Annotated in this window: 54 protein-coding genes (2 of these 54 only partly in view); 31 read left to right on the top strand and 23 right to left on the bottom strand. The window is 65.4% G+C overall.

Features of this window, described 5'->3' with window-relative positions; genetic code table 11:
- Both otnI and ltnD read right to left on the bottom strand, forming a co-directional pair.
- Nucleotides 1–759: the 5' portion of a 2-oxo-tetronate isomerase gene (gene otnI / locus QX070_RS11875; protein ID WP_315737238.1), read on the bottom strand. 24 nt of this gene lie to the left of the window's left edge; 759 of the gene's 783 nt are visible here — the first part of the coding sequence; it begins with the start codon at nt 757–759; its stop codon lies off the left edge, out of view.
- 26 nt (nt 760–785) lie between these two features.
- Nucleotides 786–1,709 carry an L-threonate dehydrogenase gene (gene ltnD / locus QX070_RS11870; protein ID WP_409997724.1) on the bottom strand — a complete coding sequence of 308 codons (924 nt, stop codon included), beginning with the start codon at nt 1,707–1,709 and terminating at the stop codon, nt 786–788.
- Nucleotides 1,710–1,829: 120 nt separating this feature from the next.
- Between ltnD and QX070_RS11865 the strand changes: the two genes are divergently transcribed.
- The 7 genes from QX070_RS11865 (at nt 1,830) to QX070_RS11835 (ending at nt 8,067) form a co-directional block, all read left to right on the top strand.
- Nucleotides 1,830–2,492 (top strand): aldolase, encoded by a 663-nt coding sequence (locus QX070_RS11865; RefSeq protein WP_315737236.1) that lies wholly within the window; start codon nt 1,830–1,832, stop codon nt 2,490–2,492.
- A gap of 24 nt (nt 2,493–2,516) precedes the next feature.
- The gene (locus QX070_RS11860; protein WP_315737235.1) at nt 2,517–2,729 is read left to right on the top strand and encodes a hypothetical protein; all 213 of its coding nucleotides are present in this window, start codon (nt 2,517–2,519) and stop codon (nt 2,727–2,729) included.
- 513 nt (nt 2,730–3,242) lie between these two features.
- Nucleotides 3,243–4,280: an ABC transporter ATP-binding protein gene (locus QX070_RS11855; protein WP_315737715.1), complete on the top strand. Its 1,038-nt coding sequence runs from the start codon at nt 3,243–3,245 to the stop codon at nt 4,278–4,280.
- 32 nt (nt 4,281–4,312) lie between these two features.
- Nucleotides 4,313–5,602, top strand: coding sequence for a PotD/PotF family extracellular solute-binding protein (locus QX070_RS11850; protein ID WP_315737234.1), 1,290 nt, complete (start codon nt 4,313–4,315; stop codon nt 5,600–5,602).
- Nucleotides 5,603–5,693: 91 nt separating this feature from the next.
- A complete protein-coding gene (locus tag QX070_RS11845) occupies nt 5,694–6,629 on the top strand; it encodes an ABC transporter permease (RefSeq protein WP_315737233.1) in 936 nt (311 codons plus the stop codon).
- Nucleotides 6,630–6,632: 3 nt separating this feature from the next.
- Complete coding sequence (locus tag QX070_RS11840) at nt 6,633–7,535, top strand: ABC transporter permease (RefSeq protein WP_315737232.1); 903 nt, start codon at nt 6,633–6,635, stop codon at nt 7,533–7,535.
- A gap of 244 nt (nt 7,536–7,779) precedes the next feature.
- Entirely contained in the window at nt 7,780–8,067 is a 288-nt protein-coding gene (locus QX070_RS11835; RefSeq protein ID WP_315737231.1) for a GIY-YIG nuclease family protein, read from the top strand.
- A 222-nt stretch (nt 8,068–8,289) separates the two neighbouring features.
- On the opposite strand, the gene QX070_RS11830 is transcribed toward QX070_RS11835, so the two are convergent.
- The 6 genes from QX070_RS11830 to QX070_RS11805 form a co-directional block, all read right to left on the bottom strand.
- Complete coding sequence (locus tag QX070_RS11830; RefSeq protein ID WP_315737230.1) at nt 8,290–8,994, bottom strand: ABC transporter ATP-binding protein; 705 nt, start codon at nt 8,992–8,994, stop codon at nt 8,290–8,292.
- Nucleotides 8,978–9,709, bottom strand: a complete 732-nt coding sequence (locus tag QX070_RS11825; RefSeq protein WP_315737229.1) for an ABC transporter ATP-binding protein — start codon at nt 9,707–9,709, stop codon at nt 8,978–8,980. The genes QX070_RS11830 and QX070_RS11825 overlap by 17 nt, the downstream gene beginning before the upstream one ends.
- Entirely contained in the window at nt 9,706–10,710 is a 1,005-nt protein-coding gene (locus tag QX070_RS11820; protein WP_315737228.1) for a branched-chain amino acid ABC transporter permease, read from the bottom strand. Before QX070_RS11820 ends, QX070_RS11825 begins: the two co-directional genes overlap by 4 nt.
- Nucleotides 10,710–11,588, bottom strand: a complete 879-nt coding sequence (locus QX070_RS11815) for a branched-chain amino acid ABC transporter permease (RefSeq protein ID WP_315737227.1) — start codon at nt 11,586–11,588, stop codon at nt 10,710–10,712. The genes QX070_RS11820 and QX070_RS11815 overlap by 1 nt, the downstream gene beginning before the upstream one ends.
- Nucleotides 11,589–11,781: 193 nt before the next feature.
- Entirely contained in the window at nt 11,782–13,026 is a 1,245-nt protein-coding gene (locus QX070_RS11810) for an ABC transporter substrate-binding protein (protein ID WP_315737226.1), read from the bottom strand.
- Nucleotides 13,027–13,108: 82 nt separating this feature from the next.
- Nucleotides 13,109–13,927: a putative hydro-lyase gene (locus tag QX070_RS11805; protein WP_315737225.1), complete on the bottom strand. Its 819-nt coding sequence runs from the start codon at nt 13,925–13,927 to the stop codon at nt 13,109–13,111.
- Nucleotides 13,928–14,040: 113 nt separating this feature from the next.
- On the opposite strand from QX070_RS11805, the gene QX070_RS11800 reads away from it, so the two are divergent.
- The 3 genes from QX070_RS11800 to QX070_RS11790 all read left to right on the top strand — a co-directional run bounded on the left by QX070_RS11800 (nt 14,041) and on the right by QX070_RS11790 (nt 17,386).
- Nucleotides 14,041–15,003: a LysR family transcriptional regulator gene (locus QX070_RS11800; protein ID WP_315737224.1), complete on the top strand. Its 963-nt coding sequence runs from the start codon at nt 14,041–14,043 to the stop codon at nt 15,001–15,003.
- A complete protein-coding gene (locus tag QX070_RS11795; protein WP_315737223.1) occupies nt 15,000–16,250 on the top strand; it encodes a Zn-dependent hydrolase in 1,251 nt (416 codons plus the stop codon). Before QX070_RS11800 ends, QX070_RS11795 begins: the two co-directional genes overlap by 4 nt.
- A gap of 224 nt (nt 16,251–16,474) precedes the next feature.
- On the top strand, nt 16,475–17,386 hold the full coding sequence (locus QX070_RS11790) for an NAD(P)-dependent oxidoreductase (protein ID WP_315737222.1): 912 nt from the start codon (nt 16,475–16,477) through the stop codon (nt 17,384–17,386).
- Between the two features lie 409 nt (nt 17,387–17,795).
- On the opposite strand, the gene QX070_RS11785 is transcribed toward QX070_RS11790, so the two are convergent.
- Nucleotides 17,796–18,869 carry a tartrate dehydrogenase gene (locus tag QX070_RS11785; protein WP_315737221.1) on the bottom strand — a complete coding sequence of 358 codons (1,074 nt, stop codon included), beginning with the start codon at nt 18,867–18,869 and terminating at the stop codon, nt 17,796–17,798.
- Between the two features lie 160 nt (nt 18,870–19,029).
- Between QX070_RS11785 and QX070_RS11780 the strand changes: the two genes are divergently transcribed.
- The 6 genes from QX070_RS11780 (at nt 19,030) to QX070_RS11755 (ending at nt 25,863) form a co-directional block, all read left to right on the top strand.
- Entirely contained in the window at nt 19,030–19,806 is a 777-nt protein-coding gene (locus tag QX070_RS11780) for an SDR family oxidoreductase (RefSeq protein ID WP_315737220.1), read from the top strand.
- Nucleotides 19,807–19,885: 79 nt separating this feature from the next.
- Nucleotides 19,886–21,310 carry an amidase gene (locus QX070_RS11775; RefSeq protein WP_315737219.1) on the top strand — a complete coding sequence of 475 codons (1,425 nt, stop codon included), beginning with the start codon at nt 19,886–19,888 and terminating at the stop codon, nt 21,308–21,310.
- A gap of 205 nt (nt 21,311–21,515) precedes the next feature.
- Nucleotides 21,516–22,838 (top strand): MFS transporter, encoded by a 1,323-nt coding sequence (locus QX070_RS11770; protein WP_315737218.1) that lies wholly within the window; start codon nt 21,516–21,518, stop codon nt 22,836–22,838.
- A gap of 26 nt (nt 22,839–22,864) precedes the next feature.
- A complete protein-coding gene (locus tag QX070_RS11765; RefSeq protein WP_315737217.1) occupies nt 22,865–23,527 on the top strand; it encodes a sulfite oxidase-like oxidoreductase in 663 nt (220 codons plus the stop codon).
- Between the two features lie 167 nt (nt 23,528–23,694).
- Nucleotides 23,695–24,060 (top strand): hypothetical protein, encoded by a 366-nt coding sequence (locus QX070_RS11760; RefSeq protein WP_315737216.1) that lies wholly within the window; start codon nt 23,695–23,697, stop codon nt 24,058–24,060.
- Between the two features lie 585 nt (nt 24,061–24,645).
- On the top strand, nt 24,646–25,863 hold the full coding sequence (locus QX070_RS11755) for a bifunctional alpha/beta hydrolase/OsmC family protein (RefSeq protein ID WP_315737215.1): 1,218 nt from the start codon (nt 24,646–24,648) through the stop codon (nt 25,861–25,863).
- A gap of 1 nt (nt 25,864) precedes the next feature.
- Here QX070_RS11755 and QX070_RS11750 read toward each other — a convergent pair whose 3' ends face one another.
- Nucleotides 25,865–26,911, bottom strand: coding sequence for a YeeE/YedE family protein (locus tag QX070_RS11750; RefSeq protein WP_315737714.1), 1,047 nt, complete (start codon nt 26,909–26,911; stop codon nt 25,865–25,867).
- Between the two features lie 214 nt (nt 26,912–27,125).
- On the opposite strand from QX070_RS11750, the gene paaI reads away from it, so the two are divergent.
- Together paaI and paaK are read left to right on the top strand one after the other, a co-directional pair.
- Nucleotides 27,126–27,593 (top strand): hydroxyphenylacetyl-CoA thioesterase PaaI, encoded by a 468-nt coding sequence (gene paaI, locus QX070_RS11745; protein WP_409998887.1) that lies wholly within the window; start codon nt 27,126–27,128, stop codon nt 27,591–27,593.
- A 43-nt stretch (nt 27,594–27,636) separates the two neighbouring features.
- Nucleotides 27,637–28,965 (top strand): phenylacetate--CoA ligase PaaK, encoded by a 1,329-nt coding sequence (paaK, locus tag QX070_RS11740; RefSeq protein ID WP_315737213.1) that lies wholly within the window; start codon nt 27,637–27,639, stop codon nt 28,963–28,965.
- Nucleotides 28,966–29,211: 246 nt separating this feature from the next.
- Here the strand turns inward: paaK and paaE are convergent, their stop codons facing one another.
- The 8 genes from paaE to QX070_RS11700 all read right to left on the bottom strand — a co-directional run bounded on the left by paaE (nt 29,212) and on the right by QX070_RS11700 (nt 35,583).
- On the bottom strand, nt 29,212–30,291 hold the full coding sequence (gene paaE, locus QX070_RS11735) for a 1,2-phenylacetyl-CoA epoxidase subunit PaaE (protein WP_315737212.1): 1,080 nt from the start codon (nt 30,289–30,291) through the stop codon (nt 29,212–29,214).
- A 105-nt stretch (nt 30,292–30,396) separates the two neighbouring features.
- Nucleotides 30,397–30,900, bottom strand: coding sequence for a 1,2-phenylacetyl-CoA epoxidase subunit PaaD (gene paaD / locus QX070_RS11730; RefSeq protein ID WP_315737211.1), 504 nt, complete (start codon nt 30,898–30,900; stop codon nt 30,397–30,399).
- Nucleotides 30,894–31,670: a 1,2-phenylacetyl-CoA epoxidase subunit PaaC gene (paaC, locus tag QX070_RS11725; RefSeq protein ID WP_315737210.1), complete on the bottom strand. Its 777-nt coding sequence runs from the start codon at nt 31,668–31,670 to the stop codon at nt 30,894–30,896. The genes paaD and paaC overlap by 7 nt, the downstream gene beginning before the upstream one ends.
- A 133-nt stretch (nt 31,671–31,803) precedes the next feature.
- The gene (gene paaB / locus QX070_RS11720; protein ID WP_315737209.1) at nt 31,804–32,091 is read right to left on the bottom strand and encodes a 1,2-phenylacetyl-CoA epoxidase subunit PaaB; all 288 of its coding nucleotides are present in this window, start codon (nt 32,089–32,091) and stop codon (nt 31,804–31,806) included.
- A 13-nt stretch (nt 32,092–32,104) separates the two neighbouring features.
- Nucleotides 32,105–33,094: a 1,2-phenylacetyl-CoA epoxidase subunit PaaA gene (paaA, locus tag QX070_RS11715; RefSeq protein WP_315737208.1), complete on the bottom strand. Its 990-nt coding sequence runs from the start codon at nt 33,092–33,094 to the stop codon at nt 32,105–32,107.
- Between the two features lie 78 nt (nt 33,095–33,172).
- Nucleotides 33,173–34,054, bottom strand: a complete 882-nt coding sequence (gene paaX / locus QX070_RS11710; protein WP_315737207.1) for a phenylacetic acid degradation operon negative regulatory protein PaaX — start codon at nt 34,052–34,054, stop codon at nt 33,173–33,175.
- Between the two features lie 93 nt (nt 34,055–34,147).
- The gene (locus QX070_RS11705) at nt 34,148–34,624 is read right to left on the bottom strand and encodes a phasin (RefSeq protein WP_315715766.1); all 477 of its coding nucleotides are present in this window, start codon (nt 34,622–34,624) and stop codon (nt 34,148–34,150) included.
- A gap of 188 nt (nt 34,625–34,812) precedes the next feature.
- Complete coding sequence (locus QX070_RS11700) at nt 34,813–35,583, bottom strand: hypothetical protein (RefSeq protein WP_315737206.1); 771 nt, start codon at nt 35,581–35,583, stop codon at nt 34,813–34,815.
- A 146-nt stretch (nt 35,584–35,729) separates the two neighbouring features.
- Between QX070_RS11700 and QX070_RS11695 the strand changes: the two genes are divergently transcribed.
- The gene (locus QX070_RS11695; RefSeq protein ID WP_315737205.1) at nt 35,730–36,650 is read left to right on the top strand and encodes an alpha/beta hydrolase; all 921 of its coding nucleotides are present in this window, start codon (nt 35,730–35,732) and stop codon (nt 36,648–36,650) included.
- Between the two features lie 106 nt (nt 36,651–36,756).
- On the opposite strand, the gene QX070_RS11690 is transcribed toward QX070_RS11695, so the two are convergent.
- Together QX070_RS11690 and QX070_RS11685 are read right to left on the bottom strand one after the other, a co-directional pair.
- The gene (locus QX070_RS11690; protein ID WP_315737204.1) at nt 36,757–37,761 is read right to left on the bottom strand and encodes an alpha/beta hydrolase; all 1,005 of its coding nucleotides are present in this window, start codon (nt 37,759–37,761) and stop codon (nt 36,757–36,759) included.
- 139 nt (nt 37,762–37,900) lie between these two features.
- On the bottom strand, nt 37,901–38,161 hold the full coding sequence (locus QX070_RS11685; protein ID WP_315715763.1) for a DUF6489 family protein: 261 nt from the start codon (nt 38,159–38,161) through the stop codon (nt 37,901–37,903).
- A gap of 522 nt (nt 38,162–38,683) precedes the next feature.
- On the opposite strand from QX070_RS11685, the gene QX070_RS11680 reads away from it, so the two are divergent.
- From QX070_RS11680 to QX070_RS11630, 11 genes are all read left to right on the top strand, one after another.
- Nucleotides 38,684–40,279, top strand: a complete 1,596-nt coding sequence (locus tag QX070_RS11680; protein WP_315737203.1) for an ABC transporter substrate-binding protein — start codon at nt 38,684–38,686, stop codon at nt 40,277–40,279.
- A 108-nt stretch (nt 40,280–40,387) separates the two neighbouring features.
- Nucleotides 40,388–41,368 (top strand): ABC transporter permease, encoded by a 981-nt coding sequence (locus tag QX070_RS11675; protein ID WP_315737202.1) that lies wholly within the window; start codon nt 40,388–40,390, stop codon nt 41,366–41,368.
- A gap of 2 nt (nt 41,369–41,370) precedes the next feature.
- Nucleotides 41,371–42,336 carry an ABC transporter permease gene (locus QX070_RS11670; protein WP_315737201.1) on the top strand — a complete coding sequence of 322 codons (966 nt, stop codon included), beginning with the start codon at nt 41,371–41,373 and terminating at the stop codon, nt 42,334–42,336.
- Nucleotides 42,337–42,370: 34 nt separating this feature from the next.
- Entirely contained in the window at nt 42,371–43,354 is a 984-nt protein-coding gene (locus QX070_RS11665; RefSeq protein ID WP_315737200.1) for an ABC transporter ATP-binding protein, read from the top strand.
- Nucleotides 43,351–44,346 carry an oligopeptide/dipeptide ABC transporter ATP-binding protein gene (locus QX070_RS11660; protein WP_315737199.1) on the top strand — a complete coding sequence of 332 codons (996 nt, stop codon included), beginning with the start codon at nt 43,351–43,353 and terminating at the stop codon, nt 44,344–44,346. Before QX070_RS11665 ends, QX070_RS11660 begins: the two co-directional genes overlap by 4 nt.
- Before the next feature lie 147 nt (nt 44,347–44,493).
- Nucleotides 44,494–46,296 carry a gamma-glutamyltransferase family protein gene (locus tag QX070_RS11655; protein WP_315737198.1) on the top strand — a complete coding sequence of 601 codons (1,803 nt, stop codon included), beginning with the start codon at nt 44,494–44,496 and terminating at the stop codon, nt 46,294–46,296.
- Between the two features lie 15 nt (nt 46,297–46,311).
- On the top strand, nt 46,312–47,022 hold the full coding sequence (locus QX070_RS11650; protein WP_315737197.1) for a DUF1028 domain-containing protein: 711 nt from the start codon (nt 46,312–46,314) through the stop codon (nt 47,020–47,022).
- A gap of 84 nt (nt 47,023–47,106) precedes the next feature.
- Entirely contained in the window at nt 47,107–48,618 is a 1,512-nt protein-coding gene (locus QX070_RS11645) for an ABC transporter substrate-binding protein (protein WP_315737196.1), read from the top strand.
- 328 nt (nt 48,619–48,946) lie between these two features.
- Nucleotides 48,947–49,888, top strand: a complete 942-nt coding sequence (locus tag QX070_RS11640; protein WP_315737195.1) for an ABC transporter permease — start codon at nt 48,947–48,949, stop codon at nt 49,886–49,888.
- A 64-nt stretch (nt 49,889–49,952) separates the two neighbouring features.
- Entirely contained in the window at nt 49,953–50,783 is an 831-nt protein-coding gene (locus QX070_RS11635; RefSeq protein WP_315737713.1) for an ABC transporter permease, read from the top strand.
- 25 nt (nt 50,784–50,808) lie between these two features.
- Nucleotides 50,809–51,090 carry a hypothetical protein gene (locus tag QX070_RS11630; protein WP_315737194.1) on the top strand — a complete coding sequence of 94 codons (282 nt, stop codon included), beginning with the start codon at nt 50,809–50,811 and terminating at the stop codon, nt 51,088–51,090.
- Between the two features lie 117 nt (nt 51,091–51,207).
- Here the strand turns inward: QX070_RS11630 and QX070_RS11625 are convergent, their stop codons facing one another.
- The 3 genes from QX070_RS11625 to QX070_RS11615 all read right to left on the bottom strand — a co-directional run bounded on the left by QX070_RS11625 (nt 51,208) and on the right by QX070_RS11615 (nt 56,269).
- Complete coding sequence (locus QX070_RS11625) at nt 51,208–54,306, bottom strand: MexW/MexI family multidrug efflux RND transporter permease subunit (protein WP_315737193.1); 3,099 nt, start codon at nt 54,304–54,306, stop codon at nt 51,208–51,210.
- Nucleotides 54,307–54,390: 84 nt separating this feature from the next.
- Nucleotides 54,391–55,581, bottom strand: coding sequence for an efflux RND transporter periplasmic adaptor subunit (locus tag QX070_RS11620; protein WP_315737192.1), 1,191 nt, complete (start codon nt 55,579–55,581; stop codon nt 54,391–54,393).
- Between the two features lies 1 nt (nt 55,582).
- Complete coding sequence (locus tag QX070_RS11615; RefSeq protein WP_315737712.1) at nt 55,583–56,269, bottom strand: helix-turn-helix domain-containing protein; 687 nt, start codon at nt 56,267–56,269, stop codon at nt 55,583–55,585.
- 279 nt (nt 56,270–56,548) lie between these two features.
- Between QX070_RS11615 and QX070_RS11610 the strand changes: the two genes are divergently transcribed.
- On the top strand, nt 56,549–57,166 hold the 5' portion of the coding sequence (locus QX070_RS11610; RefSeq protein WP_315737191.1) for a cytochrome P450. 600 nt of this gene lie beyond the right edge of the window; only the first 618 of its 1,218 coding nucleotides appear in the window; it begins with the start codon at nt 56,549–56,551; its stop codon lies beyond the right edge, outside the window.

The raw sequence follows: 57,166 nt of genomic DNA, 5'->3' as shown, positions 1-57,166 counted from the left end.
CGCAAACCAGCCGAGCCCGTCCTCGGTGCGACCGCGCGGATTGTACTCGCAGCCGACGAAGCCGGCATAGCCCAGCCGGTCGAGCTCGGCGAACAGGAACGGATAGTTCAGCTCCTCGCCGTCGGGCTCGTTGCGCGAGGGAATGCTGGCGATCTGGATGTGGCCGATGATGTCCATCATCTCGCGCAGCCGCATGGTGACGTCGCCATGGATGATCTGGCAGTGATAGATGTCGAACTGCAGCTTGAGATTGGGAATCTTCAGCTCGCGGATGAGATCGCGGGCGAAGCCGAAATCGTTGAGGAAGTAGCCGGGCACGTTGCGCGCATTGATCGGCTCGATCATGACGTCGAGGCCGTGGGGCGCGAAGAACTCCGCCGCCCAGGCCACCGACTTGGTGTAGGCTTCCACGGCCTTCGCATCACTACGTTCGGCGATGCCCGCCATCATGTGCAGCCGCTTCACGCCGGTGGCCTTGGCATAGGGCAGCGCCGTCTCGAGGCTCGCCTTGAGATCATCGAAGCGCTGGGGCAGCGCGGCAAAGCCCTTCTCGCCGGCATCCCAGTTGCCGGGCGGCAGGTTGAACAGCGCTTGCGTCAGGCCGTTGCCGTGCAGCCGCTTGCCGACCTCCTCGGCCGGATAATCATAGGGAAACAGGAATTCGACCGCGGTGAAGCCGGCCTTGGCGGCGGCGGCGAAGCGGTCGAGGAACGGATGCTCGGTGAACATCATCGAGAGATTGGCGGCGAAACGGGGCATGGCGTGAAAACTCGTCGTACTGCTTGCTACTTGGAGGAGCCCGGCAGCGTCGTGCCGGTGACCTGCGCGTACATCCGCGCCACCGAGGCGTCGTCGTCGCGGCCCATGCCGGCGGCCGACGTCATCAGGAACATCTGCAGCGCGGCGGCCGAGACGGGCACCGGAAAACGATGGCTGCGCGCCATGTCCTGGATGATGCCGAGATCCTTGACGAAGATCTCGACCGCACTGCGCGGCGTGTAGTCGCCGTCGAGGACGTGCGGCATGCGGTTCTCGAACATCCAGGAATTGCCGGCCGAGGCTGTGATGACCTCATAGACCTTGCGGATGTCGAGGCCCTGCTTGGCGGCAAAGGCGATGGCCTCGCTGGCGGCTGCGATGTGCACGCCGGCGAGCAGCTGGTTGATCATCTTGAACGCGGCGCCCTGCCCGGCCGCATCGCCGAGCTCATAGAGCTTGGCCGCCATCGCATCGAGCGCCGGCCGCGCCTTGGCAAACGCAGCCGCGCTGCCCGAGGCCAGGATCGTCAGCTCGCCCTGCGCGGCGCGCTGCGCGCCGCCGGAGATCGGCGCGTCGAGGTAGTGCCGGCCGGTGGCTTCGAGCTGCTTCGCGAGCCGCCGCGCGACGTCAGGGTCCATGGTCGCGGAGGAGACGAACACGGAGTCCTTCGGCATGGTTTCGGCAGCACCGCCGGGGCCGAACAGGATGGCTTCCGTCTGCGCCGCGTTGACGACGACACTGACCACGATGTCGGCACCTCGCGCCGCCTCGGCCGGGCTCGCCGCGCCTTTGCCGCCGTCGGCGACGAGGCGCGCTACGGCATCCGCCGAGACATCGCATCCGGTCACCTCGAAGCCTGCGCGTTTCAGCGAGGTCGCCATGCCGAATCCCATCGAGCCAAGCCCGATCACGGCGACTTTCAATTGCGATGGCGACGGCATGCGGCAGATCCCTGAAGCGTTTCCTGGTGACGTCCGGTTGCCCCGGACTGCACTCTGGGTATCACGGCTTGGCCGCGTTGCCAAAGCGTGAGACAAAGCGGCCCAAGAGCGAAATGCGAGGAAAATCCCGTGGCGGAAACTGCGATTCGCGAGGCCATCTGCCGGTTCGGCCGCTCGCTGTTCGAGCGCGGGCTGACGCCGGGCTCTTCCGGCAACATCAGCGTGCGGCTCGATGATGGCGGCTGGCTGGTGACGCCGACCAATGCCTCGCTCGGCTTCCTCGATCCGGCCCGTTTGTCGCGGCTCGATGCCGCGGGAAAGCTGGTCTCGGGCGACGCGCCGACCAAGGAGGTGCCGCTGCACACCGCGCTGTACCAGACGCGCAATGCTGCCCGCGCCGTGGTGCATCTGCACTCGACCCATTCGGTCGCGATCTCGATGCTGCCGGACATCGATCCGCGCGCCGCGCTGCCGCCGCTGACACCTTATTATTTAATGCGCTGCGGTCAGACCGCGCTGGTGCCCTATCATCGTCCCGGCGATCCCGCGGTAGCCGATGCCATCAAGGGTCTCGCCGGTAAATACGCCTCGGTGCTGCTCGCCAATCACGGGCCGGTGGTGTCCGGCGATACGTTGGAAGCCGCCGTGTTCGCGATGGAGGAGCTCGAGGAGACCGCAAAGCTGCATCTGCTGCTGCGCGGACTCAACCCGCGTCACCTCTCGCCGCAACAGGTGGACGATCTGGTGAAAGTGTTCGGCCTCGGCCTGCCCGATCACAGCGATCATCACTGATCCCACCGGTCCGGATGGATGGGCATGCAATATCCCGCAACAACGCCAGCCGAGATCGATGCCGCTGTCCGGGTGCTCTATGAGGAGGCCCGCTTCTATCGCTGGTTTCCGATCGCAACCGACTCCTATGACGCGTTCGCCGCCTCCGATCCAATCGCGGTCAGCGAGCTGCGCGACATCGCCGAGCGCATGCTGGTGGCCGCCGCGCAGGCCAGATCGCGGGCACGGCGGGTCTAGCATCCCGCCCGGCCTGCCTGCATGCATGCCGCGGCGCCTGCGCCGCCTTGTCACTGATCAAGCTGCCTTGCCTCCAGACGGCAACGATGCCTAATATTGAGGCAAGATAAGGCTGCGGCAGCAATCACGGGCGGATCGATCGAACAAGGACGGCACCGGCAGCACACCACTGCCGCGGCGCGAGGATGCGCCCCGCTCTTCCACCATCGATTGTAGTCCATCGCTCAGCACGCCCAGAGCACGAAAGGACAAGGGCAAAATGCCTCCACATCGGCGTGGGCGCGGCTGTTTGGCCGGATCGGCGCCCGATCTGAGCGGGCTGCCGCCGGGACCGGGGAATGCCCTTTCGAGCGTTGCATACGCATCTCACCCAACGCGCAATCTTCACGCACTGCCCCGCCCCCACGGCGACCCTTGGCATATCCGTTGCAGACATCAGACGGATCGGATCGCAGCCGCCCGATGGAGCGAGCCGCGATCATGACCGACACGCAACAGGACGACGGAGGGCGGATGGCGGCGGGCGCGAGCTTGGAACTGGTGAGGGTGACGAAGATGTACGGTCACGTCACCGCCGTCGACGCGATCGATCTGCGGATTCCCGCCGGCTCCTATTGCTGCCTGCTCGGTCCGTCCGGCTGCGGCAAGACCTCCACCCTGCGCATGGTCGCCGGCCATGAATCGGCAACATCGGGCGACATCATCGTCGGCGCCAAGAACGTCACCGAGCTGCCGCCCGCCGGGCGCGGCACCGCGATGATGTTCCAGTCCTACGCACTGTTTCCGCATCTCTCGGTGATCGACAACGTGGCGTTTGCGCTGAAGATGAAGGGCGTCGCCAAGCCCGAGCGCCACGCAAAGGCACGCGAGCTGCTCGAGCTGGTGGACATGCAGGGCTATGCCGGCCGCCTGCCGGCGCAGCTCTCCGGCGGACAACAACAGCGCGTGGCGCTGGCGCGCGCATTGATCACCTCGCCGCAGATCCTGCTGCTCGACGAGCCGCTGTCGGCGCTCGACCCGTTCCTGCGCCTGCGCATGCGCGCCGAGCTGAAGCGGCTGCAGCGCGAGCTCGGCCTCACCTTCGTCCATGTCACCCATGGCCAGGACGAGGCCATGGCGCTGTCCGACCTCGTGGTGCTGATGAATGGCGGCCGCATCGAGCAGCAGGGCAGCCCGCGCGAGATCTTCAATCATCCACGCACAGAATTCGCCGCCCGCTTCATCGGTGGCCACAACGTGATCCCGCTGAATGGCGAGACCTTCGCGGTGCGCGTCGACCGCATCCAGCTCAAGGCGCCGAATGCTGCGATCGACGGTCCGGCGGTGTCGGGCACGATCAGCAAGATCGAATATCAGGGCACCTACGTGCTGGTCGCTGTCGCGACCGATAGCGGCCCCGAGATCTCGGCGCAGCTCAGCGACGATCAGTTCGATGCACAGACCCACAGCATCGGCGAGCGCGTCGTCGTCACCTGGAATCCGGCGCTCGCCGATGCGCTGACGACCCGTCCCGCAGCAGCAGCCGCACCGGCCGCTGAGCTGGTCGCCTGATTTCGTTTGCTCGTTTTCCCAAGGAGATGATCATGACCGACCGATCGAAGACAACATCCATCAGCCGCCGCACGCTGCTCAAGGGCGCGGCGGGCGTCGCCGGTCTCGCCGGCTCGGGCACGCTGCTCAGCGCGCCCTATGTCCACGCCGCCGACGCCAAGGTGCTGCGCTATCTCGGCACCGCCGTGAACGAGGGCGACGAGATCTCGAAGAAGTGCCTCGCCGACACCGGCATCAAGATCGAGTACATCACAGCGACGACCGACGACGTGACCAAGCGCGTCATCACCCAGCCGAACTCCTTCGACGTGCTCGACACCGAATACTTCTCGCTGAAGAAGCTGGTGCCGTCCGGCAACATCTTTCCGCTCGATGCGCGCAAGATCAAGGAGTTCGACAACATCACGCCCGTCTTCACCAAGGGCGAGCTGCCGAACGGCAAGAAGATCGGCGGCCAGGGCACCGCGCCGTGGAAGGTGCTCTATCTCGACGGCCCGAACTCCAAGACGTTCTCGGCGACGCCGACCGAGTTCGTCACCTTGATCCCGACCGTGTACAATGCCGATACGCTCGGCATCCGTCCCGACCTGATCAAGCGCCCGATCAACTCCTGGGCCGAGCTGCTCAACCCCGAATTCAAGGGCAAGGCCTCGATCCTCAACATCCCCTCGATCGGCATCATGGACGCCGCCCTCGTCGTCGAGGCGACCGGCCAGTACAAATATGCCGACAAGGGCAACATGACCAAGGCCGAGATCGACCTGACGATGAAGGTCCTGACCGAGGCCAAGAAGGCCGGCCAGTTCCGCGCGTTCTGGAAGGACTTCAACGAGTCCGTCAACCTGATGGCCTCGGGCGAGACCGTGATCCAGTCGATGTGGTCGCCGGCGGTCACCAAGGTGCGGTCGATGGGCATCCCCTGCACCTTCCAGCCGCTCAAGGAAGGCTACCGCTCATGGGCCTCGGGCTTCTGCGTCTCCAAGGCGGTGGCCGGCGGCCCGAAGCTCGACTGGGCCTATGAGTTCGTCAACTGGTACTTGTCCGGCTGGGCCGGCGCCTATCTCAACCGCCAGGGTTACTACTCGGCCGTGCTCTCCACCGCCAAGGCCAACATGACCGAGGACGAGTGGGGCTATTGGATGGAAGGCAAGCCGGCGAAGGCCGACATCAAGGCGCCGGACGGCACCCTGATGGAGAAGGCCGGCGCCGTGCGCGATGGCGGCTCCTACGAGGACCGCATGGGCAACGTCGTGTGCTGGAACGCGGTCATGGACGAGAACGACTACATGGTCCGCAAGTGGAACGAGTTCATCGCCGCCTGATGTGACGATCCCGGCCTGCCGTGCCGTGCTTTCCCGCGCGGCAGGCCTCCTTCTCTCTCTCCCCGCACACACAGGACGACAGGTTGCATCCGTGGCCGTGACGATCGACAATTCGCCTGACAGCGTGGCGCCGGCGGAGAGCGCTTTGCGCAAGATCACCATGCGCTCGATCGCCTGGCTGCAGGCCGGCCCGATGATGCTGGTGTTCGCGCTGTTCTTCCTGTTGCCGCTCGTGCTCGTCGTCGTCGTCAGCGCCTGGGACTACAACGAATATGAGATGATCCCGGCGTTCAGCTTCCGCGGCTACACCGACACGTTCGAGGGCTGCGTCGCCAACCTGCCCGAGCTGTGCACCATCCTGAAGACCTATCTCAAGACGCTGAAGCTGTGCCTCCTGACCTGGGGCCTGACGCTGATGATCGGCTTCTGGGTCGCCTATTTCCTCGCCTTCCACGTTCGCAGCAAGACCTGGCAGATCGTGCTGTCGCTGTTGTGCACGATCCCGTTCTGGACCTCCAACGTCATCAGAATGATCGCCTGGATCCCCCTGCTCGGCCGCAACGGCCTCGTCAACCAGGGCCTGGTCGGCGCAGGATTCGTCAACAAGCCGATCGAATGGCTGCTGTTCTCCGAATTTTCGGTGGTGCTGGCGCTGGTGCACCTGTTCACGTTCTTCATGGTGGTGCCGATCTTCAATTCGATGATCCGCATCGACAAGCGGCTGATCGAGGCCGCCTATGATGCCGGCGCAAGCGGCTGGCAGACGCTGGTCAACATCATCATTCCGCTGTCGAAGCCCGGCATCGTGATCGGCTCGATCTTCGTCATCACCATCGTGATGGGCGACTTCGTCACGATCGGCGTGATGGGCGGCCAGCAGATCGCCTCCGCCGGCAAGATCATCGAAGCGCGGCTGTCAGCGCTGCAATTCCCGGCCGCCGCCGCCAATGCCGTGATCCTGCTCGGTATCACCATCATCATCATCTCCGCGCTGACGCGGATCGTCGACGTGCGCAAGGAGCTCTGAGCCATGGGCGACAAGCGGCCGCGCTCGTTCTACATCCTCGCCTTGTTCTTTTCGGCCTATGTGCTGTTCCTGTACGGGCCGATGATCGCGATCTACATCCTGTCATTCCAGGGGCCTGACGGCGGCCTCACCTTTCCGATGAATGGGGTGTCGCTGACCTGGTTCGGAAAAGTGTTTTCCGGCGGCGGCATCGTCGATATCGGCGCGGCGTTCAAGCGGTCGCTGGCGCTCGGGCTCGTCGTGATGGTGATCACAGTGGTGCTGTCGGTCGCCGCAGGCATGGCCTTCCGCAAGCCGTTCCGCGGCGCCTCGGTGCTGTTCTACACGGCCATCGCCAGCCTGATCATGCCGTCGATCATCACCTCGCTCGGCATAGCGCTCGAATTCCGCCTGATCGACGACTTCGTCAACAAGCATGGCGCCAATGTCGGGCTCGGCTGGCTCGCTGACGGCTATACCACGGCCATGGGCCTGTTCACGTCGGGCCTGGGTGCGCATCTCACCTGGACCTTGCCGTTCGGCCTCCTGATCATGTTCGCGATCTTCAACCGCTTCGACGGCCGGCTGGAGGAAGCCGCACGCGACCTCGGCGCCACGCCCTGGCAGACCTTCCGCCACGTCGTGCTGCCGATCATCCTGCCCAGCGTGGTCGGCATCGGCCTGTTCGGCTTTACGCTGTCCTGGGACGAGCTCGCCCGCTCCAGCCAGGCGATCGGCTCGGTGAATACGCTGCCGCTGGAATTGCAGGGCCTGACAACGACGGTGACCAAGCCCGACATCTACGCGCTGGGCACGCTGACCTCGGCGGTGTCGTTCGTGGTGATCTTCGCCGCGCTGTCGGTGATCCTGGTGCTGCAGGCCCGCCAGCGCCGCCAGGGCTCGGACGCCGGCAAGGGCATGGTGTAAGCTACGACGGATCATAACGCGGCCTCGGTCATTCCGAGGCGGTCTTGCGCTGAAACAATCCATACCTTCTAATCGGCTGGAATCCCCGGATTGCTTCGCTGCGCTCGCAATGACGGCTGTGGTGGGCGCCGTCTCCTCCTCATACTCCGTCATCGCGAGCGCAGCGAAGCGATCCAGGGGCAGCGGAAAAGACTCTGGATAACCTCGCTCCACTCCGGTCGCCCCGGACCTCGTAGCCGATCCGATGAGACAACCCTGCGTCTACATCATGGCGAACAGGCGCAATGGAGCGCTCTATATTGGTGTGACCAGCGACCTGCCTAAACGCGCGTACCAACATCGTGAAGGTCTCGTTCCGGGATTCACCAAGACATACGGGTGCAAGCTGCTCGTCTGGTACGAAGTCCATGAAACGATGGTAGCCGCGATCGAACGCGAGAAACAGATCAAGGCAGGCAGCCGAAAGAAGAAATTGGCACTGATCGAGGCGATCAATCCGCAATGGAATGACTTGTACGATGCTCTGACCTGATTCTTCCGATCGTGATTTCGAAATACCGAGAGAACAAATGCCAGACCTCCTACTGGTCTGGCATTCTGGATTGCTTCGCTCCGCTCGCAATGACGGTCGTGGTGGGCACGGGAGCCCCCACATACTCCGTCATACCGAGCAAAGCGATCCAGGGGGCCGCAGCAAGAACCCTGTATTACCCTTGCTTTGCAGCGGCTCGGCGGCTGCGAAGCACACAGTCGATCACAGCCCCAGATACGCCTTCCGCACATCCTTGTTGCCGCTGATCTCAGCCGCCGTGCCCTGCATCAGGACGCGGCCGGTCTGGAGGATGTAGGCGCGGTCGGCGATCTCCAGGCATTCGGCCATGCGCTGCTCGACGATCAGCACGGTCATGCCGGCATCGCGGATGCGCTTGACGGCCTGGAAGATCTCGTCGACCAGCTTCGGCATGATGCCCTGCGACGGCTCGTCGAGCATCAGGAGCCGCGGCCGCGTCATCAGCGCGCGGCCGATCGCCAGCATCTGCTGCTCGCCGCCGGACAGCGTTTCCGCGCGCTGCTCGAGCCGCTCCGACAGCCGCGGAAACAGCTTGAACACGAAGTCGAGCGGCTCCTCGCGATTGGCCTCGCCGCGATACAGATAGCTGCCGAGCCTCAAATTGTCGCGCACCGAGAGCCGCGGAAACAGCCGGCGGTTCTCCGGCACATAGGCGATGCCCTTGGCGGTGATCAGATGCTGCGCCATGCCGTCGATGCGATTGCCGTCGAAGGTGACAGTGCCCGCACGCGGCCGCTCGGCGCCGGCGATCGACTTCAGCAGCGTCGACTTGCCGGCGCCATTGGCACCGGCGACGCAGACGATCTCGCCCTTGTTGACGTCGATCGAGACGTTCGAGATCGCGACCAGGCCCTGATAGGCGGTGGTGACGTCACGCACCGACAGCATGGCGGTCTCCAAGATAGGCGGAAATGACTTTGGGATCGCGGACGACGTCCGTGGGCTTGCCTTCGATCAGTACCTTGCCGAGATCGAGCACGATGGCGCGGTCGACCAGCGGCATCACGATCTCCATGACGTGCTCGACCATCAGCACCGTGATGCCGGTGTCGCGCACGCGACGCACGAGCTCGACGCCCTTTTGTGACTCGACCGGCGTCAGGCCGGTCAGCACCTCGTCGAGCAGCAGCAGCTTCGGCTCGGTCGCGAGCGCGCGGGCCACTTCCAGCCGCCGCTTCTCCGACGGCACGAGGTCGCTCGCCAGCACGTCGGCACGCGTATCGAGCCCGCAGAAGGCCAGCACGTCATGCGCCTTCCGCCGCGCCTCGCGCATGACAGTGGTGCGCACCAGCGCGCCGACGATGACGTTCTCGATCACCGTCATGCTCTCAAAGCTCTTCACGACCTGGAAGGTGCGGCCGATGCCACGCTGGCAGCGCTCGGCTGCCGGCAGCGCCGTGACGTCCTCGCCGTCGAAGATGATCGCGCCTTCGGTAGGCTTGAACGCGCCGGCAATCAGGTTGAACAAGGTCGACTTGCCGGCGCCGTTCGGCCCGATCAGGCCGACGATCTCGCCGCGCCCGACCGAGATCGAGACGTCGGAGTTCGCCGTCAGGCCCGAGAAGCGCTGGGTGATGTTGCGGGTTTCCAGCAGCGCGGTCATGACGCCACCGCCTCTCGCGCCGGCTGAGCGGCCGGCTTCGGCTTGCGCGAGAACAGGCTGACCAGACCCTGCGGCCGCGCCAACGAGATCGCAACGATTAGGCCGCCATACACGATCAGGTCGACGCCGCGGCCGGAGCCGCCGATGAAGGAGCGGGTCAGCTCGGTCAGCGGGATCAGGATGACCGCGCCCAGCATCGGTCCCCACAAGGTGCCGATGCCGCCGAGCACGGCCGGGAGCGCCATCAAGAGCGAGAACTGGAATCCCATCACGCTTTCAGGATCGATGTAGGACACGAACTGCGCATAGAAGCTGCCGCCGATCGCGACCAGGAAGGCCGAGACGGCCGCTGCGCCCATCTTGGAGTTGAACACGTCGACGCCGAGGCTCTCGGCGGCGACCGGGTTGTCCTTCACCGCGCGCCACCAATAGCCCCACTTCGAATCCTCCAGCCACCAGGTCACGAACCAGGCGACGCAGGCGAGCACGAGCGCAAAGTAGAAGTATGGCAGCTTGGAGCGTGTGAACTGGAACGTCAGCCAGGAGTCGCGCCGCACCGGAATGTCGATGCCGAGCGCCGCACCCGCCCAGTCCCAGTTCTGAAACAGCAGCAGCGTGATCTCGGCGATGACGATGGTCGCGATCACGAAGTAATGGCCGCCGAGCCGGAAGCAGGGATAGCCGAGCGCCATCGCAATGACGGCTGAGATGAGACCGCCGGCGAGCATGCCGAACCACGGCAGCACGCCGAACTTGGTGAACAGGATCGCGGTGGTGTAGGCGCCAAGCCCGAAATACAGCGCGTGTCCCAGCGAGATCTGGCCGCAATAGCCGGACAGGATGTTCCAGCTCTGCGACAGCGCCGCATACATCAGGGTCAGCACCATGATGTTCTGGACGTAGACGTCCTTGACGAACAGCGGCACCGCGGCCGCGACCGCGGCGAGGAAGGCGGCGAGGACGAGGTCGCGCCGGCGGCGTTGGATGAATGCCTTGTCCATCAGATCGATCCGAACAGGCCGCGCGGGCGGATGAAGACGACGAGGAGATAGACGCCGTAGATGCCGACGGTCTTGAGTGACGGCGGCAGGATCAGCGTGGTGATCGCCTCGACCAGGCCGACGACGATGCCGCCGGCAAAGGCGCCAAACACGCTGCCGAAGCCGCCGAGCGCGACCGTCACATAGGCGATGGTCGCGAACGACGCGCCGACATCGGGGAAGACGTAGAAGAAGATCGCCATGACCGCGCCGGCAAGACCGACCAGCGCAGCTCCAAGGCCCCAGCCGAGCGCGAACACCTTGTTCTTGTCGATGCCGACCAGCGCCACCGCGCCGGCATCCTCTCGCGTCGCCTCCAGCGCCCGGCCGAAATCGGTGCGGTGGATGAAGAAATAGAGCCCGGCGAAGGCCGCGATCGCGATCAGCGCACCGACCAGTTGCGGCTGCGGCAGGTAGATCCCCGCGATCGAGATCGTCTTGCCGCCGAGCCAGGAGTGCGGAATGCTGCGATAGTCCGGCGTGAAGAAATACTGCGCGACCCCGCGCATCAGCACCGCGAGCCCGAAGGTGGAGAAGATCTGCACCATGCCGGTATTGGCCTTGGCACGGACCGCGAATCTGACGATCAGCAGATAGACCACGGCCCCGAACACGAACAGAGCGGCGGCGACCAGCGGCGCCGCAAGCAACGGGTCGAGCGCAAAGAACGCGAACAGGAAGAAGGTCGCGTACATCGCGATCATCAGGAACTCGCCATGGGCGAAGTTCACGACGTCCATCAGCCCGAAGATGAGCGCCAGCCCCACGGCGATCAGGCCGTAGAGCAGGCCCATCAAGAGGCCGCTGGCGAGACTTTGGATGATTGTTTCTGCTGTCACAGATCTTGCCCCACTCTCGATGTGACACTTGGTGTCGTCCTGGCGAAAGCCAGGACCCATAACCACGACTGTTTTTGTGGGGCACGACGACGACCAATCATCGTCCAACCACGGCCTCGGAGTATGGGTCCCGGGTCGGCGCCGCCACGCGCTGACGCGCGTCGCGGCTTGCCCGGGACGACACTCGAGGTTGCTACTTCATCGGCCAGGTGGCTTGGGCCACCGCGGCCTGGGTCGGGAAGATGGTGACGAACTTGCCGCCGACATATTGCAGCAGCACCGGATCCGCGTCGTTGTTCTGGCCGCTCTCGTCGAACTTCACGCGCTTCCACGGCATGATGGTCTGCTCGCCCGGCATGTCGGTCGCGGCCAGCGCGTCGCGGATCTTCTCGCCGTCAACAGACTTGGCGCGGTTGATGGCATCGGCCATCACGATCAGGCCCATGAACTGCCGCGAGGAGTAGTCGTTGAAATCCTTGCCCGACTTGGCCTTGAACATGTCGTTGATCTTGCCGACCATCGGCCGCTTGGCGGCGAGATCGAGCGAGAACGAGCCGCGCGAGATCACGCCTTCGAGCTTGTCGCCGACCGCGTCATACAGCGCCTTCTCCGAGAAGCCGGCGTCCTGCGCCACGATCGCATTCGGCTTGTAGCCGAGCTCGGCCATGGTCTTGACCAAGAGGATGCCGTCGGTGGTGTAGCTCGACGGCATCAGCACGTCGGCATTGGCCGCCTTGAGCTGCTGCACCTCGGCCGACAGCGACGGCGAGTTGGCGCGGTACTTGATGTCGGCGACGATCTTGTAGCCGCGCTCATTGGCGAGCTTGAGCTGGGCGTTGCTCGAATCCGTGCCGAAGATCGTGTCCTCGTGGAACAGCGCGAGCGTCTCGATCTTGGTGCCCTTCTTCTTCATCGCATCGAAGAAGTCGAACATCGCCTGCGAGAACATCTCGTCATGCGGCGCGGCGCGGAAATAGTATTTCAAGCCGCGGCGATGCAGGCTCGGCGAGGAGTTGTCGGCGGAGAGATACGGGATCTGGTAGCGCTCGCAGATCTGGCTCGCGGTAACCGCGACGGCACTCTGGTAGGAGCCGATGACGGCTGCGACCTTCTCCTGCGTGATCAGGCGCTCGGCCTCGGCGCGGCCCTTCTGCGGATCCGCCTGATGATCGGCGAACACCAGCTTGATCTTGGCGCCGCCGAGACCCGGCAGACCCTCGGTGCGGGCCAGCGGCAGGTCGTAGTCGTATTTGCCGTTGATGATCTCGGCCGCCGTCTCGAACGCGCGCTGCGCGTCGACGCCGATCTGGGCGCTGGCGCCCGAGAACGGATAGATCACGCCGATCTTCACTTCCGATGTCTGGGCGCGGGCGGCGATCGGACCGAGAGCAGCGGCAGCGGTGGCTCCAAGCAGGACGTTACGGCGCGTAATGGTCATGGCAAGATCCTCTGATGAAAGCGCATCGATGAAGCGGTTGACGTCGGTGGTAAAGGCTCAAAAAGCAGCACAAGCTGGCTGATTAGAGGACGGCGAGATCCTTGTTCCTGAGATCAGTGATCAGCATCAGGCCCGGCGCGTGGGTAATGGCGAAGGGCAGCTTGGCCGCGGCGATGACCGCCTGCGGTGTGACGCCGCAGGCCCAGAAAACAGGGATTTCGTCCGCGGCGACGGGCACCGGATCGCCGTAGTCCGGCGTGTTGAGATCAGCGATGCCGATCTGCTCAGGATGACCGAGATGCACCGGCGCGCCGTGCACCGCGGGAAAGCGCGTCGTGATCTGCACGGCGCGGATCGCCTGCGCCGGCTTGAACGGGCGCATCGACACCACCATCGGCCCCGCGAACGGCCCCGACGGCGTGCAGGCGATGTTGGTGCGGTACATCGGCACGCGACAGCCCTGCTCGATGTGGCGGATCGGCAGACCGTCCGCCATCAGCGCCTCCTCGAACGAGAACGAGCAGCCGAGCACGAAGGTGACGAGGTCGTCGCGCCAGTGCGCAAGCAGATCGGTCGGCTCCTCGACCATCTCGCCATCGCGCCAGACGCGATAGCGCGGCACATCGGTGCGGATGTCGAGGTCGGCGCCGAGCGCCGGAATGAAAGGATTGCCCGGTTCGGACATGCCGATGATCGGACACGGTTTTGGATTGAGCTGGCAGAAGCGGTGGAAGGCGCCAGCGTACGTCTCGGGGATAATCGCCAGATTGCCCTGGACGAAGCCGTTTGCGACCCCCGCCGTGCTCCAGCCCCTGCCGGTGCGATAATCCAGGCGGGCTTGATGGCTCGGGAGAAGTTCACTCCCACCCGCTGATTGCTGCAATGCCGCAGAAACAGTCATTTGTGCCACTTGCCTAATATCTCGACAAACTCACTGAACATCAGCCATGCTATAAAGTCTAATCTTCGTTTTTAATCGGGATCGATAAGACAAATTGATCCGAGCGGGGCGCGATGTTGGATTTCCGTTCCATCGAGACCTTCCTCTGGGTGGTGAAGCTTGGCAGCTTTCGCGGCGCGGCGCAGCGCCTGAACACCACTCAGCCGGCCATTTCCCAGCGGATCGCCCAGCTCGAGCGCGAGCTCGGCGTCAAGCTGCTCAACCGCGACCACCGCGTGGCGTCGCCGACTGCGAGCGGACGGCAGATGCTGGTGTATGCCGAGAAGCTGATCGGCCTGCGCGCGGAGATGCTGGCCGAGGTCGGCGACCGCTCCGCGATGCGCGGCGTGCTTCGGCTCGGCGTCGCCGAGACCATCGTGCACGACTGGCTGCCGCGGCTGATCAAGAGCGTCAACGAGAGCTATCCGAACCTCTCGCTGGAGATCGAGGTCGACGTCACGCCGAACCTGCATGCGCGGCTGCTGGCGCAGGAGATCGAGCTCGCCTTCGCGCTCGGCTCGCCGTCCGCGTCGGGCATCCGCAGCCGCGTGCTGTGCGACTATCCGATCAGCTTCCTGGCCAGCCCCTCTTTGGGTTTCGGCAAAGGCCTGATCACGGCGGAGCAGATGGCACGGTTTCCAATCATCACCTTCCCGCGCAACACCCAGCCCTACGACAATGTGCGCTCGCTCTTCAATCGCCCGCATCTGCCGCCGATGCGTCTGCACGCCAGCGCCTCGCTGGCGACCGTGATCCACATGGCCGTCGAGGGCCTCGGCGTCGCCGTCATTCCCGCGGCGATCGTCGCCAACGAGATCGAGCGCGGACGCCTGCAGGAGTTGAAAACGGACTTGCGGATTCCGCCGCTGACCTTCACGGCGAGCTGGCTGTCATCGCCCGAGATGGTCGCGATCGAGCGCGTCGCCGAGCTCGCAGCCAGGACGGCGCAGACGGCCAGCCATCCGGCGGCATCGGTTGACGCCATCGTCGCGGCGCGCGATGGACAGGATGCCGGAGTACAGGGATTTCAAGCATGAGCCGCGCCGTCACCAATCTGCAGATCGATTCCGCCCGCCTCTGGGACAGCATTCACGAGACCGCCAGGTTTGGCGCGACGCCGAAGGGCGGCGTGCGGCGGCTGACCTTGAGCCAGGAGGACAAGCAGGTCCGCGACTGGTTCCGCAAAGCCTGCGAGGATGCCGGGCTCGACGTGCACGTCGACACGCTCGGCTCGATGTTCGCACTTCGCAAGGGCCGCGACATGTCGAAGCCGCCGGTCGGGCTCGGCTCGCATCTCGACACCCAGCCGACGGGCGGCAAGTTCGACGGCATTCTCGGCACGCTCGGCGCGCTGGAGGTGATCCGCACGCTCAACGACGCCGGCATCGAGACCGACGCGCCGCTCTGCATCGTCAACTGGACCAACGAGGAAGGCTCGCGCTTCGCGCCGGCGATGATGGCGTCGGCCGCCTATGTCGGCGACTTCACGGTCGAGGACATTTTGTCGCGGACAGATGCCGCAGGCATGACCGTGGGCGCGGCGCTGGACGAGATCGGCTATCGCGGCGAGACCAAGGTCGGCACGCAGACATTCTCGGGTTTCGTCGAGCTGCACATCGAGCAGGGTCCGATCCTGGAGGCCGAGAACAAGACCATCGGCGTGGTCGATCACGGCCAGGGCGTGTTCTGGTACGACGGCAAGGTCACCGGCTTCGAGAGCCATGCCGGCTCGACGCCGATGCCGCTGCGCCGCGACGCGCTGCTGGCGCTGTCGGAGTTTGCGCTGACCCTGGAGCAGATCGCGCTCAAGCTCGGGCCGAACGCGGTCGCGACCATCGGCGAGGCCGTGATCGCCAATCCCTCGCGCAACGTCATCCCCGGCGAGATCGCCTTCACCATCGACTGCCGCAGCGCCAACGCCGATACGCTGGACGCACTCGATGCCAGCCTGCGTGCGGCGGCGAGCGAGATTTCCAAGAAGCGCAAAGTCGAGATCGCGATCGACCAGGTCTGGCGCAAGCCGCCGACGCACTTCGATCCCAAGCTGGTCGATGCCGTCGAGCGCGCTGCCGGCACGCTCGGCTATTCGCACCGGCGCATCACGTCGGGAGCGGGCCATGACGCCTGCAATCTCAACACGATCATGCCGGCCGCGATGGTGTTCGTGCCCTGCAAGGATGGCATCAGCCACAACGAGCTCGAGGATGCCACGCAATCCGACTGCGCCGCCGGCGCCAACGTGCTGCTGCACACCGTGCTGTCGCTGGCGGGCGTGGCGTCGTGACGGGCTGATTGCTCTCACTCGCTCCTACTTTAAGTTATCATTCTCCGATCTAAGTCGCGCAGGCACACTGAGCTCCCCTCCCCCTTGCGGGGAGGGGTCGGGGGTGGGGGTCCACAACGGCGGTGTCGCCCGGGGCTCCCCCTCCCCAACCCTCCCCCACAAGGGGGAGGGAGCACAGCTTCGTCGGCGCGACTGCTCGGCACATCCCGAAAGGAGACCATCACGTGCGCGGAGTTTTCATCGACGCCAACGAGTCGCTTGCCGAGATTTTCGAGCGGCAGCGCAAATCGGGCGATCCCGAGATGCGCGTGCATCTCGATCCGGACATCAAGCCGGACGACTGGCCCGCCATTCTCGATGGCGCCGAGATCGGCGTGGTCGATCACACCGCCCTGCCCACCGAGGTCGCGAAGCAGTGCAAGGGGCTCAAGCACGTCGTGTTCCTCGGCACCGGCGCGCGCAGCTACATGAATCCGGAGGAGCTGGCCGATCTCGGCATCACCGTGCACCTGATCAAGGGCTATGGCGATACGGCGGTGGCAGAAGCAGCGATCGCGCTGATGTGGGCCTCGGCCCGCGGCATCGCGCAGATGGACCGCGAGATGCGCGCCGGCAACTGGCTGCGCGACGACGGCATGCAGTTGACCGGCAAGACCCTCGGCCTGATCGGCTTCGGCGGCATCGCCGCGGAAGTCGCGCGCATCGCGTCCGGCGGCGGCATGAAGGTGATCGCCTGGAACCGCTCGCCGAAGAGTCATCCGGGCGTGGAGTTCGTCGATCTCGACACGCTGCTCAAGGAGAGCCACGTCGTCTCGCTGCATCTCCTGCTCAACGACGAGACCCGCGGCTTCCTGTCCCGCGACCGCATCGCGCAGATGCGGCCGGGCGTGATCTTCGTGAACACCGCCCGCGCGGCCATCGTCGACGAAGCAGCGATGATCGACGCCCTGCGCTCCGGCCACATCCGCCACGCCGGCCTCGACGTCTTCAACACCGAGCCGCTGCCCGCCGGTCACGTACTGACCACCATCCCCAACGTGACGCTGTCGGCGCATTCGGCGTTCCGCACGCCGGAAGCCAGCGAGAACCTGATCCACGCCGCTTGGGAGCACTGCCGCAGGGTGGCGAAGAAGTAGTTGTTGACGCGTAGGGTGGGCAAAGCGGCCGCCGCTAGGCGGCAGCGTGCCCACCGTCGATCAGCGCGTACGCGGCAAGACGGTGGGCACGGCGCCACCGCGATCTCATGCGAGGATGCAGCAGAGCCGCGCCTTTGCTCACCCTACGGCTCTCTCCTTCGTCATTGCGAGCGAAGCGAAGCAATCCAGAGTCCCCGCGACGGCCCTGGATTGCTTCGTCGCTACGCTCCTCGCAATGACGATGTTGATCGAGCTGCCGCCCCCCCCCCACCGTCGTCCCGGCGAACGCCGGGACCCATACCGCGTGATTTATCTGTGGCGCGCGGTGGCAGATATCGGCGGCTACAATGACGGCCGGTGGTTATGGGCCCCGGCGTTCGCCGGGGCGACATCGAGCAAATAGCGGCGACTAGTCCACCATGTCTGCGACGGCCTTGCCGCACGCCACCGTATCGGCGTTGCCGCCCAGATCCCGCGTGCGCAGCGTCCGCTCGGCCAGCGTCCGCTCGATCGCGCCGACGATCGACTGCGCTGCAGTCTTCTCTCCCAGATGCTCCAGCATCATCGCGCCCGACCAGATCATGCCGATCGGGTTGGCAATCCCCTGCCCTGCGATATCGGGCGCCGAGCCGTGCACCGGCTCGAACACCGACGGGAAATTGCGCTCGGGATTGATGTTGCCCGACGGCGCGATGCCGATCGTGCCGGTGCAGGCAGGTCCCAAATCGGACAGGATGTCGCCGAACAGGTTGGAGCCGACGACGACGTCGAACCAGTCCGGGTGCAGCACGAAGTTCGCGGTGAGGATGTCGATGTGGTACTTGTCCCACTTCACGCCCGGATAGTTCTTCGCCATCGCCTCGACGCGCTCGTCCCAGTAAGGCATCGTGATCGAAATGCCGTTGGACTTCGTCGCCGAGGTCAGGTGCTTCTTCGGCCGGGATTGCGCGAGCTCGAAGGCAAACTTCAGGATGCGGTCGACGCCGGTGCGGGTCATCACCGTCTGCTGGGTGACGAACTCGCGATCGGTGTCCGGGAACATGCGGCCGCCGACCGAGGAGTATTCGCCTTCGGTGTTCTCGCGCACCACCCAGAAATCGATGTCGCCGGGCTTGCGGCCCGCCAGCGGCGACGGCACGCCCGGCATCAGCCGCACGGGACGCAGATTGACGTACTGATCGAACTCGCGGCGGAACTTGATCAGCGAGCCCCACAGCGACACGTGGTCTGCGATCTTGGCGGGCCAGCCGACGGCGCCGAAATAGATCGCGTCATGGCCGCCGATCTGCGCCTTCCAGTCGTCCGGCATCATCTGGCCGTGCTTCTCGTAATAGTCGTAGCTCGAGAAGTCGAAATGATCGAACTGCACCGCGACGCCGTGCTTCTTGGCCGCCGCCTCGATCACGCGAATGCCCTCGGGCATGACCTCCTTGCCGATGCCGTCGCCGGGAATGACTGCGATGCGATAGGGCTTCTTGCTCATCGAGCGGATCCTTGGTCGTTTACGCCGGTACCCCCGGCTGAAATGTCCAATGCCTGAATGAACCAAACCATGCCCAAGCGCAACGCTGCGGTGCAAGATTGACCGCATGGCTGACGCGCCAGACAATCCTATCTCCTCACCCATCCCAGCGAGCACGTCCATGGACCTTCATCTGCGCGGCAAGCGCGTTCTCATCACCGGCGCGTCCAAGGGGATCGGTGCCGCAGCCGCCGAAGCCTTCGCCGAGGAAGGCTGTCACGTCAGGCTTGCAGCGCGCAGTGGCGACCGGCTCGCGGCGCTGGTCGAGCAGCTGCGATCGAAGCATCAGATCGATGCGGCCGCGCATGTCGTGGACCTGCGCAAGAGCGAGGACGTCGCGCGGCTGGCCGAAGCCGCTTCCGATATCGACATCCTCGTCAACAATGCCGGCGACATCCCGGGCGGCGCGATCGACAAGATCGACGAGGCGGCCTGGCGGCATGCCTGGGACCTGAAGGTGTTCGGCTTCATCAATCTGACGCGCCTGGTCTATGCGCAGATGAAGGCGCGCGGGGCCGGCGTCATCATCAACGACATCGGCGCGGCCGGCGAGAAGTTCGACGCCAACTACATCTGCGGCAGCGCCGGCAATGCGGCGCTGATGGCCTTCACCCGCGCGCTCGGCTCCAAGAGCCTCGCCGACAACATCCGTGTGGTCGGCATCAATCCCGGACCGGTCGGCACCGACCGCCACGTCACCCTGCTGAAGACGCGCGCCCGCGACCTGTTCGGCGACGAGCACCGCTACACCGAATTCCAGAAGAGCCTGCCGCTCGGCCGTCCCGCGCATCCGCGCGAGATCGCCGACCTGATGGCGTTCCTCGCCTCGGACCGTGCCGGCTACACCTCCGGCGTGATCTATACCGTCGACGGCGGCATCAGCGCAGGGTGGGGTTGATCGCCGCGACCTTTCCACGTCGGCCGAAACATGATCTACGACTTTGCGCCGGGACGCTTCCAATCAGGAGAACTGCACTTTGGCCGACCAGGGATTGATCCGCGAGACCGCCTGCGCCGTCGTCGACAAGTTGAAGACCGGCGAGGTCACCCCGCTCGATTGCCTCGACGCACTGGAAGCGCGCATCACAGCCGTCGACGACAAGGTCAACGCGCTGCCGACCCTGTGCTTCGACCGCGCCCGCGAGCACGCCAAGGCGCTGATGCAGAAGCCGGTTGCCGAACGCGGGATGCTCGCCGGGCTGCCCGTCCCGATCAAGGACCTCACGGATGTCGCCGGCGTGCTCACCACCCAGGGCTCGCCGATCTTCAAGGACCGGATTCCGGAACGCTCTGATCTCATGGTCGAGCATCTCGAAGCCAATGGCGGCGTGATCTACGCCAAGTCGAACACGCCGGAGTTCGGCGCCGGCGCCAACACCTTCAACGAGGTGTTCGGCGCGACGCGCAATCCCTGGGACACGTCCCGCTCGGCGGCCGGCTCCTCCGGCGGCGCCGCGGTGGCGCTTGCCACCGGCATGGCCTGGTTGGCGCACGGCTCCGACATGGGCGGCTCGCTGCGCAACCCCGCGAGCTTCTGCGGCATCGTCGGCCTGCGCCCGAGCTTCGGCCGCGTCGCGCATACGCCGGCGGTGGCCATCGACCGCAATCTCGCCATCCAGGGCCCGATGGCCCGCAACGTCGCGGACCTCGCGCTGCTGCTCGACGCGATGAGCGGCGAGCACGCCGCGGATCCGATCTCGCTGCCCTCGCCTGCGACGTCGTTCCTGGCCGCCGCGCGCTCCGGCAGGAAGCCGGTCCGCGTTGCCTACTCTCCGGATCTTGGCATCACGCCCGTGGATCCGGAAGTCGCTGCGGTCACCCGCAAGGCGGCGCAGCGCTTCGCCGAGCTCGGCGTGATCGTCGAGGAGGCGCATCCCGATTTCAGCGAGGCGCATGAATGCTTCCACGTGCTGCGCGCGCTCGACTTCGCGATGAGCAAGGCGGAGCTGCTGCGTACCAAGCGCGACCTCTTGAAGCCCGAGGTGATCTGGAACATCGAGGAAGGGCTGAAGCTCACGGTCGCGCAGATCGCGCGCGCCGAGGCGCAGCGCGTGGCGATCACCGCGCGCGCCGTCAAGTTCTTCGAGACCTATGATCTGCTGCTGGCGCCGGCCACCATCGTACCGCCCTTCCCGGTCGAAAACCGCTACGTCGCCGAATGCGCCGGGCATAAGTTCGACAACTACGTGCAATGGCTCGGCATCGTCTACGCGATCACGCTGGCCTGTTGCCCAGCCCTGTCGCTGCCCTGCGGCTTCACGGCGTCGGGTCTTCCGGTCGGACTGCAAATGGTCGCAGCGCCGCGCGCCGACGCCAAGCTGCTCGCAGGCGCCAAGGTGCTGGAGGACGTCCTCGGCGTTGCCGGCTCGACCCCGATCGATCCGCGCGCGCCGAAGGGCTAAGTCATTCCCCTCATCCTGAGGAGCCCGCCGAAGGCGGGCGTCTCGAAGGATGGGCCGCAGCGTGATGCGCCCCCGCCTCGACACTGCTTGTGGCACGCGCGCAGAGTTCCATGCGCTGAACATGGGACCCATGTCCGTTATCGTCTGTGGCAATCGGGGCTGCTGCCGTAGAAGGGCCGCAAATCACGCTTGCCGGAGACCGGATATGACTGACCAGGTGATCGAGCCTGCCGAAGAAGCCACGACGTTCAGCGACGTCGAGCGCCGCATCAAGGCGATCCTGATCGGCTCGGCCGGCAACCTGGTCGAATGGTACGATTTCTATGCCTATACGGCGTTTGCGCTGTATTTCGCGCCGGCCTTCTTTCCATCGAAGGACCCGGTCGTCGAGCAGCTCAACGCCGCGGTCGTGTTCGCCGCGACCTTCCTGATGCGCCCGCTCGGCGGCTGGCTGTTCGGCTATCTCGCCGATCACCATGGCCGGCGGCTGTCGCTGACCGTCTCGGTCCTCTGCATGTGCTTCGGCTCGCTGATCATTGCGGTGACGCCGACCTATGCCACCATCGGCATCGCCGCGCCGATCATCCTGGCGCTCGCCCGCGTCATCGAGGGCCTCAGCCTCGGCGGCGAGTATGGCGCCAGCGCCACCTACCTGTCCGAGGTCGCCGACGCCAAGCATCGCGGCTTCTATTCGAGCTTCCAATACGTCACCCTGATCGGCGGCCAGCTCACCGCGATCATCGTGCTGCTGCTCCTGCAGAAGGTGTTCTTGACAACCGAGGAGCTCAAGGCATGGGGCTGGCGCATTCCATTTGCGATCGGCGCCGGCCTCGCCATCTTCACCGCCGTCATGCGGCGGAACCTGCATGAAACCGAGGCCTTCGTGGAAGCAAAGAAGACGGTCAGTCCGTCGGGATCGATCACCACGCTGCTCAAATATCCGAGAGAGCTGCTGCTGGTGGTCGGCCTGACCGCGGGTGGCACGGCGGCATTCTACACCTTCACGACCTACATGCAGACTTTCGTCAAGCTGTCGGTCGGCCTCACCGAGGACCAGACCACGATGGTGATCTTCGGCTCGCTGCTGTTTGCCTGCGTGCTACAGCCGCTCTATGGCGCGATCTCCGATCGCATCGGCCGCAAGCCGCTGCTGATCTTCTTCGGCGTCGCCGGCACGCTGGCGACGATCCCGATTCTGACCGTGCTGCAGGGCACCAAGGAGCCGTTCACAGCTTTCCTGCTGATCTGCGGCGCCTGGATCTTCACGGCCGGCTACACCTCGATCAACGCGGTGGTGAAGGCCGAGCTGTTTCCGACCAATGTCCGTGCGCTCGGTGTCGGCCTGCCCTACGCGATCACCGTCTCGCTGTTCGGCGGCACCGCACCGGCTATCGCGCTCTACTTCAAGAGCATTGGGCACGAGACCTGGTTCTATTATTATCTCACGGGCGTGATCTTCACGTCGCTATTGATCTATGCGACCATGCGTGACACCAAGCATGCGTCGGCGATGCACCGCCATGAATGAGCTGCCACCACGGATGAGGTGCCGTCATGGCTGACGAGTCCGGGCTACCGCCCGAGAGCAAGCTGACCCGCAGCAAGGAGCGCTGGGCTCACGAGGGCAAATTCCTGACCGGCCGGATCGTGCGGCCCGAGGACCAGCGCCTGCCGCCGGGCCAGCATCTGACCCGCGACTGGCCGGTGCTCGATCTCGGCCTGACGCCCTCGGTCACATCAGAGCGCTGGCGGCTCGACGTCTATGGCGCGGTGGAAAATCCTCTGTTCTGGGATTTCTCCGCCTTCCTCTCCCAGGAGCAGCGCCAGTTCACATCCGACATTCATTGCGTGACGACCTGGTCGCGCTACGACAATCAATGGGAAGGGCTTGCGACGCGCGACCTGCTTGCCGCCTGCCGGCCGCGCGACACAACCGATTTCGTCGTGCTGCATTCCTACGACGGCTACACGACCAATCTCGCACTGGAGGACTTCGCCGCCGAGGACGCCCTGCTCGCGCATAGCTGGTCCGGCGCGCCGCTCACCCAGGAGCATGGCGGCCCGGTCCGCATCGTCGTGCCGCATCTGTATTTCTGGAAGAGCGCAAAATGGCTGAAGGCGATCGAATTCCTAGACAAGGATGCGCCCGGCTATTGGGAGGTGCGCGGCTATCACAACCGCGGCGATCCCTGGGCCGAGCAGCGCTATTCGGACTGACGGGCTTCCGTGGCGCCGAGCGAGCGGAGCCGTAGGGTGGGCAAAGACGCGAAGCGTCGTGCCCACCGCCGTCGCCACTGAAATGAAGCTGAAAAGAAAAGAATGGTGGGCACGCTCCGCTTTGCCCACCCTACGGGCTCAGTTTCCGAACCTGCCAGAGATATCGCATGGAGTTCACCTCAGAAACCGGCAAGATCCCCAAGGGCTACGGGTATCTTCTCAAGCCGAGCGTCATCCTCGCCGCACTGACCGCAAGAGATCTCGGCGGCATTCGCATCCACCTCGTTCGCAGCCACGGCAGGCGTCTGTTCGATGCGCGATATCGGCCGCCGGACGGCGACATTCCTTATGAGCGTCTCAACATCAAAGTCGGCACCGCGCACGAGCGGGACTTGCCTGGACTTCGTCGGCGCGCGAAGGACGAAGCCCTGCCCGCGCTCGTCCAATGGATTTCCGACCTCGTCGCGCAAGACCTGCCGACAGCGATCCGGCACGGCGAACAGGAGATCGAGCTTCTGCCTCCGCGAGACTGATCATTGCTGCGTCGCGTGCGCGATTGATGCTTGCCCGGCCCCCCGGCCCAGAAATATCCCCCTTGCATATTTCTGAAAATCGTGATTTATTAACCGCCATCCCGCCTCGTTGCAGAGGGGCGTATCGCGATCGTCACGGACGTGGAGCGCGGGATGCGGTGGGCGCAACGGGTTGCAGCGTGGTCTTCCATGCGGACGAACGATCCGGTGCGCACGGCGAAATCGTGTGGTCTCGGCGCCGCGGTGCTGGCGTCAAGTCGTGGTGCGGATGACGCGCATCGCGATGACGGGGGCAAGACAGCCGTTCCCCGGAGAGAGCACGTATAAGCCGTTCCAACCATTGCGCAGGGAAGGCCGGGATGTCCTCAGCCGTACCTGTGGTTCTGCCGCCTGCATTTTTTCCGCAGGCGGGCCATGGGGGCGGCAGGCTCCCGACCTTCCCTGCGCCCTCTCGATTGCAGAGGGGCAAAGATCCGCAAAGCTCGGGCCGTTGCAGGGCCGCGAGAATGCGCCATCATGTCTGCTGGAATGGCCTTATCTGTTGTATGACGATGTGCAGTGAAGACGCAACGAATGGGGCCCAAAATGGCGACCGAACGTTTCCAGTTTGAAGGCGCAAGCGGCGAGCAGCTTGCCGCTGCGCTCGACCTGCCCAACGGTTCGCCGCGCGCTTACGCGCTGTTCGCGCATTGCTTCTCCTGCGGCAAGGACACGCATGCGGCGCGGCGCATCGCCATGGCGCTGACGGCGCATGGCATCGCCGTGCTGCGGTTCGACTTCACCGGCCTCGGCTCCAGCGAAGGCGACTTCGCCAACACGACGTTCTCCTCCAACGTCGCCGATCTTGTCCGCGCCGCCAATCATCTGCGCGAGACCCGACAGGCGCCGGCGATCCTGATCGGCCACAGCCTCGGCGGCGCCGCTGTGCTGGCGGCCGCCGGCGCCATTCCCGATGCCAAAGCCGTCGTGACGATCGCCGCGCCTTCGGATCCGGGCCATGTCACCAACATGTTCAAGGACAGCCTCGAGGCGATCCGCCGCGACGGCTCGGCCGAGGTCTCGCTCGCGGGGCGCCCGTTCCGGATCAGCAGCTCCTTCCTCGACGACATCGCCGAGCAGCGCCTGCTCGACAAGGTCAAGCATCTGCACAAGGCACTGCTGGTGATGCACTCGCCTGTCGACGAGACCGTCGGCATCGACAACGCGACCCACATCTTCGTCGCTGCCAAGCATCCGAAGAGCTTCATCTCGCTCGATCACGCCGATCATCTCATCAGCAGCAAGCTAGATGCCGCCTATATCGCCGAGGTGATCGCGAGCTGGGCCGGCCGCTACGCCGCACCGGCGCCGGTCGAGCTTGCGGCCACCGATGGCCCGCGCGACGTCGTCGTGCGCGAGACGCGGGCGAGCAAGCTGCAGCAGAGCATCGCGCTCGGGCCCCACCATCTCACCGCAGACGAGCCGCTCTCCGTCGGCGGCCAGGACTCCGGTCCGGGCCCCTACGACCTTCTGCTCGCGGCGCTCGGCGCCTGCACCTCGATGACGATGCGGCTCTATGCCGACCGCAAATTGCTGCCGCTCGACCTGATCACCGTGACCCTGCGTCACAACAAGATCCATGCGGAGGACTGCGCGGCGTGCGAGACCAAGGTCGGGCTGATCGATCAGCTCGAGCGCGAGATCCACATGGACGGCGCGCTCGATGAGGAGCAGCGCAGGAAGCTGATGGAGATCGCCGACAAGTGCCCGGTGCACCGGACGCTGACGTCGGAGATCCGCATCGTCACGCGTGCGACGGACTGAGCTAACGCGCCGCTTCCGGCTCCATCTTCAGCGGCCGCACGCGCAAGGCGCCGCGCAGGCCTGCGGCCGTGCCGATGAAAATGCCGGTGATGGCAACGAACGATGGCAGCGCCAAAGTGGAGAGTCCCGTGAGCCCCTGCCCGACCGAGCAGCCCAGCGCCATCACGCCGCCGATGCCCATCAACGCGGCGCCGCCAACCGAGCGCAACATGTGATTCGGCGAATGAAAGCCTTCGAGCTTGAAACGGCGCGTGACCAGTGCCGTCACGAGACTCCCCGCCAGCACGCCGGCGACCGTCGCGATGCCGAAGTTCACCGTCGAGCCGGTCGACAGCATCACATATTGCAGGCCGTCGGCGATCGGCGCGACGAAGGTCAGGGACGCCACCGGCACCGGGTTGAAATCATCGGCACCGAGATGGCCGGTCGCGAACCAGCCGGCCGCGATCAGCAGGCCGACGACGAGGCCCGCGAGCATCTGCCCCGGTGCGCGCCGGAACGGCGCATGCGCGAAGGCGAACACGATCAACACGCTGCCAAGCGCAAGCGCCGGCAAGAGGCGCGCTGGCGCACCGTGCAGGCCGCCGGCCGACAGCAGCACAGGAAGCGATGCCGCCATGGCCGTGGTCTGCGAGGCCTGCATCAGCGCGATGCGCAACGGCGCGATCAGGCCCTTCAACGTCATCTCCGCTGCGATCGCCAGCACCGTCACCACGACGAAGGAGCGCAGATTGCCGCGACCGAGCAGCACCAGCGCGCGCGAGCCGCAACCGTTGGCGAGCACCATGCCGTAGCCGAACAGGACACCGCCCAAGAGCATCAGCGGCACCGAGAAGGTCGGCTGCAGATAGATCGATTTGCCGAGATCGACGACCCCGTTGGCCGCGAGCAGCTGTGTGGCGACGATGGCGATGCCCATCGCCAGGGCGAAAGTTCGCACCAGCCGGCGGTCGCCGTCGGCCCACCAGCCGCGCAGGCTGCTCATCATGCAGAAGCCGCTGAGCAGCCCGACCACGCCATAGATCAGGCCGATCATGAGACCGGCCATCACGGCCAGATTGGCGGCTTCGGGCACGTTCAGGAATCCTTCCGGTTGCGGACAACACGCGCGTTGCGCAGGCAGCGCTTTCGCTTGACGCGCGCAGAATATTTGCCACGATGTCGCACCTAACTAGATGAGAATGCTTGTTCCAACAAGCATCGACGGGAGAGAACGCCGTGATTTCAGAAACGCATCCTCAGGGGTGGCCGACGCATCGCGCATGCATGGAGGCCGCACGGTGAGCGGCGTGGCGACACTTTCCCCCGACGCTCTCGCCCGCGCCTGCGCCGACGCGATGTGGCAGGATGATCGCGCCAGCCAGGGGCTCGGCATGCACATCGTCGAGATCGGCCCCGGACGCGCCACCCTGCAGATGCAAGTGCAGCCTCACATGGTCAACGGCCATGGCATCGCCCATGGCGGCTTCATCTTCACGCTGGCCGATTCCGCCTTCGCATTCGCCTGCAACTCGCACAACGACCGCACCGTGGCCGCACAGGGCAGCATCAGCTTCATCCGCCCCGGCAAGCTCGGCGACGTTCTGCTTGCCCGCGCGCACGAGGTGTCGCGCAGCGGGCGCTCCGGCATCTATGATGTCCGCGTTACGGCAGGCGACACGGTGATCGCCGAATTCCGCGGCCATTCGCGCAGCATCGGCGGCACGCTGGTCCCGGCCGCCGCGAGCTGATCCGCTTCCCTATCGCCCCGCGCCCCTGCCGGAGGACCTGACCATGACATCGACCAAGCTTCAATCGACCGGCAGCTACGTTCCCGAGATGGACGAAACCGAGCGGGCCTCGCGCGACGAGATCATGGCGCTGCAGACCCGCCGGCTCGCCTGGTCGCTGAAGCACGCCTACGACAACGTCGCCCATTACCGCCAGGCTTTCGACAAGGCCGGCGTGCATCCGTCGGATTTCCGCGAGCTTGCCGATCTGGGCAAGTTTCCGTTCACGGTGAAGACCGACCTGCGCGACAATTACCCGTTCAACATGTTCGCCGTGCCGCGCGAGCAACTGGTACGGGTGCACGCCTCCTCGGGCACGACCGGCAAGCCGATCGTGGTCGGCTATACCCGCAACGACATCGCGACCTGGTCGGCCGTGATGGCACGCTCGATCCGCGCCGCCGGCGGCCGCAGCGGCATGATCATCCACAACGCCTATGGCTACGGCCTGTTCACCGGCGGCCTCGGCGTCCACTACGGCGCCGAGCAGCTCGGCTGCACGGTGGTGCCGATCTCTGGCGGCATGACCGAGCGGCAGGTGCAGCTGATCAATGATTTCCGCCCTGACATCATCACCGTGACGCCAAGCTACATGCTGGCAATCCTCGACGAGTTCAAGCGTCAGGGCCTCGATCCGCGGCAGAGTTCGCTCAGGATCGGCATCTTCGGCGCCGAGCCATGGACCAATGCAATGCGCGCCGAGATCGAGGACGCATTTGCGATGGATGCCACCGACATCTACGGCCTGTCCGAGGTGATCGGCCCTGGCGTGGCGCAGGAATGCCTGGAAACCAAGGACGGACTGCACATCTGGGAGGATCACTTCTATCCGGAGATCGTCGATCCCGACACCGGCAAGGTGCTGCCCGACGGCGAGATGGGCGAACTGGTGTTCACCTCGTTGACCAAGGAGGCCTTCCCCGTCATCCGCTATCGCACCCGCGATCTGACCCGGCTGCTGCCGGGCACCGCGCGGCCGGGCATGCGACGGATGGAGAAGGTCACGGGTCGCTCCGATGACATGATCATCCTGCGCGGCGTCAACCTGTTCCCGTCACAGATCGAGGAGATCCTGCTGTCGACCGAATGGTGCGGCGGCCATTTCATGCTGGAGCTGACGCGCGAGGGCCGCATGGACGAGCTGACGATCTACGCGGAGTCGCGACCGGAGCATTGGGACGAGACCGGCCTCGGCGCGCACGCCGAGCGCATCTCCATCCACATCAAGAACACCATCGGCCTCACGGCAAAGGTGAAGGTCGTCCCGCCCGACACGCTGGAACGCTCGGCCGGCAAGGCGAAACGGATCAAGGACAAGCGGCCGGTGGGGTAGCCGTTCAGAGATGAAATCGAGATTGAGCGCCGATGACAGTGAGCTCCCTCGCCACGCCTGCGGGGAGAGGGTTGGGGTGAGGGAGACTCTCCACGCACCGAACTCGCGGAGAGTCCCCCTCACCCGGATTGCATCTAACGATGCAATCCGACCTCGCCCCGCCTGCGGGGCGAGGTGCAGCGAGCGAGCCGAGCGAGCGTGCTCACATCAGCCTCGATCAGCGGTCGAAATTTCGCGGCCACTACCTCACACATGATCGTAGTCCACCACCACGCGCTCCGTCACCGGCCTGGCCTGACACGTGAGCACAAAGCCAGCCTGCAGCTCCCATGGCTCCAGCGAGTAGTTCAGCTCCATCTCCGCTCTCCCCTCCACCAGCTTGGCGCGGCAGGTCGAGCACATGCCGCCCTTGCAGGCGAAGGGCAAGTCCACACCGGCGCGAAGCGCGGCGTCGAGAATGGCCTCGCCGTCGGCGACCGGGACCTCGCGGCGCTTGCCGTCGATGATCAGCGCGGCGATCGCCTTGGGGGGCGCCGTATCAGGCACGACAGCTTTCGGCCGCGGCTTGCCGCCGGCGCCCGAGACGAAGCGCTCGACATGGACGCGCTCGTCAGCGATGCCGAGCGCGCGGCAGGTGGCCGCGATGTCCTCGCTCATGCCGGTGGGGCCGCAGATGAAGACATGATCGATGCTCTCGGCCGGCACCAGCGAACGCAGGAGCACGCGCACCTTCTCGCCGTCGAGGCGGCCGTGCAGGATCGGCAGGTCCTGCTCCTCGCCGGAGATGACGTGGAACACCGAGAAGCGGTCGAGGAAGCGATCCTTCAGCTCCTCGAGCTGTTCGCGGAACAGCATGCCTGCGGTGGTGCGGTTGCCGTAGAACAGGAAGAAGCGGCTGCGCGGCTCCCGCGCCAGCACGGCTTTCACGATCGAGAGGATCGGCGTGATTCCGGAGCCGGCGGCAAGGCCGACATGAGTACGCGCGGCCTCAGGCTGCAGTGCCACGCCAAAACGGCCGGTCGGCGTCATGACGTCGATCTCGTCGCCGCGCCTCAATTCGTCGGTGACGAAGCTGGAGAATGCGCCGCCATCGACACGCTTCACGGCGATCCGGATCTCGTCGTCATCGGGACCGGAGCAGATCGAATAGGAGCGCCGGACCTCCTCGCCGCCGAGCGTGGTCTTGAGCGTGAGGTATTGCCCTGGCGCGAAGCGATAGTCATCGGCAAGCTCGTTCGGAATCGCAAAGGTCAGCGACACCGCATCGGGCGCCTCCCGGCGCAGGTCACGGACGGCGAGACGATGGAAGCGTGGCGTTGTCGACATCGGGTTCATCCTCCCGTCATTGCGAGGCGCGAAGCGACGAAGCAATCCAGGGCTTCGGGCGTGGCCCTGGATTGCTTCGCTTCGCTCGCAATGACGGCTGTGGCATCAGTGGCACTTGAAATAATCGAACGGCTCGCGGCACGATCTGCAGCGCCACAGCGCCTTGCAAGAGGTCGAGCCGAATTCGGCGAGCTGCTCGGTGTTGGCGGATCCGCATTGCGGACACGCAACCTCGGCCACGCCGAACAGCGCGCGCCGGCCGCTCGACGGCTGCGGCGGCGCGATGCCGTACTCCCGCAGCTTGCGTCGCCCCTCCTCGCTCATCCAGTCCGTGGTCCAGGCCGGCGACAGCACAGTACGCACGCTGGCCTCGCGGAAGCCGGCGCGCTCCAGCGCCAGCTCGATCTCGAGCGCGATCATGTTCATCGCCGGGCAGCCGGAATAGGTCGGCGTGATCGCGACCTCGACCCGTTCGCCGACCACCTCGACCTCGCGCAGCACGCCGAGATCGTCGATCGTCAGCACCGGGATTTCCGGATCGACCACCGACGCCGCCGCCTCCCAGGCACGCTGGCGCAGCTCAGCCGGGCTCAATTCGGCGACTACCACGACGCACCGGGGAAGCTGCGCTGCATGTATTGCAGCTCGCTGAGGAGATGGCCGAGATGCTCGCTGTGACGCCCGTCGCGGCCGCCCTGCTGCATCCAGTCGTTCTCCGGCAGCACCAATGTCGCCTCACGCGCGACATGCGAGACGATCGACAGCCATTCCGGCAGCAGCATCGTCGGATCGATCGCGATGCCGGCATCGATCAGGCCGCGCTCCGCATCGTCGACACTGAACATCTCTCCCGTATAGGCCCAGAGATCGTCGATCGCAGCCTGCCCGCGGCGGTGGCTTTCGTCGGTGCCGTCACCGAGCCGGATCACCCATTCGCTGGCATGGCGCAGATGATAGGCGCATTCCTTCTCAGACTTGGCCGCGATCGCCGCCAGCGTCGCATCGGTGGAGCCCATCATGCCCCGCCAATAGAGATCGGCGAACGCCGCGTAGAAGAGCTGGCGCACCATCGTATGCGCGAAGTCACCATTCGGGCGTTCGACCAGCAGCAGGTTACGGTACTGTCTGACGTCGCGGAGATAAGCGAGCTTGTCCTCGTCGTTGTCGCAGCCCTCGACCTTGGCGGCGTAGCCATAGAGCTCGCGCGCCTGGCCGATCAGGTCGAGCGCCATGTTGGACAGCGCCATGTCCTCTTCCAGCATCGGCGCATGGCCGCACCATTCGGAGAGGCGATGGCCGAGGATCAGCGCATCGTCGGCGCGACGCAAGGTGTAGAGCACCAGCGGGGTCTCGGAGACGATGATCGAGGGTGCGGTCATGGTTGTGGTCCGATCAGGTCGCCACGAACTCCGTCATTGCGAGCGCAGCGAAGCAATCCAGGGATTCATCCGAGCAGGCAGTCTGGATTGCTTCGCTGCGCTCGCAATGACGACGACTGAGATCCTCAGCCGATCACATATGCCCGACTTCCTCGGGCACCTCGTAGAACGTCGGGTGGCGATAGATCTTCGACTCCGCCGGCTCGAACATCATGCCCTTGTCGGCGGGATCGGACGCGGTGATCGCGCTCGACGGCACCACCCAGATCGACAGACCCTCGCCGCGGCGGGTGTAGATGTCGCGCGCGGCCTGCAGCGCCATGGTCGCATCCGGCGCATGCAGCGAGCCGCAATGCTTGTGCGCGAGCCCGTTGCGGCTGCGGATGAAGACCTCCCACAACGGCGTGTTCGGCGTCGCCATTTCGATCTCCCTGCTATTCGGCCGCTTGCGCCATCTGGCGCCGCGCGCGCTTCTCTGCATAGGCCGCGGCGGCCTCGCGCACCCAGACGCCGTCGGCATGCGCCTTGCGGCGCGCCGCCATCCGGTCGCGGTTGCACGGGCCGTTGCCGGCCAGCACCTGCTTGAACTCGTTCCAGTCGATCGGGCCGTGCCGCCAATGGCCCTGCTCGTCCTGTTTCATCTCGGGATCAGGAATCGTCAGACCGAGATACTGCGCCTGCGGCACGGTGGCATCGATGAACTTCTGGCGCAGCTCGTCATTCGAGAAGCGCTTGATCTTCCACTTCGTCGAGGTGTCGCTGTGCTGGCTGGCCTGGTCGGGCGGGCCGAACATCATCAGCACCGGCCACCACCACCTGTTCAGCGCATCCTGCGCCATCGCCTTCTGCTCGGCGGTGCCGCGGCAGAGCGTCAGCATGATCTCGTAGCCCTGCCGCTGATGGAACGATTCCTCCTTGCAGACGCGGATCATCGCGCGCGCATAGGGACCATAGGAGCAGCGGCACAACGGAATCTGGTTCATGATCGCGGCGCCGTCGACCAGCCAGCCGATCACACCGATATCCGCCCAGGTCAGGGTGGGATAGTTGAAGATCGAGGAGTACTTCGCCTTGCCGGCCAGCATCGCATCGACCAGTTCCTCGCGCGAGGCGCCGAGTGTCTCGGCGGCGGCGTAGAGATACAGCCCATGGCCGCATTCGTCCTGGACCTTGGCGAGCAACGCCGCCTTGCGGCGCAGGCTCGGCGCGCGCGTGATCCAGTTGCCCTCGGGCAGCATGCCGACGATTTCGGAATGGGCGTGTTGGGAGATCTGCCGGATCAGCGTCTTGCGATAGGCCGACGGCATCCAGTCATTGGGCTCGATGCGCTCCTCGGCATCGATGCGGGCCTGAAAGCGCGAGGCGCGTCCAGCGTCCTCGGCGAAGCTGCCCTCCTCGGGCGAATTGAGCGCCTGCGTGTACATGCGGCGGCGTCCTCCCAGGACTTGGTTGCCGCCAATATATAACAATATTTTATCCGTGCAATCGAATTCTGTAATATATTAGGGTGCCTCATGCACGTCGGCGAAACGCCGCTGCAGCGCCGCGCCGGCCTCCGGCAACGGGCCTTGATCGTTGGTCGCATGGGCGTCGAGCCAGCGCTCGGAACCCGGCAGCAGCAACCGATAGATCTCGCCACACAGCGCCCGGGCCTGCCGTCCCGGCCAATTCCCCGGCAGCAACTCGGCCGGCAGCAGCGGATCGCGCAGCACGATGCGCCGGTAGTGGTGGATCAGCAGGATCCGCGCGGTGAAGGCCTGGCCGGCGGAGAGCGCCTCGCCGCGCGCGATGCTGTCCTTGAGCGGCGCAAAGGAGGCGGTGAACTTGCGGTACGCCTCCGCCGTCCGCTCCAGCGCCCAACTCTCGGCCACCAGCCGCCGCGCCATGTCGGAGCCGGCGGAGGCCTGCAGGCGGACAGCCCCCTCCACAGCGTCAGGGACGGCGATGCTCGCGGGGGCCACGAACACGCCGGGCAGCGGGCTGCCGAAACCGGCATCGCGCAGGGCGGCGCGCGCCTGCTCGCGATCATCGGCGCTGCCGATGAGCAGCAATTCGAAGCTGCCGTTCCATTCCGCCGGCGGCGAATCGTAGATGTGGCGGGTGGCACCGGCGAAGGTCTGCTCGCCGCGCCGGGTCAGGCGATAGAAGCTGTTGCGGCCTATTCTGGTGCGCTCGAACCAGCCTTCCGCCGTCAGCCGCGACATCGCCGTGCGCACCACGCTGCCGTCGATGGCGAGCCCTTCGAAGAAGGCGAGCAAGGTGCCGAGCCAAACGCTGCCGCCCCGCGGCACGATGGCGTCGCCGAACACGGTGATGATCAGCGACCCCGTGCGCGACGGCTCGCTCTTGAGCTGATGGACGATCCGGGACAGCGGCTGCGGCATGGCGAAGGCTTTAGCCGGTTTCACCCGATCGCAAAAGAAAAGGCCCGCACGATGCGGGCCTTGCAGGTCGATCGTCTGACGCGCGAGACGCGCTCAGGCGGTCTTGTTGTAGGCCTTGGCCATGTTCTCCTGGGCGAGCTTGGCACCCTCGGTGACGAGCTTGCCGACATACTCGCTGGTCGACTTGGCTCGGGCGACGAGCGCCTCGCCACGGGCACGGGCCAGCTCACCCTGGATCTGAACGGCCTCGCTGATCGACTTGGCGGACGCCAGCCGGTCGATGCCGTCGAAGAAGGCCTCGGTGTCCTGATACAGCGCCTGCTGAATGTTCCGGCTGATCTTGCCGGCCTCGGTCACGCCGTCGAACACTGCGGTCTCGATCGCCGACGTCACCTTCTCGGAGCCAGCGAGGGCCTCCGCAGCGCGCTCCTTGGCGGTCGACGCGGTCTTCTTGACGAACTCCCGCGCGGACTCCGGCACTTCCATCGTCTGCAGATTCTTGAACGCGTCGGTCACCGGTGCAAAGGCATCCTTGACGGTGTCGAACACGGTATTGGTCTCGGTGGTCATGGCTGTCTCCATCCTCAATGGTTCTGAGCTATGGGCTCACTCCGTCCCTTATGAAACCGGAGTGACTCAGCTATATCATTCCGAATGGTGCGCCGCAACATAAATGTTGCAGTGCACCATCTTGGGATAAGAGGTAAGGACTCGCCACCTCAGAGCGCCCCGCGCAAGTCGGGGCGTTCGGGCGACCCTCAGTGCTCGGCAGGGGCGCCGCCGTGCTTCTTGTTGCGGTTCTTCCCCGGCCGGGCCGGCTCGGCCGGCTTTGGAGCCGCATCATCAGCCTTGGGCGCGGCGTCGACCGGCTGCGACGGCTTCATCGTGTCGAGCATGGCCCGGATTTCGCGCAACTCTGCCTCGATCGCGACTGTCGGTGACCGATCGGGTGCTTTGGCAGCGTTCAGCGCCTGGTCGAGCAATGCTTTGATCTCGCTCAACTGAGGCGTGACGTCGACGGCGGGTTTCGCCGCCGGTTGCGGAGCCTTGGTTGCGGCAAGAAGCTCGTTGAGCAAGTCCTTGATCCCCTTCAAGTCCGGCGTGACGTCGCGCGGCGGCGCCACGACTGGCGCGGCCGCCTTGGACGCGGAGAGAAGCGAATCCAGCATGCTCTTGATCTCGTTCAACTGCGGAGCGGGATCGGCGAGCGCCTTCGCAGGCACCTGTGTGGAAGCCAGCAGCTCCTTCAACAGCGCCCGCGTCTCCGCCAGCTCGCCCTCGATGGAGGCGAGCCGCTCATTCAAGGCGGTGAGCTGACCACGGCTCGGCACGTTCATGCCGGCGAAGTAGTTTTCCATCAGATCGACCATGGGCTTCTGTCCGTTTCCTGAACCAGTTGCGGGATCATTGGAGGATGGACGGGGCGTCACGCCCATCGGGCGCAGCCGCGTGAAGGCGCTGAAGCTCCTCTGCATCTCACCGACCATCTGCTGCCAGAATGCGATCGGGTCGCCGGATTTGTTCGCCATCGGCACGCTCCTTCAGACCAACACAAGACTCAAACACAACCTCTCATAGCACGCCTTCGTTGCGGTGCGGGAGAACTTGTAGCTTGCTTCTCTCAAGCAACAGACCCATGCCATAGAGGGTTCCAAGGCTTTGAACGAGGGATCAAGTGACTGCAACTGCTCATCAGCTGCCGCAGACTGTGCGCGCCAACGGTATCGACATCTGCTATGAGATCTTCGGCGACCCGGCTGCCCCTCCCCTCGTGTTGATCATGGGCCTCGGCGGGCAGATGATCATCTGGTATGATGAGTTCTGCGAACAGCTCGCAAGCCGCGGCTTCCGCGTGATCCGCTTCGACAACCGCGACATCGGCCAGTCGAGCAAGCTGCATGGCGGTCGCCGGTTGACGCCGTTCGAGCTGATCAAGCTGCGCTTCTTCAACATTCCCGTCTCCGCACCCTACAAGCTGCTCGACATGGCCAAGGACACGGTCGGCCTGATGGACGCGCTCGACATCAAGTCGGCGCATCTGGTCGGCGCCTCGATGGGCGGCATGATCGCGCAGGAGATCGCGATCTCCTTTCCGCATCGCGTGCGCTCGCTGACGTCGATCATGTCGACGACCGGCAATCCGCGCATCCCGCCACCGACGCGCGAGGTCGCGATGCTGCTGATGGCGCCGCCGCCGAAGACCAAGGACGAGTACATCAAGCGCTTCCAGAAGACCTGGAAGGCGCTGCGCGTCGGCTCATTTCCCGAGGACGAGGCAAGTGACGTGGCGCTCGCCGAACGCTGCTTCGCGCGCGGCATCAATCCCGCCGGCGTCGGACGTCAGTTGCGCGCGATCCTGGCCTCCGGCAGCCGCAAGCCGCGGCTGCATCTGGTGACGGCGCCGACACTCGTGATCCACGGCAAGGTCGACCCGCTGGTCCATCCCACCGCCGGCAAGGACACCGCCGAGTCGATTCCAAATGCCAAGCTCCTGATGATCGACGGCATGGGCCACACCACTCCGCGGCCGATGTGGCCGCAGATCATCGACGCGATCGCCGAGCACGCGCACGGCGCGAATGCGCAGGCGGCTTAGGAGAGCCGACGCGCTGCGTCGGCAGGCTTGACGACACCTGTTGTTGTTTGTTGTTTGGCTCGGCCGCAGCCTCTCACTCGGACGTGCAATCTGCCTCGGCCGTTCTTCAACCGAACCGTCGCCGCCGCCATTCGATCAGCTTGGCGCTGACCTCCACGGGCTGCTCCTGCTGCGTCCAATGGCCGCTGTCGCGGACGAGATGTTTCTCCAGGTCCGGCACCAGCTTCTCCATGCCGTCAGCGGCCGAGGGCGGCAGCACGGCGTCGTTCTCCGCCATGATCATCAGTGCCGGCACCCGCACCGTATGATCGACCCCTTCCGAGCGCTGCCAGTTCCGCGTCATATTGCGATACCAGTTGATGCCGCCGGTGAAGCCGGTGCGTGTGAAGGTGTCGACGAACACCTGCTTCTCCGCCTCCGACAGGATCGGCTGCCGCGTGTCCTTGGCGGCGTCATAGGCCGCGATCATCTGTGGGAACGCCAGGTTGAGCGATGGCGAGGCTGCGATCCCGCCGGCCGGCGGCTCCGTCGGCGGCGCATCGCTGCGCGGCAGCGGCTTGCGCATGAAGGCATCGAAGGTCTCCGCGACGCGGCTGCCGAAGATACGGTCCGGCTCGCGTGCGGGATCCTGGAACTGCACGATGTACATCATGTCGCCGAACCGCTTGCGCATGATGGCAATGGGATCAGCGGGCGCGCGTGGCAGATGCGGCGTGTTGATGCCGACGACGCCGGCGACACGCTGCGGATAGCGCAGCGGCATCTGCCAGACGACGAAGCCGCCCCAGTCGTGACCGACGAAGATCGCCTTGTCGATCTTCAGGTGATCGAGCAGACCGACGAGGTCGGCGGTGAGATGCTCGAGATCATAGGCCTCGACCGGCTCCGGTCGGTCTGTCGCGCCATAGCCGCGCTGATCGGGTGCGATGACGCGGATGCCGGCCTCGGCCAGCGCCGTGATCTGATGCCGCCAGGAAAAGGCCAGTTCCGGCCAGCCGTGACAGAGGATCATCGGTGGCCGGTCGCTGACGGGGCCCGCCTCGTAATAGCCCATGCGAATGCCGTTGGTCGTCGCGAACTGCAGCGCCGGCATCCAAGACGGATCGGTCATGCATCCTCCCCTGAAGCTGTTCAGCCGGCCTTTTTCGACCGGTCTTCGGCTCCGGCGTGGAGCCCGCTCCATGCCGTGACGTCACGCCACTTCTCTTCGGAGTTCCGCACAAGCGAAACCCGCGCAGCCGCCGGCCGCGTCAGGCCGACTTCTTGTCGTTCGAGCGGCTGCCGCCGAGGCCCGTCATGGTCAGCATCAGGTCCTGAAACCGTTCGGCCAGGCGGGGATCGAAGGTGAACCAGCTCTGCATGATGGCTTCGGGCGTCAGCTTGTCGATGTTGCTCGTCATCTGGTTCTGCAGCCGGTCCATGACCGCGGCCTGCATCGGACCGACATCGGGAAGTCCGAAAAACTGCCGCGCTTCGAGCGGTGTGCAATCGATCTCGATATTGACTTTCATGTCCGCTCCGCTGTTCGAACCATCCCGACGCCAGCCCCGGGCCGGGCTCCCTTCACCAGGAACGCCGATCCCGGACTCGCGGCAGGGGGTGTCCAGTATCACCGCGCCGCCCCCCTTCTAGCAAGCGGCGCGTTGCTGCAGGTGCGCAATTCCCGGGACATGGTCAATCCGGAGCCTTCCGCCCATCCCGGACGCCGCCTCCCGCGTGCGCCGCACAGCGGCGGCGGGGGATAACCTTATCGTTTAGGCTTAAACAAACTGCACTTGTGTGCCGCCGCTGAACTCTGGCAACATATTCTGATCGATCTGCCGCGGGTCGTACGGCGCACCGCCAGGCCAGAGCCAACGGGATCAGTTCATTCCGGCGCGGCATCAGACTTGCAAGCATATCGCCCGGCGTCTTGTTGCTTCTTGAAGTTCGTGCAAGAGGCGCTGCAGAAATCACGAACTTCGAAGCAAGGCAGGCCGGACACAATCGCGCCTGCCGAGAAAACAAGCGTCAAACGCGGAGAATTTGAACATATGTCGGGACGCAAATCCCTGCTCATCGCGGCAGCGGTCGCATTCGGCCTCGCCGTCATGCCGGCCTCGGCCCAGACCCTGCGCTACGCCAACCAGGGCACCCTGAAGTCGCTCGATCCCTATACCTTCAAGGAATCGACCACGATTGCGCACCATGCCCACGTCTATGAGGGACTGACCGCGCGCGACAAGGACCTGAAGATCGTCCCCGCGCTGGCCGAGAGCTGGGAAACGCCCGAGCCGACCCGCTGGCGCTTCCATCTGCGCAAGGGCGTCAAGTTCCACAATGGCGAACCCTTCACTGCCGACGACGTGATCTTCTCCGCCGATCGCGTCCGCGCCACCGGCTCCAACTTCCTGTCCAACGTTCCGCCGGACGCAAAATTCATCAAGGTCGACGACTACACGGTCGACGTGAAGCTCGATGCCCCCAATCCCATCCTGATCTCGCAATGGGATACGTGGTACATCATGAGCAAGAAGTGGTGCGAGGACAACAACTCGGTCGCGCCGACGCCGGTGTCGGCAACCACGCCGAGCTACGCCGCGCTGCATGAGAACGGCACCGGCCCCTTCATCATCGAGAGCCATCAGCCCGGTGTGAAGACCGTGTTCAAGGTCAATCCGAACTGGTGGGGCAAGCCCGAGCACAATCTGAAGGAGATCGTGTTCACCACCATCGCCTCCGACGCCACGCGCGTCGCCGCGCTGCTGTCCGGCGAGGTCGACATCATCGAGCCGGTTCCGGTGCAGGACATCGGCCGCGTCGATTCGAGCCCGAACGCCCAGGTCCTGAAGGGGCCCGAGCTGCGCACGATCTTTCTCGGCATGGACGAGACCCGTGACGAGCTGCTCTACTCCAACGTCAAGGGCAAGAACCCGTTCAAGGACATCCGCGTCCGCGAGGCCTTCTACAAGGCCATCGACATCGAGCTGATCAAGACCCGCGTCATGCGCGGCCTGTCGACGCCGTCGGCGCTGATGATCGCGCCGCAGCTCTATGCGCTGTCGAAGGAGTTCACGCGGCCGAAATACGATCCCGACGCGGCCAAGAAGCTGCTGACGGAGGCCGGCTATCCCGACGGCTTCGAGGTCGGCATGGACTGCCCCAACGACCGCTACGTCAACGACGCCGCGATCTGCCAGGCCGTCGTCGGCATGCTCGCGCGCATCGGGGTCAAGGTGAACCTGAATGCGCAGCCCAAGGCGCAGTACTTCGCCAAGGTGCTGAAGCCCGGCGGCTACAACACGTCGTTCTTCCTGCTCGGCTGGACGCCGTCGTCGATGGACGCCCACAACGTGATGCACGACATCATGGGCTGCCGTGACGACGCCAAGGACGCCACCCGCGGCGAAGCCAATCTCGGCAATTACTGCAACAAGGAGTTCGACGCTCTGACCGACAAGGTCCTGGTCGAGACCGATACCGCCAAGCGCGATCAGTTGATCAAGCAGGCCTTCGAGATCGGCATCAAGGATTACGGCTACATCCCGCTGCATCAGCAGGCGGTGGCCTGGGGCGTCTCGAAGAAGGTGAAGATCCCGCTGCGCGCCGACAACGCCGTGCTGCTGTTCCTCGCCACCAAGACCGAGTAGTCCACACGCAACGACTAGTCCCGGAAAGCAGAACTGCTTTTCGGGACTTTTCATTTCCTGCGGCAAGTGCTACGCGCCGCCGCATCTCGAAGGATCTGAAAGGATCAGATGCTCGCCTTCGCGCTTCGCCGAGCAATTCAGGCCATCGGCGTCATGATCGCCGTCGGAATCATCGCGTTCGCCATGTTCCGCTTCGCCGGAGATCCGGTGAGCCAGATCGTGCCGATCGACGCGTCGGCCGCGGAACGGGCCAGCATCCGCCAGTCGCTCGGCCTCGACGATCCGTTCATCGTGCAATTCGGCCGTTATCTGTTCGACGCGGCGCAGTTCAAGTTCGGCGTCTCGTATCAGTTCCGGCAGCCGGTTTCCGATCTGCTCAAGGAGCGCATGCCGGCGACGCTGGAGCTTGCGATCTGCGCGACGATCCTGGCGCTGTTCTTCGGCATCCTGATGGGCGTGTTCTCGGCGCTGCACCGCGACTCCCTGCTCGCCAAGCTGTTCCAGATGGTATCGCTGATCGGCATCTCCTTGCCGACCTTCCTGATCGGCATCCTCCTGATCTATCTGTTCTCGGTCACGCTGGGCTGGCTGCCGTCGTTCGGCCGCGGCGACACCGTCAGGCTCGGCTGGTGGACATCAGGCCTGTTCACCGTCTCAGGCTGGAAGGCGCTGATCATGCCCTCGATCACGCTCGGCCTGTTCCAGATGACCTTGATCATGCGGCTGGTCCGCGCCGAGATGCTCGAGGTGCTGCGCACCGACTACATCCGCTTCGCCCGCGCCCGTGGGCTGACCACGCGCGCGATTCATTTCGGCCACGCGCTGCGCAACACGCTGGTGCCGGTGATCACCGTGGTCGGCCTGCAGTTCGGCTCGGTGATCGCGTTCTCGATCATCACCGAGCAGGTGTTCCAATGGCCGGGAATGGGCCTGTTGTTCGTGCAGGCGGTGCAGAACGTCGACATTCCGATCATGGCGGCCTACCTGATGATGGTGTCGCTGATCTTCGTCACCATCAATCTCGTGGTTGATATCCTCTACACCGTGGTCGATCCGCGCCTGCGCGCGACCATCAGCCGGCCGGCCTGATCATGAGCGACGCAGCCCTTCCTCATCCCACTCCCGTCGAGACGCCGCGCGCCACCGACGGATGGCTGAAGCGTGCGCTTGCGAGCGACCTGTTCTATTCCTTCCGCCGCTCCAAGCTGACGGTCGCCGCGGCCGTGATCACGCTGTTGTTCTTCCTGCTGGCGATCTTCGCGCCGCTGCTGTCGCCGCAGAACCCGTTCGACCCGGCCCAATTGCAGCTGTTGAACTCGCGGATTTCGCCGCTATGGACCGCCGACGGACAGAGCCCGTTTTTGCTCGGCACCGACGAGCAGGGTCGCGACGTGCTCTCGGCCATCCTCTACGGCCTGCGGATCTCGCTCCTGGTCGGCATTCTCGGCGTCGCCTTTTCCGGCGCGCTTGGCATCGGCCTCGGCCTGATCGCGGGCTATTTCGGCGGCCGGGTCGACACCGTGATCATGCGCATCGCCGACGTCCAGCTCACCTTTCCGCCGATCCTGATCGCTCTGCTGGTCAACGGCATCGCCAAGTCGGTGTCCGGCAACCGGCTGGACTGGCTCAGCATGCTGGTCGTGCTCGTGCTGGCGATCGGCCTCTCCTTCTGGGTGCAATATGCGCGCACGGTGCGGAGCTCAGTGCTGGTCGAGAAGAACAAGGACTACGTCGCCGCAGCTCAGCTGATCGGCCTGCCCGCGCCCGTCATCATGCTGCGCCACGTGCTGCCCAACACCACCGGTCCCGTGCTGGTGATCGCCACCATCAACCTGGCGCTGGCGATCATCACCGAGGCGACCTTGTCGTTCCTCGGCTCGGGCATGCCCGAAACGATGCCCTCGCTCGGGACCCTGATCCGGATCGGCAACAACTATCTGTTCGCTGGCGAATGGTGGATCGTCGCCTTCCCCGGCATCGCTTTGGCCGGACTGATCCTCGCCATCAACCTGCTCGGCGACTGGCTGCGCGACGCCCTCAACCCGAAACTGCGATGACCCGCGTGAATGCGTCCTTCCGAGGCTTGAGCTCATGACCGCCCCCGTTCTGTCCGTGCGCAACCTGCAGGTCGAGTTCGCGACCCGGCGCGGCACCCTGCGCGCGATCGACGGCGTCTCCTACGACATCGCCAAGGGCGAGGTGCTCGGCGTCGTCGGCGAATCCGGTGCCGGCAAATCCGTCACCGGCCTCGCCGTGATCGGCCTGATCGATCCTCCGGGCCGCATCTCCGGCGGCGAGATCCAGCTCTCGGGATTGCGTGTCGACAATCTGCCGCCGGAGGAGATGCGCAAGGTGCGCGGCAAGCGCATCGGCATGATCTTCCAGGATCCGCTGACCTCGCTCAATCCGCTGTATCGCGTCGGCGACCAGATCATCGAGACCATCAGGACCCATACCAACCTCACCGAGCAGCAGGCGCGCAAGCGAGCCATCGACCTGCTCGCTGAGGTCGGCATATCGGCGCCCGAGAAGCGCATCGACGGCTATCCGCACGAATTCTCCGGCGGCATGCGCCAGCGCGTCGTGATCGCGCTGGCGCTGTGCGCCGAACCGGAGCTGATCATCGCAGACGAGCCGACCACCGCGCTGGACGTCTCCGTGCAGGCGCAAATCATCTCGCTGATCAAGCGGCTCGGCCGCGACCACGGCACCGCCGTGATGCTGGTGACCCACGACATGGGCGTGATCGCCGAGACCTGCGACCGCGTCGCGGTGATGTATGCCGGCCGCGTGGCCGAGATCGGCCCGGTGCAGGAGGTGATCAATAACCCGCTGCACCCCTACGCCAAGGGCCTGATGGGTGCGATCCCGACGCTCGCGGGCGAGGAGAAGCGGCTGGTGCAGATCCCAGGCTCGATGCCGCGGCTGTCCGCGATCCCGCCCGGCTGCTCGTTCAATCCGCGCTGCAGCTTCGCCTTCGACCGCTGCCGCGTCGATCGGCCGGAGCCGCTGCGCCAGGGCACGCAGGCGGTCGCCTGTCACCTCTATGATCGCGCGGCGGAGACCGCGGCATGACCGATTTCGTCGAGGTCAGGAATCTGCGCCGGGTGTTCGACGTCTCGAAGCCCTGGCTCAACCGCGTGATCGAGCGTCAGCCGCAGGAGTTCCTGAAGGCGGTCGACGGCGTCAGCTTCGGGATCAGGAAGGGCGAGACCTTCGCGCTGGTCGGCGAATCCGGCTCGGGCAAGACCACGGTCGCGCGCATGGTGGTCGGGCTGCTGGCGCCGACGTCGGGAGAGGTCATCATCGACGGCGTGTCGATGAGCGATGCGCGCCAGGCCCAGGTGCGGCGCACGCTGCGCCGCCGCATCCAGATGGTGTTTCAGGATCCTTACGCGAGCCTCAATCCGCGCTTCCGCGTCGATAGCATCATCGCCGAGCCGATCCGCGCCTTTGACATCATCGAGGGCGAGCGCCAGATCAAGGACCGCGTCGGCGAGCTGCTGACCCTGGTCGGGCTGCATCCCGACGACGGCCAGAAATTCCCGCACGAGTTCTCCGGCGGCCAGCGCCAGCGTATCGCCATCGCGCGCGCGCTCGCCTCGGAGGCCGAGTTCATCGTCTGCGACGAGCCGACCTCGGCGCTCGACGTCTCCGTGCAGGCGCAGATCCTCAATCTGATGCGCGACCTGCAAGACAAGTTCGGCCTGACCTATCTGTTCATCAGCCACAATCTCGCGGTCGTGCGCCACATGGCGAGCCGCATCGGCGTGATGTATCTCGGCCGCATCGTCGAGATCGCGGACGGCCGCACGCTGTTCAGCGATCCGCGCATGCCCTACACCAAGATGCTGCTCGGCGCGGTGCCGGACCTGTCGATGTCGGGCCGCCAGCGCATTCCGGTCAAAGGCGAGATCCCGAACCCGATCAACCCGCCTCCGGGCTGCACCTTCAACCCACGCTGTCCCCTTGCATTCGATCTGTGCCGGCAGCAGGCGCCCGAGCTGATCGGCGGCGTTGCCTGCCATGCGGTGAACCAGCCGGCTGCGGCCGCTGTGCCGGCCTGAGTTGTGATGAGCGATGAGGCGAAATTTGAATGGGTCGTCATTGCGAGGAGCGAAGCGACGAAGCAATCCAGGGCGTCGTCCACGGTCCTGGATTGCTTCGCTTTCGCTCGCAATGACGGCGACTCGATAGGATAGGCAAAGCCGGCAATGAGCTTCATCAACCCCGATCCCTTCACGACCCGCCCCGAGATCGACGGCACCTTCGGCGTCGTCACCTCGACGCACTGGCTGGCCACCGCCGTCGGCATGGCGATGCTGGAGCGCGGCGGCAACGCCTTCGATGCCGGCGTCGCGGCGGCCTTCACCCTGCAGGTGGTGGAGCCGCATCTGAACGGTCCCGGCGGCGACGTGCCGATCATCCTGCACGACGTCAGACGCGGACGCACCAAGGTCATCTGCGGCCAGGGCCCGGCGCCATCAGGCGCCACCATTGCGCACTACAAGCGCGAGGGCCTCGACATGATCCCCGGCACCGGCCTGCTCGCGGCCTGCGTGCCCGGCACCTTCGAGTCCTGGATGCTGCTGCTGCGCGACTATGGCACGATGCGGCTGCGCGACGTGCTGGAGCCGGCAATTTCCTACGCGCGCGACGGCTATCCGCTGGTCGAGCGCGTCTCCGCGACGATCCAGACCGTCGAGCAGCTGTTCAAGACGCATTGGCCGACCTCGGCCGCGCTCTATCTGCCCAATGGCGAGGTGCCGAGGCCGGGCACGCTGTTCACCAATCCACAGCTTGCGGAAACCTACGCGCGCATCCTGAGCGAAGGCGAAAGCGCGGGTGGTGATCGCGACGCGCAGATCGAGCGCGCGCGCAAGGCCTGGTCGCAGGGCTTCGTCGCCGAGGCGATCGACCGCTTCTGCCGGACGCAGGAGGTGATGGACGTCTCGGGTTCGCGCCACAAGGGCGTGCTGACCGCCGACGACATGGCGCGCTGGCAGCCGACCATCGAGGCGCCGCTCACCTACGAGTACGGCCGCTACACCGTGTGCAAGGCCGGCGTCTGGAGCCAGGGCCCGGTGCTGCTGCAGCAGCTCGCACTGCTCAAGGGATTTGCGCTCGACGGCCTCGATCCGACCGGACCCGACTTCATCCATTGGCAGATCGAAGCGGCGAAGCTTGCGTTCGCCGACCGCGAAGCGTTCTACGGCGATCCGAAGTTTGCCGACATCCCGATCGGCATGCTGCTGTCCGATGCCTACAACGACGAGCGGCGCAAGCTGATCACCGACAAGGCCTCGCTCGAGCTGCGTCCCGGCACGCTCGACGGCTACGGCGCCAAGGTGAAGCTGCGCGAGGCCCAAGGCCACCGCGAGGCCGTCGGCGCAATGGGCTCGGGCGAGCCGACCGTCGGCCGCTTCGGCGAGGTGCGCGGTGACACCGTGCATTTCGACATCATCGACTCCCAAGGCAACATGATCTCGGCCACGCCGTCCGGCGGCTGGCTCCAATCATCGCCGGTCATCCCCGAGCTCGGCTTCTGCCTGGGGACTCGCGCGCAGATGTTCTGGCTGGAGGAGGATCATCCAGCCGCGCTGGTGCCGGGCAAGCGGCCGCGCACCACGCTGTCGCCGACCATGGCGCTGCGCGACGGCGAGCCCTACGTCGCCTGGGGCTCGCCCGGCGGCGACCAGCAGGACCAGTGGAACACGCAGTTCTTCCTGCGCCACGTCCATGCCGGCATGAACCTGCAAGAGTCGATCGACGCGCCGGCGTGGCACTCCGAACACTTCCCGATCTCGTTCTGGCCGCGCACCGCGCGCCCCGGCGTGCTCGTGGTCGAGGGCCGCGTGCCCAAGGCGACCGTCGAGGAGCTGCGCCGCCGCGGCCATGTGGTCGAAGTCGGCCCCGACTGGTCGGAGGGCCGCCTCACCGCGGCCTCCCGCGTGGGCCGCCGCCGCCGCGCCGCGGCCAATCCGCGGGGCATGCAGGGTTACGCGGCCGGACGATAAGAGAGCGACGCGACGATGACCTGGTCGATCATTGCCAAGGACGATCTCACCGGCCAGATCGGCATCGCCGTCGCCACCCGCTTCTTCGCCGTCGGCGCGCGCGTGCCCTTCATCGTCGCCGGCCACGGCGGCATCGCCACCCAGGCGCTGGTCAATCCCTATTACGGCATCGACGGCGTCACGCTGCTGCGCGACGGCCGGCATCCGCGCGAGATCGTGCAACTGCTGACATCTGCCGATCCCGGCCGCGAGAGCCGCCAGCTCCACATCCTCGATCGCAACGGCCAGATTGCCGCCCACACCGGCCGCGACTGCATCGATTGGTGCGGCCATCTCGAAGGCCGGGGCTTTTCAATTGCCGGCAACATGCTGGCCGGCCCACAAGTGCTGAACGAGACCGCGAACGCCTTTCTCGCCAACAGCGCTCTGCCCCTCGCCCTGCGCCTGATCGCCGCCATGAAGGCCGGCGAGGCCGCCGGCGGCGACAAGCGCGGCAAACAGTCCGCTGCCCTCCTCGTCCACGGCAAGGAGGAATGGTCCGAGCTCGATCTGCGCGTCGACGATCACCCCGATCCGCTGGCAGAGCTCGAACGACTGGAGAGCGTCAGCCGCAAGCATTGGGCCGTATTCCGGCAGTTCATGCCGACGCGCGACAATCCTGCAGGGATCACGGATCGCGCCACGATTGATGCCGGCATCGCCGCCGCGCTCGCGAACCAGACATGACCAAGCCGGAAGCATGGCACGTGATCGGGGTTGGTATTGATAGTGCAACAACGCAGGCTGCATTCGCGTGAGGGACATCGGATGATGAGGAACTGGTGCTTGGCCGCGGTCGCGGCCGTTGTCGTGGCCTCTTGGGGGCCGGTCGCGCAGGCGCAGACCACCTTGCGCATCGGCCTTGCCGAGGACCCCGACGTTCTCGATCCGACCATGGCCCGCACCTATGTCGGCCGCATCGTCTTCGCCGCGACCTGCGATAAGCTGTTCGACATCGACGAGAAGCTGAACATCGTGCCGCAGCTCGCGCTGTCGCAGGAGACCTCGGCCGACGGCAAGGAGGTCATCATCAAGCTGCGGTCCGGCGTGAAATTCCACGACGGCGAGCCGTTCGACGCTGAGGCCGCCAAATTCTCACTCGACCGCCACCTCACCCTCCCCGGCTCGTTCCGCAAGCCCGAGCTGGCGTCGCTCGATCACGTCGACGTCGTCGATCCCTTGACGATCAAGCTCGTCCTGAAGGCGCCATTCTCGCCGCTGATCGCCCAGCTCACCGACCGCGCCGGCATGATGGTGTCGCCGAAGGCGGCCAAGGAGGCCGGCGACAAGTTCGGCCTGCGCCCGGTCTGTGCCGGTCCCTACAAATTCGTCGAGCGTGTCCAGCAGGACAAGATCGTATTCGAGAAGTTCGCCGACTACTGGAACAAGGACAACGTCTTCATCGACAGGATCGTCTACCAGCCGATCGTCGACGCCACGGTGCGGCTGGCGAACCTGAAATCCGGCGCGCTCGACCTGATCGAGCGCGTGCTCGCCACCGACATCAAGGACGTGCGCGCCGATTCCAGGCTCGCGCTCTCGACCGCGATCGAGCTCGGCTATCAGGGCATCACGCTCAACATCGGCAAGGACAAGGCCAAGGGTCCGCTCAGCCAGTCCGCCAAGGTGCGGCAGGCGCTCGACCTCGCGATCGATCGCGAGGCGCTCAACCAAGTCGTCTTCAACGGCGAGTTCATGCCGGGTAACCAGTGGGTCAATCCCTCGCATCCCTACTATCAGAAGGCCTTCCCGGTCCGTGCTCGCGATGTCGAGAAGGCCAAGGCGCTGCTGAAGGAGGCCGGCGTCACGCCGCCGGTCGCCGTCGATTTCATGGTGCCGAAGGGCGCCGAGACCGAGGCCGCCGCCCAGGTCGTGCAGTCGATGGCTGCCGAGGCCGGCTTTGACCTGAAGATCCGGGTCACCGAGTTGGCGACCTCGCTGAAGCAGGCCGAGGCCGGCGACTATCAGGCCTTCATGCTGTCATGGAGCGGCCGCATCGATCCCGACGGCAACAGTTACGTGTTCCTGCACCGCAACGCGCCGCAGAACTACAGCGTCTGGGCCAACGCCGAGGCCGACAAGGCGCTCAGCGACGCGCGGCTCGTGACCGACATGGCCCAGCGCAAGGCGCTCTACGAGAAACTGACGAAGCTCGAGATCGAGGATGAGCCGATCCTCTACCTCTATCACCGCCGTATCCTGATCGCCCACACAAAGAAGCTCGAAGGCTACAAGCAGATGCCGGACGGCCTGGTGCGCGTGGTCGGGCTGAAGCTGAAATGAGCGGTCGGGTGGCCTCTGTTCGCCGGGACGCGCAGCCGACGCGGCGAACTCCCTCTGCTCCCTCCCCCCTTGTGGGGGAGGGAACGCTAGGAGCGCGACCGGCATTTGATCGAACGTATCATCGCTGCACGAGGCCGTTGCCGGCACACCGAACTCACTCCGCTCCCTCCCCCCTTGTGGGGGAGGGCCGGGGTGGGGGGTGCCACGAACTCCGACCTCCCGTGGGGTACCCCCCTCCCTGTCCCTCCCCCACAAGGGGGGAGGGAACGCAGGAGGCGCGACCTGCATCCGACGGCCGACATCTTCAGCGCCGCAGGAAGAGCTGATCATGCTGACCTTCCTCGCGCGCCGCCTCGGCCAGATCATCCCGACGCTGATCTTCGTCTCCATCCTCATCTTCTCGCTGCAGCAACTCCTGCCCGGCGACCCCGCGCTGGTGATGGCCGGCGAGGAGCGCGATCCCGCGGTGATCGAGCAGATCCGCAAGCAGTATCGCCTCGACCAGCCGCTTCCGGTTCAGTACGGCTACTGGATCAAGGGCGTGCTCTCGGGCGATTTCGGCGAGTCGCTGCGCATCAAGATGCCGGTGCGCGATCTCATCCTGCAGAAGCTGCCGGTGACCCTGCAGCTCGCGTCGATGGCGATCGTGATCGCGTTCCTGATCGGCATTCCCGCCGGCATCATTTCCGCCGTGAAGCGCGGGACGGCCTGGGACTATGCCGCAAACCTGTTTGCGCTGTGGGGCATCTCGACGCCGAATTTCTGGCTCGGCATCATGCTGATCTTCCTGTTCTCGATCCAGCTCGGCTGGCTCCCCGCCTCCGGTTACGTCTCGCCCGCCGAGGACTGGCGGGCCAGCCTCGCCGCCACCATCATGCCGGCCTTCGTGCTCGGCAATGCCATCGCCGCGATCCTGATGCGCCACACCCGCAGCGCGATGCTGCAGGTTCTGAGCAGCGACTACATCCGCACCGCGCGCGCCAAGGGCATCTCCGAACGCCAGGTCATCCTCGGCCATGCGCTGCGCAACGCCTTGACGCCGGTCATCACGCTGGGCGCGCTCGAGCTCGGCACGCTGTTGTCCGGCGCGGTGCTGACCGAGCAGATCTTCTCGATCCCCGGCTTCGGCAAGCTGATCGTCGATGCCGTGTTCAATCGCGACTACGCGGTGGTGCAGGGTGTCGTGCTGGTCACCGCCACCGTCTACATCATGCTGAACCTGGTCGCCGATCTCGCCTATGTCCTCGTCAACCCGCGGCTGAGGAGCTGACATGGCCGAGACGATCCTGTCAGCTCCGCACGGAGCCCGCGCCCTCGCCCCGCTCGAACGGCCGATGCAGCGCACCCTGCGCCGCCTCGTCAAGCGCAAGGGTGCCATGGTCGGGCTCGGCCTGATCACGGTCTTCGTCCTGCTCGCCGTGCTTGCGCCGCTGGTGGCGCCCGCCGATCCCATCAAGACGAGCTGGGCGCTGGTGCGCAAGGCGCCGTCGGCGGCGCATTGGTTCGGCACCGACGATCTCGGCCGCGACGTATTGGCCCGCGTCATCTACGGCGCGCGGGCCTCGCTGCTGGCCGGTGCGATCTCCGTCGCCATTGCGCTGGCGATCGGCGTCCCCATCGGCATGCTCGCAGGCTACCGCGGCGGCTTCATCGATGCCCTGATCAGCCGCGTCACCGACGCGATGCTGGCCTGCCCGTTCCTGATCCTGGCGATCGCACTGGCGGCGTTCCTGGGGCCGAGCCTCGGCAATGCCATGATCGCGATCGGCATCTCGGCAACACCGATCTTCGTCCGGCTGACCCGCGGCGAGGTGATGAGCGTCAAGGTCGAGGAATATGTCGAAGCCGCGCGCAGCGTCGGCGACACCGACCTGCAGATCGCGGTCAGGCACATCCTGCCGAACATCATGCCGGCGCTGCTGGTGCAGGCGACCTTGTCGGTCGCCGCCGCCATCATCGCCGAGGCCGCGCTCTCGTTCCTGGGGTTGGGCCAGCAGCCGCCGGCGCCGTCCTGGGGCAGCATGCTCAACGCCGCCCAGCGCTTCCTCACCAACGCGCCATGGATGGCGATCTGGCCGGGGCTTGCGATCTTCCTCGTCGTGCTGTCGCTCAACCTCCTCGGCGACGGCCTGCGCGACGCGCTCGATCCGCAGCAGGAGCAGTGAGCGAGGTCTCTCCATGCTAGCTCGAATGGCTGAGGATCTCCTGCGATTGTTGACGATCGTCGACATGGGGGCTGGCGTCGTATACTGGGCGCTGGCGTTTCGCGAGCGGGTCTTGATGGCGAGCCATGCACCGGAATGGCGCGGCTGGTTCACGCTCCGCCGTGTGACTGCCGACGAATATTCCCGCGCCTATCGCGCGCACTTCCATCGGTCCTTGCACTACGCCTTCGCGTTTTTCATCATCATCTGCATCGCCGCTCTGCTGATCCTGCTCGACCATCTGTTCTTTAAGAGGCCGCTGTGCTGAGCGCCGCGGCGGGCGCCGCCGGCCGTGACGACAGTAAGGGGAGTAAGAGACGGCCCGACAAAAACGGCGACTGCCAGGAGCAGCCGCCGTTGATCTTCAGCAACCCAAAGAAACTGCTCACGTCGCCTTCAGCGCGTGGTCGGTCTCGGCGTCGAACTGGGCGATCTGCCGGGCGCGCTGCGACTTGGCGGCGGCCTGGTGGTCGGTGGCGATGACGGTGTAGACGGCCGGCAGCACGAACAGCGTGAACAGCGTGCCGATCGACATGCCGGCGACGACGACGAGGCCGATCGAGAAGCGGCTGGCGGCGCCGGCACCGGTCGCGGTCAAGAGCGGGATCAAGCCGGTGACCATCGCCGCCGTCGTCATCAGGATCGGCCGCAGGCGGATGCGCGCGGACGTCTCGATGGCGGTGCGGCGGTCCATCCCCTCGTTGAGTTGCAGCTCGTTGGCGAACTCCACCATCAGGATGCCGTGCTTGGTGATCAGGCCGACCAGCGTCAGCAGGCCGACCTGGGTGTAGATGTTCATGGTCGCGAGGCCGAAGAACAGCGGGATCAAGGCGCCGACGATCGCCATGGGCACGCTGATCATGATGACGAACGGATCGCGCAGGCTCTCGAACTGCGCCGCCAGCACCAGGAAGATGATGATCAGCGCGAAGCCGAAGGTGATGGCGAGCTGGTTGCCTTCCTGGACGTATTGACGGGCGTCGGCGAGATAATCGTGGCTGAAGCCGGACGGCAGGTTCTTGGCCTGCTTCTCCAGGAAGTCGACGGCCTGCCCGACCGTGACGCCGGGCATCGGCACGGCGGAGAAGGTCGCCGAGTTGAGCTGGTTGAAATGCGTCAGCGAGTTCGGGTCGGTCGCGGTCTCGATGTTGACCACCGTCGACAGCGGCACCTGCTGGCCGGCGGCGGTCGCGACATAGTAGCCCGACAGCGATTCCGGCGACAGCCGCTTGTCGCGCGGCACCTGCGGGATCACCTGATAGGAGCGGCCTTCGAGGTTGAAGCGGTTGATGTAGTTGCCGCCGAGCAGCACCGCGAGCGTGTTGCCGATCGACTGCATGGTGATGCCGAGATCGCTCGCCTTGCTGCGATTGATCCAGACCTTGACCACCGGCTGGTTGAACTCGAGGTCGCTGTCGGAGACGATGAACATTCCGCTCTTGCGCGCGGCGTCCTTCAGCTTGGCCATCTGCTCATAGACCGCCTGGAAGCCGCTGGTCGAGCTAATCACCATCTGCACCGGCAGACCGCCGGGGCCGCCCGGCAGCGCCGGCAGGTTGAAGGCGAAGGCGTTGATGCCCTCGATCTTCGACAGCTCCGCCTGCACCAGCGGCTTCAGCTTGATCGAGGAGCGCGTGCGCTCGTCCCAGGGCTTGAGCAGCATGCCGGCAAAGCCGCCCTGCGGGCCGAGGATGCCGTTCAGAACGAAGCGAAGGTCGGTCTCGGGGAACTTCGCGAACGCCTTGTCGACCTTGTCGGTGTAGAAGTTGATGTAGTCGATGTTGGCGTATTTCGGCGCCTTGGTGATCGAGAACACGATGCCCTGATCCTCCTCCGGCGCCAGCTCCTTCGAGGTGTGCATGTAGAGGAAGCCGACCAGGCCGAGGATCGTCAGCGCGAACAGCGCGGTCACCGGCCGGTAGTCGAGCGAGCGGTCGAGCCGGCGGCCGTACCAGCGCGTCATCGCGCCGAACACCCGGTTGACGAGGCGCGCGAAGCGGCCCTCATCGGCGCTCTTCAGCAGCACCGAGCACATCATCGGCGACAGCGTCAAAGCAATGACTCCCGACACGATGACGGAGCCGGCGAGCGTGAAGGCGAACTCACGGAATAGCGAGCCGGTCAGACCGCCGAGGAAGCCGATCGGCGCATACACCGCCGCCAGCGTGATGGTCATCGAGATGACCGGACCGACGATCTCGCGCGCGCCCTGCAATGCAGCCTGCACCGGCGCCTTGCCCTCCTCCAGATGGCGGTGGATGTTCTCCACCACGACGATGGCGTCGTCGACGACGAGGCCGATCGCCAGCACCATGGCCAGCAGCGTCAACAGATTGATGCTGAAGCCGAACGCCAGCATCATCGTGCAGACGCCGATCAGCGACAGCGGGATGGTCACCACGGGGATGATGACCGAGCGCAGCGACGCCAGGAACAAAAAGATCACGACGATGACGATCAGCACCGCTTCGCCGAGCGTATGCTCGACCTCGTCGATCGAGGACTGGATGAACTTGGTGGAATCATAGGCCACCTTCATCTTCATCGATGGCGGCAGGTTGCGCTCGAGGTCGGGGAACAGCGCGCGCACACCCTTGACGATGTTGAGCGGGTTGCCCTGCGGCGTCGCGTCGACGCCGATGAAGATCGCGCGCTCGCCGCTGAAGGCGACACTGGCATCGGTGCTCTGCGCCGCGAGCTCGACGGTGGCGATGTCCTCCATGCGGACGAAGCCGCCGTCCTTGGCCTTGACGATCATCCGCTTGAACTGGTTGACGTCGGTCAGGCCGGTATTCGTCGTGATGTTGGAGACGATGAAGTAGCCCTTGGCCTGGCCGGCCGCGGACTGGAAGTTGTTGGCCGCGATCGCCGCCGCGACATCCGTCGGCGACACGTTGCGGCCGGCCATCTTCTCGGGGTTCAGCCAGATCCGCATCGCGAAGGTCTGGCCGCCGAGAATGTTGGCCGCAGCGACGCCGTCGACCGTCGACAGCACCGGCTGCACCACGCGCGTCAGATAGTCCGAGATCGCCGATCCCGACAGCTCCTCGCTGGAGAAGCCGAGATACATCACCGACGTCGTCTGCCCCGTGGTCTTGGTCACGATCGGATCGTTGGATTCCTTCGGGATGAGGTAGCGGACCGAGTTGACCTTGGCGAGCACCTCGGTGAGCGCCTGGTTCGGATCGAAGTTGAGCTTGATGAAGACCTGGATCGTGCTGGTGCCCTGCACCGAGGACGAGGTGATGTAGTCGACGCCCTCGGCGGACGCGACCGCCTGCTCCAGCGGCGTCGTGATGAAGCCCTGGATGAGGTCGGCAGAGGCGCCGGGATAGACGGTCGTAACGTTGACGACCGTGTTGGACAGCTTCGGATATTGCCGGATCGGCAGCTCGAACGCCGCGCGCAGGCCGAGCAGCAGGATGAGCAGGCTGACGACGACCGACAGCACCGGGCGCTTGATGAAGATATCGGTGAAACGCATCGCGGCAATCTCGTCAGCAGGAGGCGGGTGAGGTGCGGGCGGGCCGCCTCATGGCGGCGGCCCGACATTGGCTCAGAGGCTCGCTCAGTAGCGCGGCGGCTTCGCCGGCACCGGCGGCGGCGGATCGGTCGAGATCGCGACGGCAGCGCCGGACTGGATCTTGAGCTGGCCGACGGCGACGACGCGATCGCCCTCCTTCAGGCCCTTCAGGATCACCGCGCGGCCATTGATGCGATCTCCGGTCTGCACATAGATCCGGTCGGCCGTCAGCGCGGTCTTGCCGTCGTCGGTCTTCTTCTCGTTGATCACGAACACCGAGTCGCCATAGAGCGTGTAGTCGACCGCGGTCTCCGGCACCGTCAGCACCGGCGGCTTCTCCGGCAGCACCACGGTGGCGGTGGCGAACATGCCCGGCTTCAGGATGCGCTCCGGATTGGCGATCGTCGCCTGCACGCGGATGTTGCGGGTGTCGGTCGCGATCTGCGGCTCGATCGTGGTGATCTTGCCTTCGAAGGTCCGGCCCGGATAGGCATCGACGCCGATGCGGACGGTCTGGCCGACCTTGAGCTGGCCGCTGTCCTTCTCCGTCACGGTGAAGTTCACCCACAGCTCCGACAGATCGGTCAGCGACACGATCTGCGTGCCGGCGCTGAGATACTGGCCGACCTCGACCTTGCGGACGCCGAGATCGCCGTCGAACGGCGCGCGCACCAGCTTCTGCGCGATCAGCGCCTCGGTCTTGGCGATGCCGGCCTGGGCCTGGTCGTAGGCGGCCTGGGCCTGGTCGACGGTCGCCTGCGGCCCGAACTGGCGCGACGCCAGTTGCTTGGCGCGATCGAGCGACAATTGCGCCACGGTCACCTGGGCCTTGTAGTTGGCGAGATCGCCCTGATCCGGCGCGTCATAGAGCTGCACCAGCGGCGCGCCCTGCTTCACCGTGGAGCCCGGGGTGAACATGATGTCGGTGATGCGGCCGCTGACGTCCGAGGTCACGTTGACCTGGTGCACGGCGGCGAGATCGCCGACGGCCGTCAGCAGGTTCGGCACGGTCTCCGGGCTCGCGGTCGCGACGGTGACGCTGATCGGCGGCGGCTTCATATTGGCGAAGAACTGCGCGATCATCTTGTCGCGGAACATGTTGAACCACACGAGGCCGCCGACCAGCGCCGCGAGCAGGCCGCCGATCACGATGAACCACAGCACCGGGCGGGTGCGCTTGCGCGGCTTGTCGTCGACCGGCTTTCCGGAGAGCTTGGGTTCGGTCGCAATGTTCATGTCATGCACTTTCTGCCGTCGCCGGCCGGACCGGAGGTTGCGACAATTCGTGATCGAGGTAGCACGCAATGGCGGCGTCGGTCAGTCCGATGCCGCGCAGGATGAATTCGCTGAGCTGGCGCTCCAGGCTCGCCGCAGTTCCATACGGCACACATGGAACGGATGGAAGCCGCGTCAATGCCGCCATCAACACGGTGTGATGCGCGAACCAGAACAGGTCGCGGGGCGCGGCCACTAAGCGCACGGCGTCACCGGAGGCAACGGCTGTCACCAGCGAGTCAACGAACTTGGCGCCGATGAGATCATCGATCTTCGCATACAGCAGCCTTGCGAATTCGCCATCATCGAGATGGCTCGACGCCATCAGCCGCAGCCGCTGCTCTTCTTCCTCATTGGGGCCGTCGGCAATGCCGAGGAAATGCCGGACCATCCCGGCCATCAGCATGACCAGCGTCGCGGTCGAAGGTTCCTGGCTGAGCAGCACCTCGAAATCCGGATCGGTCTCGCACTCCTCGGTGAGGATCTCCGCATACAGCGCCGCCTTGGAGGGGAAATGCTTGAACAGCAGCGCTTCCGAGATCGCCGCCGCGGCAGCCACGCTCTTGGTCGTGGTGCCGGCATAGCCATGACGCGCGAAGCAGCGCTTGGCTGCACCGAGGATCAGCTGCCTGCGGAGATCGCTTGTCATGCGCAAAGTGGACATCGGCCGTGAGTAAATACTCACTTGATCTATGTCAAGAAAGATGCCGCGGCGCAGCAGGGTTTGGCAGCCAAGTCCCTGAAATCGCTGGCGGGATTTCACCGTTGCCAAAGGCAATTCTATACCTCTGAAAGCGGCGGATCTGCGGCAGGGCGGGCGGTCCGATCCTGCCCTCGGTGCCCGGCGCTGCCGGGTGGCGCATTTTCTTCTGCTGCCGACCGTGCGACGGTCGCAGCAACAAACGAGACTCGGACGGGAGGACCATCGATGACCGACGACGCAGCGCTCGCCAGCCAGTTCGATCTCGAGCGCCTGACGCCTGAGTTCTACGCCGATCCCTACCCGACCTACCGCGCGCTGCGCCAGCATGCGCCGGTCAAGCGCCTCCGCAGCGGCTCCTATTTCCTCACCCGCTACGACGATCTCGTCACCGCCTACAAGGCCACGAAGACGTTCTCGTCCGACAAGAAGCGCGAGTTCGCGCCGAAATATGGCGACACGCTGCTCTACGAGCACCACACGACGAGCCTCGTGTTCAACGATCCCCCGGCGCACACGCGGGTGCGCCGCCTGATCATGGGCGCGCTGTCGCCGCGGGCGATCGCCGAGATGGAGCCCGCTCTGATTGCGCTCGTCGATGGGCTCCTGGACCGGATTGCAGCGAAGGACAGATTCGAGCTGATCGAGGATTTCGCCGCGGCGATCCCGATCGAGGTCATCGGCAACCTGCTCGGCGTGCCGCACGAGGAGCGCGGCCCCTTGCGCGACTGGTCGCTTGCCATCCTCGGCGCGCTGGAGCCGGTGCTGACGCGCGAGCAGCTTGCCCGCGGCAACCAGGCGGTCGGCGATTTCCTCGCCTATCTGGAAACGCTGGTCGCACGCCGC

Origin of the sequence: Bradyrhizobium sp. SZCCHNR1093 (assembly GCF_032381175.1) — a bacterium.
Taxonomy (GTDB): Bacteria; Pseudomonadota; Alphaproteobacteria; order Rhizobiales; family Xanthobacteraceae; genus Bradyrhizobium.
This window is presented reverse-complemented; position numbering and strand designations above follow the sequence as displayed.

Bases quoted from the DNA above. Each gene is read 5' to 3' on its own strand.
- QX070_RS11860 (WP_315737235.1), top strand. From the start codon at position 2,517: ATGCAATATCCCGCAACAACGCCAGCCGAGATCGATGCCGCTGTCCGG.
- QX070_RS11855 (WP_315737715.1), top strand. From the start codon at position 3,243: ATGGCGGCGGGCGCGAGCTTGGAACTGGTGAGGGTGACGAAGATGTAC.
- QX070_RS11850 (WP_315737234.1), top strand. From the start codon at position 4,313: ATGACCGACCGATCGAAGACAACATCCATCAGCCGCCGCACGCTGCTC.
- QX070_RS11840 (WP_315737232.1), top strand. From the start codon at position 6,633: ATGGGCGACAAGCGGCCGCGCTCGTTCTACATCCTCGCCTTGTTCTTT.
- QX070_RS11835 (WP_315737231.1), top strand. From the start codon at position 7,780: ATGAGACAACCCTGCGTCTACATCATGGCGAACAGGCGCAATGGAGCG.
- QX070_RS11830 (WP_315737230.1), bottom strand. From the start codon at position 8,994: ATGCTGTCGGTGCGTGACGTCACCACCGCCTATCAGGGCCTGGTCGCG.
- QX070_RS11825 (WP_315737229.1), bottom strand. From the start codon at position 9,709: ATGACCGCGCTGCTGGAAACCCGCAACATCACCCAGCGCTTCTCGGGC.
- QX070_RS11820 (WP_315737228.1), bottom strand. From the start codon at position 10,710: ATGGACAAGGCATTCATCCAACGCCGCCGGCGCGACCTCGTCCTCGCC.
- QX070_RS11810 (WP_315737226.1), bottom strand. From the start codon at position 13,026: ATGACCATTACGCGCCGTAACGTCCTGCTTGGAGCCACCGCTGCCGCT.
- QX070_RS11805 (WP_315737225.1), bottom strand. From the start codon at position 13,927: ATGACTGTTTCTGCGGCATTGCAGCAATCAGCGGGTGGGAGTGAACTT.
- QX070_RS11800 (WP_315737224.1), top strand. From the start codon at position 14,041: ATGTTGGATTTCCGTTCCATCGAGACCTTCCTCTGGGTGGTGAAGCTT.
- QX070_RS11795 (WP_315737223.1), top strand. From the start codon at position 15,000: ATGAGCCGCGCCGTCACCAATCTGCAGATCGATTCCGCCCGCCTCTGG.
- QX070_RS11785 (WP_315737221.1), bottom strand. From the start codon at position 18,869: ATGAGCAAGAAGCCCTATCGCATCGCAGTCATTCCCGGCGACGGCATC.
- QX070_RS11780 (WP_315737220.1), top strand. From the start codon at position 19,030: ATGGACCTTCATCTGCGCGGCAAGCGCGTTCTCATCACCGGCGCGTCC.
- QX070_RS11770 (WP_315737218.1), top strand. From the start codon at position 21,516: ATGACTGACCAGGTGATCGAGCCTGCCGAAGAAGCCACGACGTTCAGC.
- QX070_RS11765 (WP_315737217.1), top strand. From the start codon at position 22,865: ATGGCTGACGAGTCCGGGCTACCGCCCGAGAGCAAGCTGACCCGCAGC.
- QX070_RS11760 (WP_315737216.1), top strand. From the start codon at position 23,695: ATGGAGTTCACCTCAGAAACCGGCAAGATCCCCAAGGGCTACGGGTAT.
- QX070_RS11755 (WP_315737215.1), top strand. From the start codon at position 24,646: ATGGCGACCGAACGTTTCCAGTTTGAAGGCGCAAGCGGCGAGCAGCTT.
- QX070_RS11750 (WP_315737714.1), bottom strand. From the start codon at position 26,911: ATGGCCGGTCTCATGATCGGCCTGATCTATGGCGTGGTCGGGCTGCTC.
- paaI (WP_409998887.1), top strand. From the start codon at position 27,126: ATGCATGGAGGCCGCACGGTGAGCGGCGTGGCGACACTTTCCCCCGAC.
- paaK (WP_315737213.1), top strand. From the start codon at position 27,637: ATGACATCGACCAAGCTTCAATCGACCGGCAGCTACGTTCCCGAGATG.
- paaE (WP_315737212.1), bottom strand. From the start codon at position 30,291: ATGTCGACAACGCCACGCTTCCATCGTCTCGCCGTCCGTGACCTGCGC.
- paaC (WP_315737210.1), bottom strand. From the start codon at position 31,670: ATGACCGCACCCTCGATCATCGTCTCCGAGACCCCGCTGGTGCTCTAC.
- paaB (WP_315737209.1), bottom strand. From the start codon at position 32,091: ATGGCGACGCCGAACACGCCGTTGTGGGAGGTCTTCATCCGCAGCCGC.
- paaA (WP_315737208.1), bottom strand. From the start codon at position 33,094: ATGTACACGCAGGCGCTCAATTCGCCCGAGGAGGGCAGCTTCGCCGAG.
- paaX (WP_315737207.1), bottom strand. From the start codon at position 34,054: ATGCCGCAGCCGCTGTCCCGGATCGTCCATCAGCTCAAGAGCGAGCCG.
- QX070_RS11705 (WP_315715766.1), bottom strand. From the start codon at position 34,624: ATGACCACCGAGACCAATACCGTGTTCGACACCGTCAAGGATGCCTTT.
- QX070_RS11700 (WP_315737206.1), bottom strand. From the start codon at position 35,583: ATGGCGAACAAATCCGGCGACCCGATCGCATTCTGGCAGCAGATGGTC.
- QX070_RS11690 (WP_315737204.1), bottom strand. From the start codon at position 37,761: ATGACCGATCCGTCTTGGATGCCGGCGCTGCAGTTCGCGACGACCAAC.
- QX070_RS11685 (WP_315715763.1), bottom strand. From the start codon at position 38,161: ATGAAAGTCAATATCGAGATCGATTGCACACCGCTCGAAGCGCGGCAG.
- QX070_RS11680 (WP_315737203.1), top strand. From the start codon at position 38,684: ATGTCGGGACGCAAATCCCTGCTCATCGCGGCAGCGGTCGCATTCGGC.
- QX070_RS11675 (WP_315737202.1), top strand. From the start codon at position 40,388: ATGCTCGCCTTCGCGCTTCGCCGAGCAATTCAGGCCATCGGCGTCATG.
- QX070_RS11670 (WP_315737201.1), top strand. From the start codon at position 41,371: ATGAGCGACGCAGCCCTTCCTCATCCCACTCCCGTCGAGACGCCGCGC.
- QX070_RS11665 (WP_315737200.1), top strand. From the start codon at position 42,371: ATGACCGCCCCCGTTCTGTCCGTGCGCAACCTGCAGGTCGAGTTCGCG.
- QX070_RS11660 (WP_315737199.1), top strand. From the start codon at position 43,351: ATGACCGATTTCGTCGAGGTCAGGAATCTGCGCCGGGTGTTCGACGTC.
- QX070_RS11655 (WP_315737198.1), top strand. From the start codon at position 44,494: ATGAGCTTCATCAACCCCGATCCCTTCACGACCCGCCCCGAGATCGAC.
- QX070_RS11650 (WP_315737197.1), top strand. From the start codon at position 46,312: ATGACCTGGTCGATCATTGCCAAGGACGATCTCACCGGCCAGATCGGC.
- QX070_RS11645 (WP_315737196.1), top strand. From the start codon at position 47,107: ATGAGGAACTGGTGCTTGGCCGCGGTCGCGGCCGTTGTCGTGGCCTCT.
- QX070_RS11640 (WP_315737195.1), top strand. From the start codon at position 48,947: ATGCTGACCTTCCTCGCGCGCCGCCTCGGCCAGATCATCCCGACGCTG.
- QX070_RS11635 (WP_315737713.1), top strand. From the start codon at position 49,953: ATGCAGCGCACCCTGCGCCGCCTCGTCAAGCGCAAGGGTGCCATGGTC.
- QX070_RS11630 (WP_315737194.1), top strand. From the start codon at position 50,809: ATGGCTGAGGATCTCCTGCGATTGTTGACGATCGTCGACATGGGGGCT.
- QX070_RS11625 (WP_315737193.1), bottom strand. From the start codon at position 54,306: ATGCGTTTCACCGATATCTTCATCAAGCGCCCGGTGCTGTCGGTCGTC.
- QX070_RS11620 (WP_315737192.1), bottom strand. From the start codon at position 55,581: ATGAACATTGCGACCGAACCCAAGCTCTCCGGAAAGCCGGTCGACGAC.
- QX070_RS11615 (WP_315737712.1), bottom strand. From the start codon at position 56,269: ATGACAAGCGATCTCCGCAGGCAGCTGATCCTCGGTGCAGCCAAGCGC.